We start from the raw sequence: 50,506 nt of genomic DNA, 5'->3' as shown, positions 1-50,506 counted from the left end.
GACCCGTCCCGCGGTCGGCGGGAGCAGTCCCAGGAGCGAGCGGGCCAGGGTCGTCTTGCCGGGGCACCGCCGTACCGTTCAGGAGGCCCGGCGTTCCGGCCCCTCGTGGATCTCCACCGCGCCGGAGTCCCCGAAGGTCAGCCGGCAGGTGTCCGCGCGGTAGGTGGCCACCGAGACCGCTGCGGTGCCGCCGCCGGCCAGGTAGCGAGTGGTGACGACGAGCACCGGGGCGCCGGGCAGACGGTCCAGTTCCTTCGCGTCGTCGGCGCGGGCCGAGCCGAGCTCGACGGCGTTCTCCCGGCTCTCCAGCTCCAGGCGCTGCAGTTCGCGCAGCACGGCACGCGCGCGTGCCGCCCCGGACGGAGCGTCTATGGCGGAGAGCTCCGGCACCGATACCTCGGGGATGTACAGCAGTTCGGCGGCGACGGGCTGACCGTGGGTCACACGGGAGCGGCGCACGATGTGCACCGGCTGCTCGCGGTCGGTCCCGAGCGCATCGGCGACGGACGCGGGCGGCACCGCGACGGCGCAGTCGACGGTCTGCCAGTCGTCGCCGGCCGCACCGGGCCAGGCGTGCTGCTCGGTGCCGACGGCCACTCCCACGCGCGGCGGGGCGACGGTCGTGCCGACACCGCGGCGGCGCTGCAGCCTGCCTTCCAGCTCCAGTTGCTCCAGGGCCTGGCGGAGCGTGGCGCGGGCGACGCCGAAACGGGCGGCGAGATCGCGCTCGTTGGGCAGGATCTCGCCCACGGAGAATTCGGAGTCCAGTGCCTCACTGAGCACCGTCTTGAGATGCCAGTACTTCGGTTCCGGCACCGATTCGAGCTGCGTGGTCCCCACCCTGTCCTCCGCAATCGCCGTGGTCCCGCGGCGTTTTAGCGCCCTTGTTTATTAAAGGTTGTTGCACTTCTCTGCGACCATAGGGCGACCCCCACCCTTGGTCAAGACCAATCCTCGATCCTCTGCGGGGCGCGCGGACGTCAAGCCACACAGCGTTAATGAGGCCTTCAGGCGGCAGACAGGGTGTGCAGCTTGTCCGGGTTGCGAATGATGTAGACGGACTGGATGCGGCCGTCCAGGACGTCCATCTGGAAGACGGAGTCGGGTTTTCCGCCCGACAGGACGAGCACCGCGGGCCCGCCGTTGAGCTCCAGGAAGCGCCAGGTGATGTCCGGGACGCCCTTTCCGGCGACCCCGACGATGAAGCGGCCCACGTGGTCGGCCGACTCCAGGACCCGCAGCGGCGCCTTGGTCTTGCCGCCGCTGTCCCCGACGAGGCGGACGTCCGGGGCGAGCAGCGCCATCAGCCCCTCCAGGTCGCCGCCGCCCGCGGCGGCGAGGAAACGCTCCGTCAGATCGCGGCGCCGGACCGGGTCGACGTCGTAGCGGGGCCGTCGTTCGTCGACGTGCCGGCGGGCCCGCCCCGCGAGCTGCCGTACGGCGGGTTCGCCGCGGTCGAGCATGGCGGCGATGTCGGCGTAGGGGTAGCCGAAGGCCTCCCTGAGGACGAACACCGCCCGCTCCAGCGGTGACAGCGACTCCATGACGACCAGGACCGCGAGGGAGACCGAGTCGGCGAGGACGGCCTGTTCGGCGGTGTCGGGGACGGTGTCGCCGAAGTCGGTCTCGTACGGCTCGGGCAGCCAGGGGCCGACGTACGTCTCGCCGCGCGCCTTGACCTGGCGCAGCCGGTCGATGGCCAGCCGTGTGGTGACACGGACCAGGTAGGCGCGCGGTTCACGCACGTCGCTGCGGTCGGCCGCCGACCAGCGCAGCCAGGCCTCCTGCACCACGTCCTCGGCGTCGGTGACCCGCCCGAGCATCCGGTAGGCGACGCCCATCAGGACGGGACGGTGTTCTTCGAAGACATCGGTCTCAGTGTCAGTGGCCACGAAGTCATCCCAACGCAGACGCCGGTCGGTGTCCAGGCGATATGGGCGTGCGGCGCGCCCTGCCGGCCAGTGGGGTCTACCCGTCAGTAGCAATTGCTGACAAGCTGTCTACGACGCGTCCGCCGTGCGTCACCGCCTCAGCCCCGTGAGTCGCCGTCAAGGAGCCCTCATGTCCGCCACCGTCTCCTTCAAGGTCCCCTCCGCCGGGGGGCCGCAGCCCGTGACCGTCTCCTACGCGCGCGTGGGGCGCGGCGAGCCGCTGCTCCTGCTGCACGGCATAGGCCACCACCGGCAGGCCTGGGACCCGGTGGTGGACATCCTGGCGACCGAGCGGGACGTGATCGCCGTCGACCTGCCGGGGTTCGGCGCGTCGCCGGGGCTGCCCGAGGGGCTGTCGTACGACCTGGCCACCACGACGGCCGTGTTCGGGGCGTTCTGCGAGGCGCTGGAGCTGGACCGACCGCACGTGGCGGGCAACTCCCTCGGCGGGCTGCTGGCCCTGGAACTGGGCCGCGAGAAGCTCGTACGGTCCGTCACCGCGCTGTCTCCCGCCGGGTTCTGGTCGGGGGCCGAGCGGCGCTACGCGTTCGGGGTGCTGCTCGCGATGCGGCACATCTCCCGGCGGCTGCCGCTGCCGCTGGTCGAGCGGCTGGCGCGCAGCGCGGCCGGCCGCACCATGCTCACGAGCACCATCTACGCCCGCCCGGCCCGGCGTTCACCCGAGGCCGTGGTCGCCGAGACGCTCGCCCTCGCGCAGGCCACGGGGTTCGACGAGACGCTCCGCGCCGGTACCGCCGTCCAGTTCGGCGACGACGTCCCGGGACTGCCCGTCACGGTCGCCTGGGGCACCAGGGACATGCTGCTCGTGCGTCGGCAGGGCGTGCGGGCCAAGCAGATCATTCCCCGGGCCCGGCTCGTGCGGCTGCCCGGCTGCGGCCACTGCCCGATGAACGACGACCCGGCTCTGGTCGCGCGGGTCATCCTCGACGGCAGCCGCTGAGGCCTTCCGCCTCCGGCTCAACGCCCCTGATCCGAGGGCGACTCCGGCACCGACCAGGGCGCTGCCCACGGCCTGGGCGGCACCGTAGGAGCCCGTGCCGACCAGGGGCGCGGTACCGGCGGCCGCGACCGGGATGAGGCCGGAGAACAGCGTGGCGCGCTCCGCGCCGATCCGCTGCATGCCCATGTACCAGCACACGAAGCCGACGACGGTGACGACCGCCGCCTGCCACAGCAGCGCGGTCGCCTCGGCCGGGTCGGGGCGGCGCAACCACGCGGTGCCGTCCAGGAGGAGTCCGGCCACCGCGGCCTCGACGGCGGCGACCGCGCAGACGGTGGCGGACAGCAGCCGTGGGCCCAGGGGCCGCAGCACCGGGACCGCGAGCACCGCGAAGCCGACCTCACCGGCCAGCGCGCACACCGAGAAGGCGATGCCCGCCCCGTCCGTACGGCCCCAGCCCTGGACGGCGAAGGCGCCGAGGGCCACGAGCGACGCGCCCCGCAGGACCCGGCCCCCCGGACGGCGTCCGTCCAGCAGCGGGACGAGGACGGCCACCAGCACAGGGGCGCAGCCCACGAAGACGCCGGGGACGGCCGGTTCCGCGGTGCGTTCGGCGGCGATGACGGCGAGATTGAAGCCGACCATGCCCACGGCCGCAAGCAGTGTGAGAAGGGTCCATTGCCGGGGCTCCAGCGCGCGCAACCGTGCCGCCGTGCCCCGCGCCGCCAGGGGAGCCAGCAGCAGCGCGGCGAGGCCGTAGCGCAGGGACTGCCCGCCCGCGTACGGGTAGTCGCCCAGGAGGCTGTTGGCGGTGAAGGACGCTCCGACGAGGACGCAGGCGAGCGTGGCGAGGAGGGAGCCGCGCGTGGTGGTGGCGTTCATGGAGAACGACGCTAGGAAGGGTCGCGGTCCGGTTTAAGGTCCAGTGGCATGACGTCATCGGGGACCAATCCGGAGCAACGGCCGCCCGACGACCCCGTCGGGTCCGCCGCCTGGGAGCTGCTCCTGCCCGCCGTCTCCGCGCCCGCACGCACGCGTGGCCGTTCCCTTCAGGCGGCCCTGCGGGAGGCGGTCAGGTCGGGGCGGCTCGTGCCGGGGACGCGGCTGCCGTCGAGCCGGGATCTGGCCGCCGACCTCGGGGTGTCGCGCGGGCTGGTCACCGAGGCGTACGAGCAGCTGACGGCGGAGGGTTATCTGCGCAGCGGCCGGGGTGCCGGCACCTGGGTCGGCGGTGCCGTGCGGGCGGCCCGGCCACGTGCGCGTGACCTGGCCCCGCGTACTCCGGGCACCCGCGCGGACTTCGTCGCGGGAACGCCCGACCTGTCGTTGTTCCCGCGCGCAGCCTGGGCCACCGCCCACCGGGGCGTGCTGGCGGAGCTGCCGCACCAGGACCTCGGCTATCCCGACCCGCGCGGGCTGCCCCGGCTGCGTGCCGCGCTGGCCGAACTGCTGACGCGCCGCAGGGGTGTGGTCGCCGATCCGGAGCGGATCGTGGTCGTCTCCGGTGTGGCGCAGGCGACGACGCTGCTCGGATTCGCGCTCCACGCGCGCGGGTTGCGGGTGGTCGGCGTGGAGAATCCGGGGAGCCCGCAGCACGACGCCCTGTACGCGGCGGCGGGTGTCACCACCGTTCCCGTGCCGCTCGACGAAGACGGAATCTCCGTCGGCCGTCTGCGCGATGCGGGTGTGCGGGCCGTGGTGGTGACTCCCTCCCACCAGTTCCCCACCGGAATCTCCTACTCGGCGCGGCGGCGCGCGGAACTGCTCGACTGGGTGCGTTCCGTCGGCGGCTTCGTCCTGGAGGACGACTACGACGGCGACTTCCGCTACGACCGGGCTCCCGTGGGGGCGCTCCAGGGACTCGACCCGGACCGGGTCGCCTACGCGGGATCGGTCAGCAAGTCCCTCGCTCCCGGGCTACGGCTCGGCTGGCTGCTCGTGCCTGAGGTGCTGGCCGACGAGGTCGTCGAGCGCAAGCGGACCATGGACCTCGGCCATCCCACGATCGACCAGGCGCTGTTCGCCCGGTTCGTGGAGCGCGGCGACTACGACCGCCAACTGCGCCGCTGCCAGCGCGCGTACCGGGAACGGCGCGACGCGCTGGTCTCCGCACTGGACGAACACCTTCCCGGCACCGAGGTGTCCGGGATCGCCGCCGGGCTGCATGTCATCGCCGCACTGCCACACCGGTACGGCCCCCAGGAGAAGGTCCTCGCGCGCCTCGGCGCGGCAGGTGTGACCGTCCGTCCGCTGACGGACTACGCTCACGCGCGTGCCGAGCCCGACGAGGCGCCGGGTGTGCGTCTGGTCCTCGGATACGCGCACCTGTCCCCGGCGCGGATCCGGGAGGGCGTACGGCTGATGGCCGAGGCCGCCCGGGACTGAGCCGCACGTTTGGCACTCGGGTTCCCTTGTTCCCGCGGCCGGTTGTTCACCCGTGGTTTCCGTGTGCGCTGCGGCGCCCCAGTAGGTGTGGCATCACACACTGGCCGGATCCCGTCCTTGGAGGCGCATTCATGTCCCACCGTCCGTTCCCCGGCCGCCGCAGCGTTCTGCGCGGCTCCCTGGCCGCGTCGGCGGCCCTCACTCTTCCCGCGGTCTCCGCGGGCGCGCCGGCCTTCGCCCTCTCCGGACGCCCCGGGGCCGGCTGGGGGGTGCAGACGGGAGACGTGACCTGCGACTCCGGTCTGGTGTGGGTGCGTTCCGACCGTCCGGCCCGGATGATCGTGGAGACGTCCGCGACCGAGTCGTTCCGCAACCCGCGCAGATGGCACGGCCCGCTGCTCGGCGCGGACACCGACTTCACGGGGACGACCCGGCTGCGCGGACTGCCCTCCGGCGAGCAGATCCACTACCGCGTGCTGCTGGCCGACCCGGACGACCCGCGCCGCACCGGCGAGCCGGTCACCGGCACCTTCCGCACGGTGTCCCCCAGACGCCGTGACGGAGTGCGGTTCCTGTGGTCCGGCGATCTCGCCGGGCAGGGCTGGGGCATCAACCCCGACTTCGGCGGCTACACCATCTACCAGGCCATGGCCAAGCTGGACCCGGACTTCTTCCTGTGCAGCGGCGACAACATCTACGCCGACGGCCCCATCTCGGCGACCGCCGCCCTGCCCGACGGCAGCACCTGGCGGAACATCACCACCGAGGAGAAGTCCAAGGTCGCCGAGACCCTGGCCGAGTTCCGTGGCAACTTCCGCTACAACCTGCTCGACCACAACCTGAGGGCCTTCAACGCCCAGGTGCCGTCCGTCATCCAGTGGGACGACCACGAGGTGCGCAACAACTGGTACCCCGGCCAGAGAATCCTGGACTCCGACACCCGCTACACCGAGAAGAGCGTCGACGTGCTCGCGGGCCGGGCGCGGCGCGCGTTCAGCGAGTACTTCCCGATCTCCACGCTGCGGCCGGGGGCCAGGGACGGCCGGGTGTACCGCGTCCTGCGGCAGGGGCCGCTGCTCGACGTGTTCGTGCTGGACATGCGGACGTACCGCAACGCCAACTCGCCCGACGACCAGACCGTGGACCCGCAGGGCATCCTCGGCCGGGAGCAGCTGGAGTGGCTCAAGCGGGAGTTGTCGCGCTCGCGGGCGGTGTGGAAGGTGATCGCCTCCGACATGCCGCTCGGCCTGGTCGTGCCCGACGCCACGGAGGGCCGGGCGAACATCGAGGCGGTGGCGCAGGGTGACCCCGGCGTCCCGCTCGGACGTGAGCTCCAGATCGCCGAGCTGCTGCGGTACGTCAAGCACCGGCGGATCACCGGCACGGTGTGGCTGACGGCCGACGTCCATCACACCTCGGCCCAGCACTACCAGCCGTCGCGGGCCGCGTTCACCGACTTCGAGCCGTTCTGGGAGTTCGTCTCGGGTCCGCTGAACGCGGGTGCCTTCCCGGCCAGCGCGCTCGACGGCACCTTCGGCCCCGAGCGGGTGTTCGTGAAGGCGCCGACCGCCGCGAACGTCTCCCCCGCCGGCGGCTACCAGTTCTTCGGCGAGGTCGACATCGACGGCCACAGCGGCGAACTGACGGTGCGTCTGCGCGAACAGGACGGCACGGTGCTGTTCACACAGGTGCTCCAGCCGGGCCGGGTGGGCCAGTAGCTCCCGTACCCTCAAGGGCGGTCGCGCACCGGCGTCATCCCCCGATGCGCGACCCGTGAACAGTTGAAAATGGTATAAACCGTACGGACCCACACTTTACCGCTCAGTCACAATGCGTTCGTGATCACGCAACACCGTTCCTCCACAGTGGCTGCATGACTCGTGACATGTCTGATGTGACTCGTGCGAAACACGGTCGCCCGGTGCACCACTGGCGGCGCGACGTGATCGAACTCGCGGCGCTGTTCACGGCCGTCGCGGTGGCCGACACCGTGGCGAACCTGATCGGGCACGGCCCCGACGGCACCGCGCTGCTGGTGATCTCGGCGGTGGCCCTGGCCGCCACGGCGGGATTCCACACCTGGTGGGCACGGCGCCACGGCCACGCGCCACCGACGGGCGATACCGGCGCCCGGCCGCTGCCCGAGGGGGAGCAGGCCGGGCCGTCCGACCAGTCTCGGGCCTCGGACCCGGTGGCCGCGGAGAGCACGCTGTGGCGGATGCGCACCACGGTGAAGGACGAACCGGGCTCGCTGGCCGCTCTCTGCACGGCGCTCGCCGCGCACCGGGTCGACATCCTCAGCCTGCAGACCCACCCGCTGGGCGACGGCACGGTCGACGAGTTCCTGCTGCGGGCTCCCGGCGCGCTGGAGGGCTCCGAGATCACCCGGGCCGTCGCGCGGGCCGGCGGTGCCGACACCTGGATCGAGCGGGGCGACGCGCACGACCTGGTGGACGCCCCGACCCGGGTCCTCGGCCTCGCCACCCGCACCGCGCTGGACGCGGCCGAACTTCCGCTCGCGTTGCGGCAGTTGCTGGGCCGGTGCACCATCCGGTCGCTGCCGGCCGTTCCGCTGGGAGGAGGCCGCGGGCCGGAGGGGGTGCCCGTGGAAGGAGCCCTGGAGGACACCGTGATGCGATTGCGGGCGCCGGAAGGCGGAGTGATCACCGTGGAGCGGCCGTACCTGCCGTTCACACCTACGGAGTTCGCCCGGGCCCGGGCCCTGGTCGAGCTGGACGCCCGGCTCGGTCCGCGGGTGCCGCGCAGTCAGGACGTACTGACGCTGCCCGAAGGCCACGACATCACCGTGCGCCGGGCCGACACCGGGGACCTGGAAGCCGCGGTGGCGATGCACGAGCGGTGCTCGTCGCGGACGTTGAGCATGCGGTACCACGGGCCGGTCGGCGACGCCGACCGCTATCTGAAGCACCTGCTCAGCCCGCGGTTCGGCCGCACCCTCGCCGTGCAGACCGCGTCGGGGCGGATCGTGGGGCTCGGGCATTTGTTGTGGGACGGGGACGAGACCGAGGTGGCACTGCTCGTCGAGGACGCGTGGCAGCGCCGGGGCATTGGGGGCGAGCTGTTGGAACGGCTGGTCGCGATGGCCGCCGAGGCCGGGTGCGAGAGTGTGTACGCCGTGACGCAGTCGTCCAACACCGGGATGGTCGCCGCGATGCGGGGGCTGGAGCTCCCCCTCGACTACCAGATCGAGGAGGGAACCCTGGTGATCACGGCTCGGCTGGACGCGTCGGCGGATGAGACGGACGGTGCGATCGGGGTCAGCAGGGCCGAAGCACCGTAGGGGTGCCGGCCTCGTCGTCGGGTGCGGGTGCGCCGTGGCTTGTCGTGCGGCTCCCCGCGCCCCTGACGGGGCCCCGCAGTGCCGTGTCGAGATCTGCCCACAGGTCCTCCACGTCCTCCAGACCCACCGACAGCCGTAGCAGCCGGTCGCTCACTCCGGCGCCCCGGCGGTCGTCCGCGTTCACTATGCGGTGGCTGATCGACGCCGGGTGCTGGATGAGGGTGTCGACGCTGCCCAGACTCACCGCCGGGGTGATCAGACGGACCCGGTCGATCACCTCGTGCGGGTCGCCGTCGACCTCGAAGGCGATCATCGCGCCGCCGATGCGCGGATAGTGGACCCGGGTGATCCGGGGGGCGGCGGCGAGGCGGCGGGCGAGTTCCGCGGCGGTCGTGGAGGCCGCGCGGACGCGGACCGGGAGGGTCGACAGGCCGCGCAGAAGGAGGTAGCCGGCGAGGGGGTGCAGGACGCCGCCCGTGGCGAAGCGGACCTGTCGCAGCCGGCCGGCGAACTCCTCGTCGCAGGCCACGACCCCCGCCATCGCGTCCCCGTGGCCGCCGAGGTACTTGGTGGCGCTGTGCAGCACCAGGCGGGCGCCCTGTTCCGCGGGCCGCTGGAGCACCGGAGTGGCGAAGGTGTTGTCCGCGAGGAGGGGGACGGAGCCGCAGGAGTGGGCGAGGGCCCGCAGGTCGATCTCGGCGAGGGTGGGGTTGGCCGGGGACTCGACCAGGACCAGGCCGGTGTCCGGGCGCAGGGCGTCGGCGACGCCCGCCGGGTCGGTCCAGGTGACCTCGGTGCCGAGGAGTCCGCCGGTCAGGAGGTGGTCGCTGCAGCCGTACAGGGGGCGTACGGCGACCACGTGGCGCAGGCCCAGCGACGCCCGTACGAGAAGGACGGCCGTGAGCGCGGCCATGCCGCTGGCGAAGGCGACCGCGGACTCGGTGTTCTCCAGGCGGGCCAGGGCGGTCTCGAAGCGGGCGACGGTCGGGTTGCCGAGGCGTCCGTACACCGGCGGGCCCTCAGGCTCGGCGCCGGTGGCGGCGAAGGCGTCGATACGGGCGGCCTCACCGCGGCTGTCGTGGGACGGGTAGGTCGTCGACAGGTCGATGGGCGGGGCGTGCAGTCCCTGGCGGGCGAGGTCGTCGCGGCCGGCGTGGACGGCCTCGGTGGCCAGAGCTCTGAGCGGGGTACGGGAGGCGGTGGAGGTGCGCGCTGAGTCCATGCCCGCAAGGGTGAACACCGACCGGCGTTCCCGGGGCGAAGCCCGTGCTACGTTCGGCCGATGGCCGAATCTGTCGTACTGGACCCGGTGGACCTGCACCTGCTGCGGCTGCTGCAGAACGACGCCCGGACCACCTACCGCGACCTCGCCGCGCAGGTCGGTGTCGCGCCCTCGACCTGCCTGGACCGGGTGACCCGGCTGCGCCGCTCGGGCGTCATCCTCGGGCATCAGCTGCGGCTGGATCCGGCGAAACTGGGCCGGGGCCTGGAGGCGCTGCTGTCGGTGCAGGTCAGGCCGCATCGGCGGGAGCTGGTGGGGCCGTTCGTGGAGCGGATCCGGGCGCTGCCGGAGTCGCGGACCGTCTTCCACCTGACCGGGCCCGACGACTACCTCGTACATGTGGCCGTGGCGGACATGGCGGATCTGCAGCGGCTGGTCCTTGACGGGTTCACGTCCCGGCGCGAGGTGGCCCGGGTGGAGACCCGGCTGATCTTCCAGCAGTGGGAGTGCGGGCCGCTCCTTCCGCCTGCCACGCCGACAGCGGAATCGGGGTGACTCCCGCGAGGTCTCCGTATGAGGATGGACCGCATGTCTGAGACTCAGAACCCGCTGCCCCGTCAGGTCGCCGACGCCTACGTCGACGAGCTCATCGCCCTCGATCCGATCACCGGTACCTACCTGGGCGTGGAGGAGAGTTCGAGCAAGCTTCCCGACACCTCGCCGGCGGGCCAGGAGGCGCTGGCGCAGTTGCAGCGGGCCACGCTCGCGAAGCTCGACGAGGCCGAGCGGCAGCCCGGCGCGGACAGCGACATCGAGCGCCGGTGCGGCCGACTGCTGCGCGAACGCCTGACGGCCGAACTCGCCGTGCACGAGGCCGACGAGGGCCTGCGCGCGGTCGGCAACATGGCCACGCCCCCGCACTCGATCCGCGAGATCTTCACCGTCACCCCGAACGGGACCGAGGAGGACTGGGCGGCGATCGCCGAACGGCTGCGGGCCGTACCCGCCGCGTTCGCGGGCTACCGCGAGTCCCTCGCGCTCGGTCTGGAACGCAAGCTGTACGCGGCGCCGCGGCCGACCGCGACCTTCGTCGGGCAGCTCACCGAGTGGGCGGACACCGACGGCAACGGCCGTGGCTGGTTCGAGGACTTCGTCTCCGCCGGCCCCGAGGCACTGCGCACGGAGCTGGACGAGGCCGCCCGCACCGCCACGGCCTCGGTGGTGGAGCTGCGGGACTGGATGCGGGACGTGTACGCGCCGACGATCGAGGGCGCCCCGAACACCGTGGGCCGGGAGCGGTACGCCCGCTGGGCCCGTTACTTCAACGGCACGGACCTCGACCTGGACGAGGCGTACGCGTACGGCTGGTCCGAGTACCACCGGCTGCTCGGCGAGATGAAGCAGGAGGCCGAGAGGATCCTGCCCGGCGCCGAGACGCCGTGGGTGGCACTGGCCCACCTCGACGAGCACGGCAAGCACATCGAGGGCGTCGACGAGGTCCGCGACTGGCTCCAGGGCCTGATGGACCAGGCGATCGACTCGCTCGACGGCACCCACTTCGAACTCGCCGAGCAGGTGCGGAAGGTGGAGTCCTGCATCGCCCCGCCCGGCGGTGCGGCGGCCCCGTACTACACGGCCCCCTCGGAGGACTTCTCGCGCCCCGGCCGCACCTGGCTGCCCACGATGGGCCAGACCCGTTTCCCGGTCTACGACCTCGTCTCCACCTGGTACCACGAGGGCGTCCCCGGCCATCACCTCCAGCTCGCGCAGTGGACGCATGTCGCGGGGAACCTCTCCCGCTACCAGGCCACGGTGGGCGGGGTGAGCGCAAACGCCGAGGGCTGGGCGCTGTACGCGGAGCGGCTGATGGACGAACTCGGCTTCCTCACGGACCCCGAGCAGCGGCTCGGCTATCTCGACGCGCAGATGATGCGGGCCGCCCGGGTCATCGTCGACATCGGCATGCATCTGGAGCTGGAGATCCCGGCGGACTCCCCCTTCCACCCCGGTGAGCGCTGGACGCCCGAACTGGCGCAGGAGTTCTTCGGCACGCACAGCAGCCGTCCGGCGGACTTCGTGGAGAGCGAGCTGACCCGCTACCTCACGATCCCCGGCCAGGCGATCGGCTACAAGCTCGGCGAGCGGGCCTGGCTGCTGGGCCGGGAGAAGGCCCGCGCACGGCACGGTGACGCCTTCGACCTGAAGGCGTGGCACATGGCGGCGCTGTCGCAGGGCTCACTGGGACTGGACGACCTGGTGGACGAACTGGCGCGGCTCTGACGCTCGGGATCAGGTGACCGACTCGGACCCCCGTGGTCCAAGTCGGTCACCGGCCGCAGCCGTTCACACGCCGGCGTCGCGCACGGGAACGACGGCTCAGTCCGGGAGCCGGCGCAGTTGCACGAGCCCCAGCCAGGTCTCAGGACCGGGCCGCACGTCGGCGGCGCGTACCGCGTACCGGCCGGGAGCGAGCGAGACCTTCAAGTGGTCGGTGTTCACCGCGTCGTTGCCGGGCCAGGCCGCGTCGAAGAGGACGACCGGGCCGGGTACCGTCCAGCTCACCCCGTCCTCCCAGACGGCGGTGGCGAGGGCGGTCGGGACTTCGGCGAGGAGTTCGTCCTCGGAGTCGGCGGCGCACCACCGTACGAAGGTGTCGTGGTCGGGGAGGTAGGAGGTCGACGCGGGCTCGTCCCCGAGAACCAGGGCCGCCGCGTCGCCGACCGGCAACAGGCCCACACGGCCGTCGACTTCACAGGCCCGGTCGTAGTCCGAGGCCGTCTCGTCGCCGTCGGCGCCCGCCCAGAACGGCAGCACCGTCTCCGGCACCGCTATGAGCGGACCGCCGCCCGACTCCACCCACTCCACCGCGCCCGGCTCCGCGTATCGCACCATGGGCCAGAACCTACACGCACAGGAACCTCAGGGTTGCACCTGCACAGGAAACCCAGGGCCTCCGCCAGGACTCAGCAGCCGCAGTCCTCCGAGTCGGCCGGGGCGGTCAACGTGTCGGCGGTGCGCCGCTCGCGGCCCTCCCAGGTCTCGAACGCGAAGCCCTCACGCACCCAGTACTCGAAGCCGCCGAGCATCTCCTTGACCTGGTAGCCGAGTTCGGCGAGGGCGAGCGCGGCACGGGTGGCCCCGTTGCAGCCCGGCCCCCAGCAGTACGTCACCACCGGCACGGACCTGTCGAGGAGCTGTTCGGACTGCTCGGGGACGAGCGCGGTGGGCAGATGGATCGCGCCGGGGATGTGGCCCTGGTCCCAGGCGGCGGTGGAGCGGGAGTCCAGGACCACGAAGCCGGGATCGCCGTCCCCGGCGAGCGCCGCGGCGACGTCGGACACGTCGGCGTGGAAGACGAGGCCGGCACGGAAGTAGGCCGCGGCCTCGGCCGGGGCGGCGGGGGCGACGCGCAGGACGGGGTTCGAGGTGAGCGCTTGGGTTGTCGTCATGACCAGAAATCTACGGCCGGTGATCACCGACCTGAAGGGGGATTCCACGGCACCGGTCTTGCCCGGCCGGGGATTCCCCTGCTATTTCTCGGGCATGACCGCGTATTCCCCGGACGCCACCGACTGGCGCATCCTCGATGTCCTCCAGCGGGAGGGCCGGGCCAGTTTCGCCGAGCTCGCCCGTGCCGTCTCCATGTCCGCGAGCGCGGTCACCGAGCGGGTGCGGCGGCTGGAGGAGGCGGGGGTCATCCAGGGGTACGCCGCCGTGGTGGACCCCGACCGGCTGGGCCTGCCGATCCTGGCGTTCGTCCGCCTCCGGTACCCCAACGGCAACTACAAGCCCTTCCACGACCTGGTCGCCGTGACGCCCGAGATCCTGGAGGCGCACCATGTGACCGGCGACGACTGCTTCGTCATCAAGGTCGCCGCCCGTTCGATGCGGCACCTGGAGGAGGTGTCGGGCAAGATCGGCACGCTGGGCTCGGTGACCACGAGCGTCGTCTACTCCTCCCCGCTCCCCCGGCGGCCCCTGGGGCGTTGAGCACCTGGGACGTGGGGCCTCAGCCTCCACCGCGCTGTCTCAGCACCGACCCCGTCCGCCCCTTCACGACCTCCAGTTGCGCGTGGATACGGCGGCGCAGATCGGGCACGTGGCTCACGATGCCGACGCTGCGGTCGCGCTCGCGCAGTGAGTCCAGGACGTCGAGGACCTCGTCCAGGGTCTGGTCGTCGAGGCTGCCGAAGCCCTCGTCGATGAAGAGGGTGTCGAGCCGGACCCCGCCCGCCTCGTCGGTGACGACGTCCGCGAGACCGAGGGCCAGGGCGAGCGAGGCGAAGAAGGTCTCGCCGCCCGACAGTGTGGCCGTGTCGCGCTCGCGTCCGGTCCAGGCGTCGACGACGTGCAGTCCGAGTCCGCTGCGGCCGCGGCCCGTGCGGTCGTCGGAGTGGACGAGGGTGTAGCGGCCCGACGACATGCGTTGCAGGCGTGCGGTCGCGGCGGCCGCCACCTGCTCCAGGCGGGCCGCGAGCACATAGGACTCCAGACGCATCCTGCGTTCGTTGTCCGCGGAGGTGCCGGCGGCGAGCGCGGACAGCCGGGCCACCCGGTCGTACTCCTCGCGCAGCGGCGCCAGCCGTCCGAGGCCGGTGGCCGAGCGGGCGGAGAGCCGGTCGAGTTCCGCGCAGCGCCTGGCGGCCGCGTCGCGGGCGGAAGCGGCCTCGCGGACCCGGCGGCCCGCGTCGGCGGCGGCCCGCTCGGCCGCGAGGACGTCGGCGGGCGGCTGCTGGGCAGCCTCGGCGGTGTCGGCTTCTGCGAGCACCGCTCGTACGGCGGCCTCCTCGGTCTGCCAGGCGTCCAGCCGGTGCTGGAGGTCGCGGTGGGCGGCATCGTCGAGAAGGGCGGCAGCCGCTGCCTGCGGGGTGTCGAAGCCGGCCCTGAAGGCGGCGTCGGCGAGCCGGGCGTCGGCATCCTTGAGCCGCTGGGCGGTGTCCTCGGCGACGCGCGCGGTGTCGGCGGCGTCGGTGAGCAACGCGGCCTGCCGCTCCAGCTGGGCGGAGCGGGCGGCCACGCTGTCGGCGGCACCGCGCGCCTCGGCCAACTCCGCTTCCAGGGTGGTTCGTTCCCGGTCCAGGGCGTCCCGGCGGGCGCCGCGGGTGGCGGTGCGTACGGCGGCCTCCTGCTGGGCGGTCAGCCGTTGTTCCCGCTCCCGTTCGGCCTGCCGCAGTTGTTCCGTCGCGGTGTGCAGCGCGGAGGCCAGGGTGCGGACCTGGGCGTACTCGCGCTCCAAGTCGTCCACCTGGACGGCGAGTTCCTCGGTGGAGGTGTCTCCGGCCTCGCCCTGGGCGGCGGCCAGGGCGCGCTGGACGAAGGCGAGGCGCCGCTCGGCCTCGGCCCGCTGTTCGTCGGCGCGCTGCGAGGCGGCGAGCGCGCGCTCCTCGGTCTCCCGGTCGACGTGTCCGGCGTCCTTGCGGGCGGGGGCGGGATGCTCGGCGGCGCCGCAGACCGCGCAGGGCTCGCCGTCGGTGAGCTGTGCCGCCAGCTCGGCGGCGATACCGCTCAGCCGCCGCTCCTTGACGTCCAGCCAGTCGGCGCGGGCCTTCAGCGCCCGGTCCGTCGCGTCGATGACCTGCTGCTGGGCGTCGTCGGTGTCCCGGGCGAACTGGTCGCGCTGACGAGCGGCGCCGAGCCGCTTGCGGGCCGGCTCGCGCTGCACGGAGAGCTGTTCGGCGCGGGTGGCCGCCTCCTGGGCCGAGTCGACGGCGTACTGAAGACCGGTGCGGGTCTCCTCCCACCCGGCCAGCCAGGCCCCGGCCTCTTGCAGAACGTCCTCGTCGGACCGCTCCTCACTGTCCAACCCGGCGCGTTCGCGTACGAGTTCGGCGAGCCGCTGCTCGGCGCGCCGGGCCGAGTCCAGACCGCCCAGCTCCTCGGCCGCCCGACGTGCGGCGGCGGCGAGTCCGGTGGTGCCCGCGTCGGTGAAGGTCGCCGGCAGCAGCCCACGCGCGTGTGTCTCGGCCGCCGCGGCGCGCCGGTGCTCGGCCTCGGCCGCCTCCCGCAACTCCAGTGCGGGCGCCACCGCCTCCGCCTTGCGGGCCCGCTCCATCCGGGCCCGCGCCTGGTGGTAGCCGTCGGCCCGCTCCTCCAGCAGCGCGGCCCGCTCGCGCGCCTGGGCGAACCGGCGTTGCAGCCGGTCCACTTCGCGTACGTCGGCCAAGGCGCGCTCGGTGGCGGCCTGGGCGGACTCGGCGGCACCGAGTGCGCAGTGGGCGATCGTCAGCTGTTCGCGGGCGGTGCTGCGGGCGACGGCGGCCGCACTGAGGACGGCTTCGGCCAGCCCCGGCTCGCCGGGCGCGAGTTCGGGCAGCTCCATGGCGTCGCCGGCCGCCTGCTGCATGCGGTGCGCGTCGGCCAGCAGTGCCGCGTCGCCCTCGCGCACCTGCGCCTCGGCCGCGCGGCGCCGTTCGGCCAGCCGCTTCTCGACCTCGGCGAACCGGTGGGTGTCGAAGAGCCGTCCCAGCAGTTTGCCGCGCGCCTCGGCGTCGGCTCGCAGGAAGCGCGCGAAGTCGCCCTGGGGCAACAGCACGACCTGGCAGAATTGCTCGCGGCTCATGCCGAGCAGCTGGGTGATCTCCTCACCGATCTCCTGGTGGGACCGGCTCAGGTCCTTCCAGGTCCCGTCGGGAGCGTCGTACTCGCGCAGCCAGCTCTGTGCCTTGTCGAGCGTGGTACCGGTACCGCGCTTCTTCGGGCGCTCCCAGGGAGGTTGCCGGGTGATCTCCAACCGGCGCCCTGCGACGGTCAGTTCGAGACGGATCTCGGTGCGGGTGCCCAGGGCCGCGTGATCACTGCGCAGCGCGGTCCCCTGGCCGTTCTGCCGGGCCCCGGGCACCGAGCCGTACAGGGCGTAGCAGACGGCGTCGAGCACGGACGTCTTCCCGGCGCCCGTCGGGCCGTGCAGCAGGAACAGTCCTGCCGCCGACAGCTCGTCGAAGTCGACGGTCTGGGAGCCGCCGAACGGTCCGAAGGCGGTGATGTCCAGCCGGTGCAGCCTCACCGCGCCACCTCCCGCACGGCCTCGTCCGCGCGCACGGCGTCGAACGCGTCCCGCAGCACGGCCTGCTCACGCTCGTCGGGCCCGGCACCGCGCACATGGGCCACGAAGTCCTCGGCGATCTCCTGGTCGCTGCGCCCGGCCAGCCGCCGGGCGTAGGACACATCGGGGTCGTCCGGCGCCCGCTCGGGGTCGAACACGAGGCTGAGCGTGTGCGGGAAGCGCTCGGAGAGCCGGGCCATGGGTTCCGCCGGGCGGACCGGGTCGGTGAGGGTGGCCTCCACCCAGGCCTCCTCCTGCGGCACGAGCCGCGGATCGGCGAGGAGCTCCTCCAGCGTCCCCCGGATCCGGGCCAGCGCCCGCGGCACCGGGCAGTCGACGCGCTCGGCGGTGACCGCACCGTCGGCGTCCAGGTCGACCAGCCACATGCTCTTGCGGTGGTCGGTCTCCGAGAAGGAGTACGGCAGCGGGGAGCCGGAGTAGCGCACGCGCCCGGTGATGGTCTGGCTGCCGTGCAGATGCCCGAGGGCCACGTAGTCGACGCCGTCGAAGACACCGGCGGGCACCGCGGCCACCCCGCCGACGGTGATGTCCCGCTCGCTGTCGCTGGCCTCACCGCCGGTGACGAAGGCATGGGCGAGGACGACGGACCGTGTCCCCCGCGCGCGCGTCGCGAGGTCGGCGCGGACCCGGTCCATGGCGGCGGCCAGCACGGCCTCGTGGCCCGCCTTCTTCACGCCGAACTCGTCCTTCACCAGGGCGGGTTCGAGATAGGGCAGACCGTAGAAGGCCACGTCACCATGAGCGTCGGAGAGCACCACGGGAGTCCCGCACGCCGTCGGCTCGGTCCGCAGATGGATGCCGGCCCGCCCGATCAGTCCCGCCCCGACCCCCAGACGGCGGGCGGAGTCGTGGTTCCCGGAGATCATCACCGTGGGCACGCCGAGGTCGGCGAGCCGGTGCAGGGCGTCGTCGAACAGCTCGACCGCGGCGAGCGGTGGCACCGCGCGGTCGTACACGTCTCCCGACACGACCACCGCGTCCACCCCGTGCTCCCGCACGGTGGAGACGAGGTGACCGATGAACTCGGCCTGGGCCCCGAGCATGTTGACCCGGTGGAACGCCCGGCCGAGATGCCAGTCGGAAGTGTGCAGCATTCTCATGATCCCCGACCCTAACGGCCGGGTCTGACATCACGGGCGATTACTCCCGCAGTCGTCCGCCACCACGCCCTTTGCGCCCACCCACCGCATTCAGGCCAACTCGCCCGCCTGGGCAAACCCTTGGCAGAACGCGCTTCACGTGCCGAACGGAGAGAAGGTTCAGCGGCTTTCGGCCAATGTGAAAAGAAGCACCACACGCCCCTCGCCGCTCCCCTACATTGACATGCCTGTTCAGGCGGGAAATTCGGGGGATATGCAATGGATCCGGTGACGGCCGTCGCGGCGGCGGGTGTGGCTCTCGTGGTGAAGGGAGCGCTGGAGACGGCGGGCCAGGAGGCGGGCCGCTCCGGCTGGGCCGGTGGCGCGCGCCTGATCGAGCGGATCCGCGCGCGGTTCCGGGGCAACGCGGACGCCGAGGGCGCGCTCGACCGCGTCACCGGCTCTCCGGACGACGAGGGCGCCCAGCAGGAGCTGGAGCGGCAGCTCGCCGCGCACATGCTGCTCGACTCCGGGTTCGAGACGGAGATGCGGCGGCTGGTCGACGAGGCCGTCGCCGCCCAGGGCAGGTCCGGTGCGCAGATCAGCGCCGCGTTGATCAAGAACGCCCAGGTGTTCAACGGCAAGGTCGAAGTACAGGGCGACTGGACGACTTCGTAACGGAGCAGGCGGACCCCCGGGACGGCATCGGCCTCCGTCGTCGTGCCCTGCCCGTGTCCGCCTCCGTCTCCGCCCCGTCGGTCTCCCGAACGCGTCCGCGCGCCCAGCGCCGCAGCCGGTGCCCGGCGGGCGCGTCGAACGAGCCCCACAGCGACCAGCCGAAAGCCGAAGAAAGACCATGAGCGAGGATATTTCCCCCGACAGCTCGCGGGCCGGGGCCCGGGCCGCGGAGCGCAGGGAGGAGAGCGGCAGAGACGGCTCCCGGGAGCCGTCCAGAGCCGCCAGGGACCCGCGGCGCAAGAAGGCGGATGCCGGGGAGGCGCCCGGCCGGGACTCCGAGGACGAGAAGGGCCCGTCCGAGCCGAAGAGGGACGACAGGCCGGCCGAGCCCGAGCCGCGCACGGACGCCGAGCAGCACGACGGTCCGGTCAGCGAGAAGGACGCCCTTCGGTCCCTGGTGGAGGGTGGCGGGCCCGCCGACGCCGAGCGGACCGAGGCGCTGCGTGCGGGAGCGCTCGCCGACGAGATCGCCCGACGGCTGAACTCCGACGCCTCCGCCACCCGTATCGGCACTCTCGCGCTGTTCAACGAGACCGTCAGCTTCGGCGGTGGTTTCCACGCGGGCGGCGCCCGTGCCGCCGGGCCGCGGCCCGGCGGGGTCTCCGTGCTGACCATGGACGCCGCCGAGATCGCCGATCACACCGAGCTGTTCGTCGCGCCCGAGAACTACGGCGAGGCCCTTGACGCCCTGTCCGAGCGGCGGGTGCTGGTGCTCACCGGGGCGCCCGGCAGCGGCCGGGAGGCCGTGGCCGTGAACCTGCTCGAAGAGGCCCTGGCCATGGACGGCGAGGGGGAGGGCTGCCGGCGGCTGCTGACGCCCGCCGCCGTGCTGGAGACGGGCTGGGAACCGCCTGTGAAGCACTCGGGCTATGTGGCGGCGCTCGACGACGGGTCGCCGGTCGTCGAGAAGTTCGCGTCCGCCCTGCTCAGCGGGCACTCCCACGGGACGGCCCAGTGGGCCGCGGTCGTCGCCGGCCTGCGTGCCTCGGGCTGCTACCTCGTGCTGACCGGCGGACACGACCTGGAGGTCGCCGCGGCCGGACCCGGCGGTGATCAGGTCGCCCGGCATCCGCTCGCCCCCGTCGACCCGCTGGCCGTCGTCGAGCGCCGGGTCCTCGGCCACGGCGGCAGTCCCGACGCGTACGCCGACCTGCACGCACTGCTGGAGCGCACCGGAGCCGCGACGGCACTGCGGGAACAGCCCGCGGCACGCAACGCGGCCCGGCTGGCTTCGGTGATCCGCGCGGACGGCGACGTGGCGGCCGCGGTGGCCCAGCTGCGGGATCCGAGCGAGCAGGTGCGCGGGTGGTTCAACCGCTACCGCGCGCCGGACGCGGTGGCCTTCGCGCTCGCCGCGGCGGTCCTGGAGGAGTGCGGCTATCTCACCGTCGCGGACGCCGCGGTGCAACTGCGGGCGGCCCTCACCGAGCCCGAACTCGCCCCGCCCGACCTGCGCTTCGGGGACCGGCTCGGGTACGAGCAGCAGTGGATCCGGCTCGACGCCCCCGCGGCGGGCGGCTTCGGCGCACCCCGGGTCCGTTTCCGCAACGTGCTGCTGGGCCAGGTCATCCTCGCCTACGCCTGGAACCTCCTCGACGGCCGCCGGGATGCCGTACTCGACTGGCTGCGCCGCCTGTTGAGCCACCGTGACCTGGAGGTGCGTGCCCGGGCGTCGGTCGCTGCCGGGGTGCTGGCCCTCGCCGACCCGCACTACGCCGTGCACCGCTTCCTGACCGCCTGGGCCGGCAGCACGTCGTGGCCGTTGCGGCAGGCCGCCGCCACCGCGCTCGGTGTGGCGGGCAGCCGTCCGGAGACGGCGGAGGCGGTGTGGGAGCTGCTGCACCAGTGGGCGCGGGGCGACGCCTCCGCCTACCAGCGCCGCCTCGCCGGCACCGCGGCGAACGCAGTGGGCGGACTGCTCGGCCGTACCGCGCCGGACAAGGCCGTGGCCGTGCTGCGCAGCGCGCTGGACCGGGAGGACGACTGGGGCACGCTGCCGTCGGTGGCGTGGGGCGGGGTGCATCTCGTCCACCAGGGACAGACCAGGGCTGTGCTCGACGCCTACCTGGAGTGGTCCGAGCCGCAGGACCTGTCCCCGATGGTCGTCAAGGCGCTGTCGGCGTTCGTGTTCGCGGTGTCCCAGCCGTACCGGGAGCCGGTTCTCGACTCCGCCGACGAGCACGGCCACGCGCGCGTGCCGGGCGTTCCGGTGCTGCTGAGCGAACTGCCGCTGCATCGCGACCGGCTCACGGAGCTGTGGGCGCGCGCCCTGGCCCGCAAGCCCGTGCAGGACTCGGCGCTGGACGCGCTGCACGACTGGATCGACGACTACGCCGGCAAGAGCCCGGGCTCCCTCGACGCCATCGGCACGCTGCTGGTGGCCGTCGCACGCCGACCCGGACGGCACCGCGAACGGCTGACGTGGTGGTTGGAGAGATGGGCCCGCGACCGCGAGAACCCGTCGGCCGGCGCCGAACGGCTGCTCCGCACGCTCGAACGGTCGCGGTGAACGGCACCGCACCGCTCGCACCGCTGACAGCACTGGAAGGAGAGGGGGGGACATGGAGGAACAGACCTACGACCCGGTCCTGAGCGAGGACGACGTGCCCAAGTGGCGGCTGGTGAACCCGCTGCGGCCGCCGGCTCCCGGCCGGGCCCTGGTCCTGGTCCGGGAGAGCGGCCCCTCGCTGACGATCCGCAGCGGCGAGGAGATCCGTTCGTCGCGGTTCGGGGCGTACCGCGCGGTGTTCACCGTCGACATGACGGAGCACCGGCTGATCCTGGACATCCCGCTGCTCAGCCGTGACGCCACGTTCTCCTTCCGCAGCCGGGTGGACCTCGTGTGCAGGGTCGCCGACCCCGCCGAGGTCGTGGCGCGCGGGATCCGCGACATGAGCGGAGCGCTCTACGGCTATCTCCGCAAGACACTGCGTTCGGTCGCCCGGGACTACGACATCGCCGAGTTCCACGAGGCGGAGATGGCGCTCAACGCCGCACTGGCCGGGTTCAGCGGTGACGACGCGATACGGCTGCGCAACATCCAGGTGGAACTCCTCGTCGACGAGGACGAGATCGCCGCCAGTGGCCGGGAGTTCCGGGACGTGGTGCGCGAGACCCGGCTGGACGGCATGCGGCGCAGACGGCACCTGGACATGATCCGCGAGGAGGGCGTCGACGGCCTGATCGCCGAGATCATGGAGAAGGAGGGGCCGCGGGCCGCGCTCGCCTGGATCGAGAAGGGCGAGGCGGAGAAGCGGGAGGTCCGCCGCGAGGTCATGCGTATGGTCCTGGAGCGCGGTGACGCCGACCGGGAGCCCTTCGAACAGGCCGAACTGGAACGCGCCGTGCTGGAGGAGGTGCTCCGCGACGGAGACGGTCTGTTCGAGACCGCCACCGGGCGCGGGCGGTTGCGCGGCAGCCTCTCCCGCGCGCTCGAGCCCGGCGCCGAGGTCCGGGACGACGACGTCGACCGGAGCGGGCGCTCTGGAGAGCGTGAACCGCTCAAGGGCGAGGTGCTCAGGGAGCCGTACGACGACTCCGAACGGCGGGGCCGGGGCGCCGGACCGGTCCGGGACGAGGGCGGCACCCGCCGCTCGCGCCTGTCGGGCGGCGGCGGCCGCGGCACGGGTGGCTCACCTGCCGCGGGTCCGCCCGACGACGAACCGCTGCCGGCCGACACCGCGAGCGGCGGTACGGCCCGGCCCCGGCGGGACCGCACGGTGCCCGGGCCGACCGGGGCCGGGGACGACACGGGAGGGGCGGCGGGCACCCCGAGGCTCAGGGGCTTCGGCCGACGGGAGGAAGCCCACTACGCCGGGGAAGGCGCCGCGAGCGACCGCAGGTCCGGCCGCCCGGACGACGACCGCGACACCGCTGCGCGCCGGGGCGACCGCGACACCGCTGCGCGCGGTGGTGATGACGGCGTCGGCGGCCGGGGCGACAGCGGCACCGGTGGCGGTGGCGGTGGCGGTGACAGGCGTACGGACCCCGCCGCCCCGAGGGTGAGCCGGGTCCGTGGCACGGCCAAGCGGCCGCGCACCGGCGGATCGGACGGCGGAGCACACGACGGGGAGCGGCGATGACCGAACACCACGACCACTCGGCACGGCACGCGGCCCCCAACGGCCCGCCACCGGGCTACTCCTCGGTTCCGGCGACCCCGTGGTACGCCCCCTCGCATCGGCCCCCGCCCCCGCCCCCGCCCGCGACCGTCCATGCCGAGTCGCCGGCCCCGCTCGCCTCGGCCTCCGCACCGGACCGGACGCCCCCGGCGGAGGACGAGGGCGCCGGGCCCAGGCCGCCCGTGCCGCAACGGATCTGGTGTGTCGAGGACAACCGGATGGCGCTGCTGGCCATGTCCGTGTGGACCGAGCGGGTGCCCGGCCGCGGCGAGGACGCGGATCCGTTCGTCGCCGACCACCAGGACAGCAGGCAAGGTGTGCTCGCCGTCTTCGACGGATCGGGCGGTGCCGGGGCGGCACCCGCGTGGCAGGCGCCCGACGGGGAGTTCCGCACCGGCGCCTGGGTGGGCGCGCGGGTGGCGCGGCTGGCCACGGACGCCTGGTTCCACGACGTGGCGGCGGAAGGCGAACCGGCCGAACCGGAGACGCTGCGCGACTACCTCCGCTTCTTCCTGGAGCATGCCCCGCAGCGCCGCAGCAAGATCAGCGGCACCATGCGCCGTCAACTGCCCACCACACTCGCCGCACTGCACTACAAGGTGGTGCAGGTTCAGGACGAAGTGGGGCTGGAGCTGCGTCCGTTGTGGGCCGGTGACTCGCGTGCCTACGTGCTGCGTCCGCGGACCGGCCTCCAGGTGCTCACCCGCGACCACACCCGGGAGAGCGACGCTCTGGAGCTGCTGCGCTCGGACCCGCCGATGACCAACCTGGTGTGCGCGGACCGGGAGTTCGAGATCGACGGCGGACGGGTGACCTATCCGCTGCCCTGTGTCCTGGTGACCGCGACCGACGGGTTCTTCGGCTACGTGCACACCCCGGCCGACTTCGAGACGCTGCTGCTGCGCACTCTGCGGCAGGCCGGCACCGTCGGGGAGTGGGCCGATCTGGTCCGGCGCGAAGTGCAGTCCTATACGGCGGATGACGCCTCGCTCGCCGTCGTGGCCCTGGGGTACGACGGATTCGCCGATCTGCGGGCCCGGTTCTCGGCCCGTCTGGAGGACTTGAAGGACCGTTACGTCCGTACCCGGCCCCGCGGTCTGGACCGTCTCTCCCCCTCCACGGCCGACGCGGGATCCGGCCCGACGCCCACTCCGGAGGACGCCGCCGAGCTGCCGGCCAGGGTCGGCGCCTGGCAGGACGCCACCTGGCACTCCTACCGCGCCGGCTACGAGACCCATCTGCCCCTGGCACCCGAGGAGCGCGCATGAAGAAGGGTGATGTCATCGGGGGCTACTGCCTCATCAGCGAGCCCACGAACGCCAATGGCGGCAAATGCATGTGGGCGTTCGCCGAGAAGGACGGCGACCAGTACTTCATCAAGCGGTTCCTGGAACCCAAGCGTCCCCGCGACGACGCGGCCGACTCGCCGAGCGTGCGGATCCGGCGCCAGCTGTCCAAGGAGTTCGAGGACCGGCACCGGACCATCATGAAGCGGCTGCGGCCGGACGCGCGGGGCGGCGGCAACCTGGTCCTGGCCACCGACTTCTTCCACGAGGGCAGCACCTACTACAAGGTGACCGAGCGGATAGACACCTCCAGCCTGGAGAAGCCGCAGGCCCTGGAGCCCCGCCACAAGATGGTGCTGCTCAAGACGCTCGGCAACAGCCTGAAGCAGCTGCACGACATCGAGATCGTGCACGGCGACCTCAAGCCGCTGAACGTGCTGGTGCAGAAGCGGGACGGCGCCGCCTTCCACACGGCGAAGCTGATCGACTTCGACGACTCCTACGTCTCCGGCAGCCCGCCCGAGCCCGACGACGTCGCCGGCGACTCGGTGTACGGGGCGCCGGAGTGGCGCCGGTACATGCAGCGCGACGGCTCGGCCGGACCGGAGCATCTGACCTGCGCGGTCGACGTCTTCGCGCTCGGGCTGATGACCCATGTGTACCTGACGGGTGAACTGCCGCACCACGACAAGCGGTACGGCTCACCGGCGGATGCCGTCAACGCGGGCGAGCAACTCGACCTGGACACACGGCTGTCGGACGAGATGCTCGACCTGCTGCGCCGGATGACCGCCCGCGCGCCGGGCGGCCGGCCGCGGATGGACGGATTCCTCAAGGCCCTGTCGGACCCGAAGGTGTGCGCCCTCCAGCACCGGCGCCCCAGCACGGCCAAGGCCGCGTCGCCCGCGGCCAGGCCCGCTCCGGCCGCGAAGCCGGCTTCGGCCACGAAGCCCGCTCCGGCACCGGCGACCGGGAAGCCGGCGAGCCCGCGCACCAGCAGGATCAAGACCAACCTCGCGTCGACCCCACGCCCGCGCACCACGACGCCCCCGCCCGAGCCGATCCGGCCGGCCGCCGCCGCCGACGCGAAGTCCGCGCCTGCGCCCGCCACTCCCCCGCCGGCCCCGGCACCGCCGGCCCCCGACACGTCCGCGGAGCGCCCTTCCCGCGTCCGCATCAACCTCGGCGACCGGCGTCCGCGCCCAGGCTCGTCATGACTCCTCGTCCACCGGCGACCGAAGCACCCCGCCCGCACCATCCAGGAGACTCCGTATGAGCAACAACGAGCAGTACCAGGGGAATCTGCAGTACGCCGTCGACATCGTGCTGTGCATCGACGCGACGGGCAGCATGTACCCGGTCCTCGACAACGTGAAGTCGAGCGCGCTCCAGTTCCACGACCGGCTCAACGACGTGATGGCCAAGAAGGGCAAGGCGATCAGTCAGCTGCGCCTCAAGGTCATCGCCTTCCGTGACTTCGGTGACGATCCCTCGAACGCCGTCGAGCAGACCGGTTTCCTGCAACTTCCCTCACAGTCCGGGGACTTCGAGGACTTCGTCCGCGGCATCGACGCCGGCGGGGGCGGCGACTACCCCGAGTCGGGTCTGGAGGCGCTCGCCCTGGCTATCAACTCGCCCTGGGAGACCGGCCTGGACCGCAGGCGCCATGTGATCGTGATGTTCACCGACGCCCCGGCCCACCCGCTGGGCACGCACGCCTCGGTGCCGTCGTACCCGGCGGGCATTCCCAGCAGCCTCGACGACCTGTTCGAGCAGTGGGGGTACGCCCGTAGCCAGACCGCGGTGATGGAGCAGTCGGCGAAGCGGCTCGTGCTGTTCGCGCCGGACCTGGCGCCCTGGTCCGACCCGATCGCCGAGGAGTGGGACCTCACCCTGCACTTCGCCTCCAAGGCCGGTCAGGGACTGGAGGAGTTCGAGATGGACGAGATCATCGAGACGATCGCGAACAGCCTGTGAATCCCGACCAGCCCGTGGCGCTCGACTGGCCGGACTTCCGACTGGAGTGCCACGGCGACGGCTATCTGACCTTCCAATGGCACCGCAACGGCTCCATCGAGTCCCACGTGCGGCGCTGCTCCCACGTGCGGCTGCTGCCCCAGGGCTCGGACGGGCTGTCCCAGTGGGTCTTCCATCTGCGCTTTCCCGACGGTCCGACGCCCGGACTGCTGGTGGTCAGGGTGGATGTCGAGGCGGACCGGCTTCAGGAGGCGGAGCAATACACCGACCTGCTGCGCCGGCACTTCGGCATTCCGGAACAGGCTCCCGACGCCGCCGAGGAGGCCGGGTGGCGGCGGGTGCCGACGGACTCCCCGGGGTGGATCGCCGCCCCCGCGGAAGCGGCGTCGGAGGAGTTGTTCGCCGCGGTCTCGGCTCGCATCGACGCCGACACGGGATGACGGTACGGGGCTGACGCGGGGTGCGGGCCCCTGGGCCCCGACGCAGACAACTGACGCGTGACAACTTACGCGTGACGAGTGACGAGTGACGAGTGACGAGTGAGGAGGCACCGGGAGGTGGTGGCATCGGCCAACTGGCGCTGCGCGGACTGCGACACGTTCAACGGGCCCAAGGAGCCGTCGTGCACTGTCTGCGGCGAGACCCGGCGGGACTCCGCGGCGAGTACGGCACCCAAGCCACCCGGAGCCGCCAAGGCGTCCTCGGCGTCCAAGCCTGCCGCGAAGAAGACGGGCGCGCCTCGGCCACCGGCGAAGCGGCCCGGGGGCGCCGGGCGCCCGACCGCCGACTGGCGCTGTCCGGAGTGCGACACGTTCAACGCGCGCACGGACGTGTCCTGCCTCACCTGCGGCACCTCCTGGAAGGCGGCGGCCAAGAAGGGCACCCCGAAGTCCCCGAAGTCGTCGTCCTCCGGGGACGCCACCGCGAAGAAGACGGCCCCCCGCAAACCGGCCAAGAAATCCCCGCCCCGCAGCGGCGCGGGAAGCACCGGCGCCAGAAGCACAGGGGCCTCCTCGGCATCCGGACCGAGGCCGGCGTCCTCACGCCCCGGCACGTCCGGTACGTCGGCCCGGCGCACGAGTACCGCGTCGAGCGGCACCCGCCCGCGCACCGGGGAAGGCGTCTTCTTCCCGTCATCCCCCAGCACGGGCTACCGGCCGACCGCCCCGACCGCACCCGTCCCGCCTCCGCGCCCCGCGCCGGTCTACGCGCCGCCGCCCCGCCCGGTCTACACGCCGCCACGCAAGTCGAAGGACAGGGGGTGTGTGAGCGGCTGCGTCGGGGTCGTCGTGCTGCTCTTCCTACTGGGCCTGTTCGCGAAGGGCTGTGAGGGCGCCTTCGACTCCGCGGACTCGGGCGGCACGAACGACACGGGCGTGGCCGCGACCTGCCCGACCCGTATCGCCGCCGAACTCCCCGACGGCGACGGAGCCGAACTCGTCGAGGCGTTCCGCACGTCGAACAAGCAGATCACCCTGTGCCGTACGACCTCCGGAACGCTGTACTACTACGGCGAGTTCAGCGACGGGCGGGAGCCGGGGATCGCCATGAAGGCCGAGCAGACGAGCGAGGGCTACGAGGCCCGCAACGGCCCCTACCGGTACGAGATACACGGCAAGGTCGTGACCGTCTTCCAGTCGGGCAGGCAGATAGGCGAGGAGGATCTGACACCGGAGCCGTCGCCCACCTGACTCACGTGTCCCCGTAGGCCTCCCCGCCGAGTTCGAACCCGGCCGTCCCCGCGGTGGCGTCGGCGAGCCACCCTCGGAACGCCTCCACGTCCGCGTCCGGCAGCCCGATCTCGATCGTGACCGCCTCCCCGTAGCGCACGTCCCGGACCTCGCGTCCGGTCGACCGCAGGTCGTTCTGCACCTTGCCCGCGCGCTGGTGGTCGACGGTCACCGTGGCGAGGCGGAACCGGCGGCGCGTGAGGGTGCCGACAGCGTCCAGGGCCTCGCCGACCGCGCCGCCGTACGCCCTGATGAGTCCGCCCGCGCCGAGCTTGACGCCGCCGTAGTAGCGGGTGACGACGGCGACGACGTACCGCATGTCGCGGCGCAGCAGCATCTGGAGCATGGGGACACCGGCTGTGCCGCCGGGTTCGCCGTCGTCACTCGCCTTCTGGATCGCGGCGTCGGCGCCGATGACGTACGCGTAGCAGTTGTGGGTGGCGTCGGCGTGCTCCTTGCGGACGGCGGCGACGAAGTCCTGGGCCTCCCGCTCGGTGGCCGCCGGGGCGAGGGCGCACAGGAAGCGGGAGCGGTTGACCTCGGTCTCGTGCACACCCGCGCGGGCCACTGTGCGGTACTCGTCCGGCATCCGGTCAGCCTAATCCGTGATGGACGGCTTCCTCCCCCGCGGCACCAGCACGGACGTGAGCAGCGCCGTCCCCGGTGCCAGGGCCCGCCAGGACGTGCCGTGAAAGGCCAGCACGGCGATCGCCGACGTCGGGAACTTCACCCGGACCTCCTCCAGCGCGTCGTCGAGGCCGTCGCCGGCCAGGGTGAGGACCAGCTCCTCCAGGCCGGGGTTGTGTCCCACGAGGAGCAGTGTCATGACCTCGGGAGGCGTCGCGCGCACGGCGGCCAGCAGCTCCGGTACATCGGCTCCGTACAGCGCGCGATCGAGGCGTACCGGCGGCGAGGTGCCCCACTGGGCGGACGCCAGCTCCCAGGTGTGCCGGGCGCGGACGGCGGTGGAGCACAGAGCGAGGTCGGGGAGCAGGTCACCGGCGGCCAGGACGCGGCCCGCCTCGGGCGCGTCCCGGCGGCCGCGGGGCCCGAGGGGGCGTTCGTGGTCGGCGACGCCCTCGGGCCAGGCGGACTTGGCGTGTCTGAGTACGACCAAGCGGCGCAGCGGACCTGCTCCGGTGCGCTCGGTCATGCCGGGGACCCCAGGTCGCGGGTGAGTTCGAGACCGAGCAGCCGGTCCGCGTAGGCGTACGTCTCGAAGCGGGCCCCCTCGGGCAGCTCCGACTCCTCGACCCACCGCAGCACGCGCAACACCTCGGGTACGTCCAGGTCGTCCTCCCAGGCGGTACGGAGCCGTCCGCGCACCATGTCGGGGACGGGCCGTGACGGATGCCGAGCCCAGGCGGCGACGGCCCGGCGCCAGCGTACGAGGGTCTCGTGGGCGTCGGCCAGGGCTGCCTCGTCTAGCCGGGCGGGCGTGCTCCGGGGCGGGGTGAGCAGGGCGAGGCGGACCTCGGTGGGGTCGGCGCCCGCCGGGAGGACCGGCGTCTCGACGGGCGCCACGGCGACCCGGATCCCGTCCGGGGCCGCACCGCCCGCTCCCACCACGTGGACGGCCTGGGACTCGCCCCAGCCGGGGCCTACGTCCCTGCGGTCCTCGAAGGGCCGGATGCCCAGGGCGGCGGCGCCGGCGTGCAGCTCCGCCTGTTCGCGGGCGCCGGTGAGCAGCGCCCACACGGGCGTGCCGCCGATCTCCAGGGCCCTGACGAGGACGTCGGCGACGAGCAGGATGCGGAGGGCGGAGGTGTCGTAGCCCGGTACATGGGCCTCGACTCGGGTCAGGCCCCTGAGGGCGGGGACGGCGTCGACGGTCTCGCCGGTTCGGGCGTCGGTGATGCGCAGCACGGGGCGAGCGTAGGCGGGCGCAAGGCCCTGCGCAGGTGACTGACCGGTATTTCGGCCACCAGGGGCAGGAAGAGCGCCGGGGGCCGCCCGCACGAGGGCGCGTGTCGCCCTGCGGGTGAGGGAAGATCCGGTCCGCTGTCGGTGTTCTCCCATCGCATACCGCAGTGCCCCCCTTCCCGAGGAGATCCGACGTGTACGGCGACCCAGCGACGATTCGCAAGATCCTCACCGAACTCGGCGACACCTGGGCCGTCGTGGGCCTGTCGTCGAACCAGGGACGCGCGGCCTATCGGGTCGCCGAGGTGCTCCAGCGCCACGGCAAGCGGATCGTGCCGGTCCATCCCAAGGCGGAGACCGTGCACGGCGAGCAGGGGTACGCCTCCCTCGCGGACATCCCCTTCGACGTGGACGTGGTCGACGTGTTCGTGAACAGCGACCTGGCGGGAGCGGTCGCCGACGAGGCCGTGGCCAAGGGTGCGAAGGCGGTGTGGTTCCAGCTCGACGTCATCGACGAGCCCGCGTACGACCGCACCCGCGCCGCCGGCCTCGACATGGTGATGGACAGGTGCCCGGCGATCGAGATCCCCCGTCTGGGCTGACCCGGCTTCCACATTCCTGAGAATCTGCAAAGCGCTTGGGCGTCGACATAATGACCGGGTGACCTTCAACCCCAACTCCGGTGCCCCACAGCGCTTTCCGGTCGTCATAGTCGGCGCCGGACCCGCCGGGCTGACGATCGGCAACATCCTGCGGGCCGCCGGGGTCGACTGCCTCGTCCTGGAGGTGGAGACCCGCGAGTTCATCGAGCAGCGGCCCCGCGCGGGCGTCATCGAGGAGTGGGCCGTACGGGGTCTGCAGCGGCGCGGTCTCGCCGACGCCCTGCTGGAGCGTGCCCAGTTGCACACCGAGTGCGAGTTCCGCTTCGCCGGTGAACGCTTCCCCTTCGCCTACGGCGAGCTGACGGGACAGCACCACTTCGTCTACCCCCAGCCCCTGTTGGTCACCGACCTGGTCCGCGAGTACGCCGACGCGAGGGGCGGCGAGATCCGCTTCGGCGTCCAGGACGTCCGGCTGCACGACGTGGAGTCGCCCCGGCCGTCCGTGTCGTACACCGACGCCGACACGGGTGAACGGCAGCTGGTGCAGTGCGAGTTCGTGGCGGGCTGCGACGGGGCCCGGGGGGTGAGCCGTACGGTCCTTCCGGAGACCACGACCATCGCCCGGCACGACTACGGCATCGGCTGGCTGGCCCTGCTCGCCGAGGCACCGCCGTCCTCAGACTGCGTCCTGTTCGGCATCCACCCGAACGGTTTCGCCGGGCACATGGCCCGCAGCCCCGAGGTCACCCGCTACTACCTGGAGTGCCCGCCCGGCGACGACCCCGAGAACTGGTCCCACGAACGCGTCTGGGCCGAACTCCAGCAGCGCCTGAGCGCGGACGGCGCCCCTCCGCTCACCGAGGGGCGGCTGATCGAGAAGCGCGTCCTCGACATGCACAACTACGTGGTCGAGCCCATGACGTTCGGCCGCCTCTTCCTCGCGGGCGACGCCGCCCACCTCACCGCCCCGATAGCGGCGAAGGGCATGAACCTCGCCCTGCACGACGCCTTCCTGCTCGGCGACGCGCTCGTCGCCTACCTCGACAAAAGCGACGGGAGCGGCCTCGACGGCTACTCGGAGGCCTGTCTGCGGCGGGTATGGGACTACCAGGAGTTCTCCCAGTGGCTCTCCGAGGTCTACCACGGCACCTCGTCGGGCGACGAGTACCGCGCGGGCACCACGTTCGCCCGCCTCCGCCGCCTGTTCACGTCACCGACCGCCGCCGCGGCCTTCGCCGAGCAGTATCTCGGCACGGCGGCCGCGTACTGATCCCTCACGAACTGCCGACTCAGTCGTGCACCGGCCGGTCGCTGAGCCGGTGGTCGGCCACGTTGAGGGCCTCGTCGACCAGCCGGCGCAGGTGGCCGTCGCGCAGCGCGTAGATCACCCGGCGCCCCTCCTTCCGCGTGTTCACCAGCCCGGCCAGCCGGAGCCGCGCAAGATGCTGGCTGACCGCCGGGCGGGCCGCCCCGCACGTCTCCGTGAGGGTGGTGACATCGGCCTCTCCACCGGTCAGGGCGTGCAGCAGGGTGAGGCGGGTGCGGTCGCCGAGCAGGGCGAGGATCTCGGCGGCTAGGGCGAACTGCTCCTCGCCGGGGGTGCGCGGGTGCGCATCGTGCGCAGTTGATAGGTGCATGCGTGCGCTCATACGCACATAATGGCTCCGTGGGCTCGGTACGTCCACCACCGCGCGCATCGGAAGGGGCTTCACGTGAGCGGCCACCACCACGCACATCCTCACCCGCACGAACATCCTCACCCGCACGAGCACCGGAGCCACCGCCTCGCCCACCTCCTCACCCCCCACTCCCACGAGACCGCCGACAAGCTCGACCCCGCCCTGGAGTCCTCCGCCCGCGGCATGCGTGCCCTGTGGGTCTCGCTGGCGGTGCTGGGTGTCACGGCGCTGATGCAGGCGGTCGTCGTGGCCGTGTCCGGGTCCGTCGCACTGCTCGGCGACACCGTGCACAACGCGGCGGACGCGCTGACCGCCGTACCGCTGGGCATCGCCTTCGTGCTGGGCCGGCGCGCGGCCACCCGGCGTTTCACATACGGCTACGGCCGCGCCGAGGATCTCGCGGGCATCGCGATCGTGCTGACGATCGCCGCGAGCGCGGCCTTCGCCGGGTGGGCGGCGGTCGACCGGCTGCTCGACCCGCGTCCCGTGGCGCACGTTCCGGCGGTCGCCGCGGCCGCGCTGGTGGGCTTCGCGGGCAACGAGTGGGTGGCCCGCTACCGCATCTGGGTGGGCCGGGACATCGGCTCGGCCGCACTGGTGGCGGACGGACTGCACGCCCGCACCGACGGGTTCACTTCACTGGCCGTGCTCATCGGCGCCGGTGGCTCGGCCCTGGGCTGGCAACTCGCCGATCCGATCGTGGGGTTGGCGATCACGGCCGCGATCACGCTGGTCCTGCGGGATGCGGCGCGCGAGGTGTTCCGGCGCGTGCTCGACGCCGTCGATCCGGAGCTGGTGGACCGGGCCGAGGGCGCGCTGCGTGAGGTCGAGGGCGTGCGCGGGGTGGGCGAGTTGAGGCTGCGCTGGATCGGGCACCGGCTGCGCGCGGAGGTGGCGGTCGTGGTGGACGGCGAGCTGACGGTACGCCAGTCGCACGCGGTCGCCGTCGAGGCCGAGCACGCCCTGCTGCACGCGGTGCCCCGCCTCACGGCGGCCCTGGTGCACGCCGATCCGGCGCCGGTCCCGGGCGAGGCCGACCCGCATCACGCCCTTGCCCACCACTCGCCGGTTCGGGGCGAGGACGCCGCGGCCTGAGGCCAGGGCGTCACGGCTTGAGGCCGGGCTGCGACCCGGACAGCCGAAACGTCGGTTTCGGTACGGCCTTCAGGGCACCGGAACGCTGCGGCCCGAGGTCACGGCGTCGCGACCTGAGGCTGAGGTCGGGCCGCAATGGCCTGACATACGGTCGCTGCGGCCGGACGCCGGGTCGCTGCGGCCCGACCTCGGGACACTGCGGCCCGACCTCGGAACGCTGCGGCCAGGTCAGGCGACGCCGAGCCCCTCCAGCACCACCGCGCCCGGCAGTTCCCCGAACGCCTTGCCCGGCACCAGCAGCTTGCCCCGTCGCCGCCCGCTGCCGACCAGGACGTACGGCAGGTCGAGCACGGCCGAGTCGACCAACAGCGGCCAGTCCACGGGGAGTCCGATCGGGGTGATGCCGCCGTACTCCATGCCGGTCTCCCCCGTCGCCGTGTCCGTCGAGGCGAACGAGGCCTTCCGGGCACCGAGTCGGCGGCGCACGATCCCGTTGACGTCGACCCGGGTGGTGGACAACACCAGGCACGCGGCGAGAGTGGTCTCACCACCGCGCTTGCCGGCCACCACCACACAGTTCGCCGACTGCTCCAGGAGCTCCTGGCCGTAGTGCTCCACGAAGACCGCGGTGTCGGCCCACCGCGGGTCGGTGTCGACGTACACGATCTGCTCGGCGGGGACGCTGCCGCTCCAGTGGCGTACGGCGTCGGCGACCGGGCGGATCAGCTCGTCGAGGGCGGCGGGGGCGGCAGTGGCGTGGTCGAAGTGTCCGATGGGTGCGTCCATGGCGGCACGCTAACAGCCGCTCACGGCACCGCCGGCACCGAGACCGCCAGCATCCACTGCGCGGGTACGTCGCCCTGATTGGCGTACACATGCTCGGCGTTGGCCTCGAAGGTGACGCTCGCCCCGGCGGGGACCCGGTGTTCGACGCCGTCGACGGTCAGGGTCATCTCGCCCTCAGTGACATGCAGGATCTCGACCGTCCCGGCGGGGTGCGGATCCGACCGGCTGCTCTCCCCCGGCATCATCCGCCACTCCCACATCTCCAACGGGCCGGGGGCCTCCGCACCCGCGAGCAGTCGGCTCCAGCTGCCCGCGTCCGTGCCCCACAGCCGCACCACCTGCTCGGGCGGGACGACCCGCACTTTGGGTCCCTGCTCGTAGTCGAGGAGCGTGGTGATGCTGATCCCGAGAGCGTCGCCGATCTTCACCACCGTGCCGAGGCTGGGGTTGGTGCGGGCCTGCTCGATCTGGATCAGCATGCCGCGACTGACCCCGGCCCGGGCGGCGAGGGCGTCCAGGGTGAAGCCGCGCTCGGTCCGCCAGCGCTTGACGTTGCGCGCCAGGGACTGGGTCAGGAGGTCGAGGTCCGACACGTCACGTCCAATATTCTGTATGACACAGTGCAATTGAATGAACTACGGTGGGGTGCACCCGATCGTTCACCGAACTGTACTGCGAGGCGAGTCGTGACAGCATTCTTCGCCCTGGCCACCAGCCTGCTGTGGGGCCTGGCCGACTTCGGCGGCGGGGTGTTGACCCGACGGCTCCCGGCGCTCACGGTGGTGGCCGTGTCGCAGGGGATCGCGGCGGCCGTCCTCGGCGCGATCGTGGTGGCGACGGGCGGCTGGAGCGAGGCGGGGCCCCGGCTGTGGTTCGCGTTCGCCGCGGGACTGGCCGGGCCGGTCGCCCTGATCTGCTTCTACAAGGCGCTCGCGCTGGGCCCGATGGGAGTCGTCTCCCCGCTGGGCACACTGAGCGTCGCGGTCCCGGTCGGCGTCGGCCTCTTCCTCGGCGAGCGTCCCGGGCTGGTACAGGCCGCTGGCATCGCGGTGGCCGTCACCGGAGTGATCCTGGCGGGCGGTCCCCAGTTGCGCGGAGCTCCGGTACAACGCCGGGCCATCGCCCTCACCCTGGTCGCGGCTCTCGGCTTCGGCGCGGTGTTCGCCCTGATCGCGGAGGCGTCCACGACCGTCACCGGCCTGTTCCTCGCCCTGTTCGTACAGCGACTGGTCAACGTGGCGGTGGGTGGGGCCGCCCTATTGGTCTCGGTCCGCCGGGGTAACCCCGCCCTCCCGGAAACCGGCTTCCCCTGGCAGACCCTGCCCGCACTGGCCTTCGTCGGCCTCGCGGACGTGGCGGCCAACGGCACGTACTCGGTGGCTGCCCGGCTCGGCCCGGTGACGGTGGCCGCGGTACTGGCCTCCCTCTACCCGGTGGTGACGGCCCTGGCAGCCCGAGGCTTCCTCAGTGAACGACTACGGACCCTCCAGGCCGCGGGGGCAGGCCTGGCCCTGCTGGGCACCGTGCTCCTGGCAACGGGGTGATGCCGCAACGCCCCCCCAGGGGAACCACCCCTGGCACCCCCGAACGCACCTTCAGTCCAACTCCGCCAGCTTCGCGGCCGTCTCCGCATCCAACCCGGCCAGCGCGTTCAGCTGCTCCGCCGTAGCCCCCGGAGGTATCGGCACCGGCGCCGGTGTGCGAAGCGGTGGCTGCCACCCCTCCTCCACGGTCCATCGCCGTACGACACGGGCGGGCGCCCCCGCCACCACGGCGTGGTCCGGCACCACACCCCGGACCACGGCCCCGGCCGCGACCACGACGTTTCGCCCGATCCTCGCCCCCGGCAGGATCACCGCCCCGGTCCCGATCCAGCACCCCGAACCGATCTCCACCGGCTCCATCCGCGGCCACTGTTTGCCGATGGGCTCGTGGGGATCGTCGTAGGAGTGGTTTGTGGACGTCACGTAGACATAGGGCCCAAAGTAGCAGTCGCTGCCGATGGTGACCGTGGTGTCGGCGATGACGTGGCTGCCGCGCCCGAGCACGACCCCGTCGCCGATGCGCAGGATCGGCTCGGGCCCGAGGTCGAGGTCGGGCATCAGGCCGGCGGTGAGGGTGACCTGCTCACCGACGATGCAGTGCGAGCCGACATGGATCCACGGCTCACCGAACACCGTGCCGAGCGGAAAGGCCAGCCGGGTGTGCGCCCCCAGCGCGCCGAAGCGGAAGCGCCCCGGGCGCTCGGCGGTGACGGAGCCCGTTCGCTGCACCCAGGCCCAGCCCGCGTGGACGGCACGCTGGACGAGGCGGCCCCGCCAGGATGAGAACGTGTTCTTACTCTTCGGCACGACCTCACCGTACTGAGCCCACGGCGCCCGGATGAGATGGCGGGCTTGTGATCTTCGCCCCACCGGGTGGCGTACGGTTCGGGTTATCTCGAACCAGGAGGCGAAATGGCGCACAAGGCGTTGATCACGGGCATCGGCGGAAGGGAACCGAAGATCGACGGGGATGCCTTCGTGGCGCCCAATGCGACGGTGATCGGAGACGTGACGCTTCAGGCGGGGGCGAGTCTCTGGTACGGCGCGGTGGCCCGCGGCGACGTAGAACGCATCTCAGTCGGCGCCCACAGCAACATTCAAGACAACTGCACGATTCACGCCGACCCCGGCTTCCCGGTGACGATCGGCGAGCGCGTCTCGGTCGGCCACAACGCGGTCGTGCACGGCGCGACGGTCGAGGACGACTGCCTGATCGGCATGGGCGCGACGGTGCTGAACGGCGCGGTGATCGGGGCTGGTTCCCTGGTCGCGGCCCAGGCACTGGTACCGCAGGGGATGCAGGTCCCGCCCGGTTCGCTGGTGGCGGGCGTACCGGCGAAGGTGCGGCGGGAGCTGACGGAGGAGGAGCGCCAGGGGGTCACCCTGAACGGGACGCTCTACGCGGACCTGGCCAAGGCCCACCACGAGGTGCACGAGAAGCCGTGAATGCGTGAACATGTGAGGCTCAGTCGGCGGCCGCGACGGTCTCCCGTTCGGCTGCCGCGAGCTGAGCCGTCGCCTTCCTCGCCTTGCGCTTGAGCACGAGCATCGAGGTCAGACCGATCAGCACGGCGAGTACCAGCCCGAGCCACGAGAACCTCTTCAGCCAGGACTCCGCGACGATCCCGACGTAGTAGATGACGGCCGTCGTACCGCCCGCCCAGATGATCCCGCCCAGCACGTTGGCGATCAGGAACTTCCAGTACGGCATCCGCAGCACACCGGCGAGCGGACCGGCGAAGATCCTCAGCAGCGCGACGAAGCGGCCGAAGAACACCGCCCACATGCCCCACTTCTCGAAGGACCGCTCCGCCGTGGCGACATGGCCCTCGCTGAAGTGTCTGGGGAACTTGTTGCCGAGCCAGGTGAGCAGCGGCCGGCCGCCCTTGCGTCCGATCGCGTAGCCGATGGAGTCACCGACGACCGCCCCGACGCTGGCGCACGCGCCGAGCACCACGGGGTTGATCCCCGCGTGCTGCGAGGACAGCAGCGCGGCCGACACCAGGATGATCTCTCCGGGCAGCGGGATGCCCAGGCTCTCCAGGCCGATGACCAGGCCCACCAGGGCGTAGACGGCGGCCGGGGGCACGGTGTCGAGCCATTCCTGGACGTGCAACGCCGGTTCCTCCCAAGTCGCGTTCCCGGCGCGCGCCAACTACCGACGCACGCCGTGGCAGCCTACCGGGTCACGGGAACCGGCGTCCGGAGCACCGGCTCAGCCGCCCGTTCCCCGCCCCGCACCGGCACCGAGTACATCCAGGGTGGCGGTGCCGAGTGCCGTCACCGATGTCGCGGTGTCCACGACCGCGCCCACCGCCGAAGCGGCCTGGTCGACAGGCGCGGCAGGCAAGGCCGGACTCGCCGGCTGCGGGTCGCTGTGGTCGACCTGGGCCACCCGCGTGCCGTACTGCCCGGGCGGGCTTCCGTTCCGGTCCGAGGGCCGACCGGGGCTCTGGTCGGGGTGCGCGTCGGGACCGGAGTGCGGGGCCGGGTCGAGATCGGGCGGGCCCGGATCCCCGCCCGGCCCCCCTGAGGGCTGGCCGGACTCCGTGTCCTGCGGTGACTGCGTGCCTTGTTGGGCCGGCGTGCCCTGCTCGGCGGACTCCAGCAGCCAGCGCTGCTCCTTCGAGCCGTTGCGCTCGGTGACGACGACGCTCTCGCCCTTGCCGGGCGCGACCAGGAGCCCCTTGCCGCGGCGCAGCAGCAGTTCGCCGCGCACGGTGAGGTCGTAGCGGACCTCTCCCGTACGGGTCAGGCAGTCGGTGACCACGACCGACCGCTTCCCGGTGTCCGAGTCGAGACAGAGTCCGGGGTCGGCCGCGCTGCGCAGCAGTCCGTCCTCCTGGTACGTCCACTGCTGGGACCCGGCGGAGGAGCACTTCGCCAGCACGGCCTTCGTACCGTCCGCGATCTGCGCGTGGCGGGTGTCGAGGCACAGGCCGGCGTCAGCGCTGCGGAGCCTTCCGTGGCCGACCTCGACGGGGTTGCTCATGGAGGCCGTGGACGGCGACCCGGCGTCCTGGGAGATCTCCGACGGGCTCGGCCGTACGGTGTTGCCGCTCACCGCGCCCCAGGTGGCGCCGGGCGTGGGAACACCGCCGTCCTCGGACCAGCCCTTGACGACCAGCACCGTCGCGAGCAGGGCAAGGGAGGTCAGACCAGCGCCCACGAGGACAGCCCGGGCACTCTTGCGCGGTTGTGCGTGGGATTGTGCCGGAACGGGCCGGTGGCGACCGTGGGGCTTCGTGCGGGCAGCGCCGGGCCGGACCGGGGCCGGAGGTTCGGCGGCACGCGCGGGCCGCGAGTCGAGATAGCGGTGGGCGCCCCAGCCGAGCACCGTCTCGGCGAGCAGCACCTCGAGACCGCCCTCGAAATGGCTGAGCTGTTCGGCGGCATGGCGGCAGTACCGACATTCCGCCAGATGTTTACGGACATCGGACAGAAGGTCCCCGCCCCGACGAATCGGGACATCCAGGAGACGATTGTAGAAGCGGCATTCACTGGTGGGCGCGAGTTCCCGGTGGGCACGGACGCAGCCGGTACGGAATTGCTCGCGCGCCTGTTCCAGGGCGGCCGCCGCGCGGGCCGCGTCCACACCCAGCAGACCGGCCGGTACGGATATGGGTTCGGCCTCGACCTCGGCATGCCACAGCAGGCATTGGGAAGCCCCGGGAAGGGCCCGGAATGCGCGCTCGGCGAGCAGTCGCCTTTCGGGGGTGACGGACCTCGCCGCGCGTAGACCACGGGCGCCGATCGTCTTGCGAAGTTCCGGCAGTACGGCGGAGATTTCGTCGTCCGCGGCCCACTCCTTGACGAACTCCCTCACGGCGACGAGAAGTTGGGGACGCAGTGCGCCCTCACCCGCGCGGCCGAGCACGCGATGAAATGCCGCCGCGGCCGCCATCGAGGCCGAACCCGACCAGGAGGCGAGACAGATGACCGAGTATTCGTAGGTCGCCTGCCAGTGTCGCGCCATCAGGAGCGCGACGGCATGGCCGTCCACGCTGTTCTCCGCCAGCCGGGCCAGGAGATTGCGGTCGGACTCCGCGGGACTCGATCCGGGACGTGGCGGGTAAGGGGGTCGTGGGGGGAAAGCGGATTGCACGGGACCGATTCCTTCCAAGCCGCAGGACGGCATGGAATATGCGCGTCCTCGGAAAGCAGGCGCCTGATTGGTGCATACCTATGCCGCGTCAGATGTGACCCGGCTGCCGGGGCGGCGCTCACCTTCGCACAATTGGCGCACAGCAAACAAGAAGGTGGAGTGACGCATGTTCAAAAAGAGGCCACTTCAGAAAAGTTACCGCCGGTATCCGCACCCGTATTCGAAATTAATCGGGAAGCGGGCGTCCTGGTTGCGCCCGGGACCGGATGCTTGGCATGCGAAATCTCCCGCCCCGGCCGGGTCCACAGCAGCCTCCCAGGCTTCTCCCTGCGTGCTCTCAACCCCGTGACGCAGCATGATCCGCATGATCGTCCCCCACACGACCGACACCACTGTCCCCGCCCGCACCGTCCGCAAGGCGGTCGTCCCGGCAGCCGGGCTCGGAACCCGGTTCCTGCCGGCGACCAAGGCGACGCCGAAGGAGATGCTCCCGGTCGTCGACAAGCCGGCCATCCAGTACGTGGTCGAGGAGGCCGCAGCGGCCGGGCTCGACGACGTACTGATGGTCACCGGCCGGCACAAGCGGGCCATCGAGGACCACTTCGACCACGCCTTCGAGCTGGAGCAGGCCCTCGCGGCCAAGGGCGACGCGGTACGGCTCGACGCCGTGCGCGATCCCGCGCGCCTGGCCAGCATCCACCACATCCGTCAGGGCGAGCCGCTCGGCCTCGGCCACGCGGTGCTCTGCGCCCGCCGCCACGTCGGCTACCAGCCCTTCGCCGTCCTCCTCGGCGACGACCTGATCGACCCGCGCGAGACCCTGCTCAGCACGATGCTCGACGTCCGCGACCGGTACGCCGGGAGCGTGGTCGCCCTCATGGAGGTGCCACGCGAGCAGATCCACCTCTACGGCTGCGCGGCGGTGGAGCCGACCGAGGAAGAGGGCGTGGTCCGTGTGACCGGCCTCGTGGAGAAGCCCGCCCCCGAGACCGCCCCGAGCGCCTACGCCGTGATCGGCCGCTACGTCCTCGACCCAGCGGTCTTCGACGTCCTGGACCGCACCGCGCCGGGCCGCGGCGGCGAGATCCAGCTCACCGACGCACTCCAGGAACTGGCGGCGGGCGGAACGGTCCACGGGGTGGTCTTCGGCGGCCTCCGCTACGACACCGGCGACAAGGCGGACTACCTCCGCACAGTGGTCCGCCTCGCCTGCGCCCGCCCCGACCTGGGCCCGGAGTTCACCGACTGGCTCAAGGGGTTCGTGGCGGAGCTGGAGAGCGGCGAGGGGGCGGGAGGGGGGCGCAGGCTGGCCGCCTGAGGGACGGTGGCGGAGGCCGGGGCGGCGCCCCGAGCCACGGCTACCGCGGGAACGACGACCGGCGACCCGCCCCACAGCGCCCAGCGGCGGCCAGCCGCCTGAACGACGACGGCCGGAGCCGCGCAGGCCGGCAAACCCGAGCCACGGCGGCGAGGGCGGGGGCGGCGCCCCGAGCCCAGCGACCAGCGACCAGCGGCGGGCGGCGGGCGGCGGGCGGCGGGCGGCGGGCGGCTGCCTGAACGACGGCGGCTGAAAGAGCACCGGCCGGCGAAACCCGAGCCACCGCGGCGGGCGCGGCGACCCGAGCCCAGCGACCAATGACGGCGTTTGGCAGCACCAGCCACGACGGCCCGTGGAGCGGCCGTTCAACGACCCGAGGGATGGCGCACCGCACCCACGCCGTCCGCCCGAAGGCCAGACCCCCGACCGCCTTGGCCCTCTCCCGCCCACCCGCCCACCCGACCGACGCTCACGCCCCGCTTCCCCAGGCCGCGCAGCGACCCGCGCTCAGCCGTTCGGACGCAGGGTCCACACCACCGTCATCTCACCGGTGACCGCCCCGTCCGCCCTGCGGATCTCGATCGTGACCGGGAACTCGGGGCGCTCCCCGGCGTCGAGCTGGGCGACCACCTCGGAGGCCGGGCGGCCCAGGGTCGCCGTGGCCGTCACCGGGCCCATCGCGAGCTTGCGGTAGGCGATCTCCGCATTGACGGCGAGCGGAACCGCGCGCGAGAGCTGGTCGCCGAACGCGGCCAGGACGACCGCCCCGCTGGCCGACTCGGCGAGCGTGAACATCGCCCCGGCGTGCGGTCCGCCCACGTGGTTGTGGAACTCGCCCTGGTCGGGCAGGGCGACCACGACCTTCTCCGGGCCGGTCTCCAGGAACTCGAGGTTCAGGGTCCGCACCATGGGCACGGTGGCGGCGAGCATCTCGCCGACGGACATCTGGTCTGCGCTCATACCCGGAGGTTACCCACGAGTAGATCGCGCTGACCAGGCCCGGTCCCAGTGATCGGCGTCTCCTTGCCGCACACGCCGACCCGGACGGGCGGGCTCCCGATCTGGCCTGCAAACGGTTTGGCAAGGCGCCACCCGGGCGGCGATAGTCAGCCGGTGCCCCCCTCCGCCGACACCTCCCGCGCCCGCCGACCCGCCTGGGCGAGCCGCAACTACGGCCTGCTGACCGCCGCCGCGTTCGTGACCAACCTCGGCAGCAACGGCGCCCTGATCGCCGCCGCGTTCGCCGTGCTGGAGGCGGGCGGTGACAGCGGCGACGTGGGCCTGGTGGCCGCCGCCCGCACCCTCCCGCTGGTGGTGTTCCTGCTGATCGGCGGCGCCGTGGCGGACCGCCTGCCCCGGCATCGCGTGATGGTCGCGGCCAACACCCTCAACTGTCTCTCCCAGGGCGCGTTCGCCGTCCTCGGCCTGACCGGCGAGCCCAGGCTGTGGCAGATGATGCTGCTGACCGCCCTCGGCGGAACAGGCCACGCGTTCTTCAGCCCGGCCGCCGAGGGCATGCTGCTGTCCTCGGTGAGCGGCGAACAGGCAGGGCGGGCCTTCGCGGTGTTCCGGATGGCGATGCAGGGCGCCGCACTGGGCGGTGCCGCCCTCGGCGGTGCGTTGGTAGCCGCGGTGGGACCGGGCTGGGTGCTCGCGGCCGACGCCGTCGCGTTCGCGGTCGCCGGTTCGCTGCGTTCCTTCCTCGACGTCAGTCACATTCCGGCCCGCGAACCGGGTGCCGGCATGCTCGCCGACCTCCGCGACGGCTGGCGGGAGGTCGCGGGCAGGCCGTGGCTGTGGGGCATCGTCGTCCAGTTCTCCGTGGCCAACGCGGTCCTGGGCGCCGCCGACGCTGTCTACGGCCCGCTCGTCGCCCGGGACCACCTGGGCGGAGCGGGCCCCTGGGGCGTGGCTCTCGGCTTCTTCGGCGCGGGCACGGTCGTCGGCGCCCTCCTCATGACCCGCTGGAAACCGCGCCGGCTGCTGTTCGTGGGCATCCTCTGCGTGTTCCCGATGGCCCTGCCGTCCGCCGCACTCGCGGTACCGGTCTCGGTGCCCCTCCTGTGCACGGCGATGTTCGTGGCCGGCGCGACCGTCGAGGTGTTCGGCGTCTCCTGGATGACCGCCCTGCACCAGGAGATACCGGAGGACAAGCTCTCCCGGGTCTCGGCCTACGACTGGTTCGGCTCGGTCGCCCTCATGCCGCTCGCGGCGGCGGTGGCCGGTCCCGCCGAGTCGGCGTTCGGACGCTCCGCGGCCCTGTGGGGCTGCTCGGGCCTGATCGCGGCCGTCACGGCGGCCGTCCTGTGCGTACCGGACGTCCGCAACCTGCGCCGGAGCACCAAGCAGGTGACCCAGGTCGCCGCGACCGGGTCAGCCGATGCCGAACGCCCCGTCGGGGGGCTCGGGTGACGCCACGGCCTCGGTGTCCCGCACCGGCCGCGCCGTACCGATGAACTTACGCAGCCCGGCGCCGTGTTCGACCCGGGCGGGAAAGGCGTCGGCCGCCGTACGCCGGGCCAGGGCCGCCGTGTCGAGAGGCTGACGCGCGGCGACGAGCACCGCGTTCCCGAACCGCCGCCCGCGCAGCACACCGGGCTCCGCGATCAGCACCAGCTCCTCGAACATCTCGGCGAAGTTGGCGAGTTGGGACCGTAGAAAGGCGAAGGGTGCCCCGTCGGCGAGGTTCGCGAGATAGACACCGTCGCCCCTGAGCACGCGCGCGGCCTCTCGGGCGTACTCCAAGGACGTGAGATGCGCGGGAACCCGGGACCCCCCGAAGACATCGGCGACCACCACATCGGCGGAGTCGGCCGGAGCCTTTTCCAGCCACTCCCGCGCATCAGCCGCGTGCAACGCGATCCCAGCCCCGTCGGCCATCGGCAACTGCTCGACGACCAGCTCCAACAGCGCCCGGTCGGCTTCGACGACGTCCTGCCGCGACCCCGGCCGGGAAGCGGCCAGATACCGCGGCAGTGTCAGAGCACCCCCACCGAGGTGTACGGCGTCCAGCGCCCGTCCCGGCTCCCCGACGCAGTCCAGGACGTGCCCGAGCCGCCGCGCGTACTCGAACTCCAGATGCGTCGGCTCGTCCAGATCGACGTACGACTGCGGAGCCCCGTCCACGGTCAGCAACCAGGCCCGCTCCCGATCCACGTCAGGCATCAGCTTGGCGAACCCGTGATCGACGGTACGGGCGACGGGCAGGGACTCGGTCATCCTGTCATTGTGCCTGGGCGAGAGCGCCCCGTCGGGGGCGCGGGGAACTGCGCGACCAGCCACAACCGGCCCGCACTCCCCCACACACCGCAACCACCCTCACACGACGGCAGTCACAGTCCCCGCCCCCACAGTCCGCCCACCCTCACGAATGGCGAACCCGAGCCCGGCCTCAAGCGGCACGTCCCGACCCAGCTCCACGGTCATGACGACCCGCTCGCCCGGCCGGGCGACAGCAACCTCACCGAGGTCGACGTCCCCCACGACATCCGCCGTACGGATGTAGAACTGCGGCCGGTACCCGGTGGAGACGGGCGTCGTACGCCCGCCCTCCCGCGCCGAGAGCACATACACCTGCGCGGTGAAGCGACGGCTGGGCACCACGCTGCCGGGCGCGGCCACGACATGACCCCGCCGGACGGCGTCCCGTGGGACACCCCGCAGCAGCAAGGCCACGTTGTCCCCGGCCTGCGCCTCCTCCATCGGCTTGCCGAAGGTCTCGACGCCGGTCACCACCGTCTCCACGGCGGCGCCGAGCACGTCGACCCGGTCGCCGACCCGCACGGTGCCCCGCTCGACCGCGCCCGTCACCACGGTCCCGCGACCGGTGATGGTCAGCACGTTCTCCACGGGCATCAGGAACGGCGCGTCCAGATAGCGCTCGGGGATGGGCACGTAGGTGTCCACCGCGTCGAGCAGCGCCTCGATCGACGCCGTCCAGCGCGGGTCGCCCTCCAGCGCCTTGAGCCCCGAGACCCGTACGACGGGCACGGCGTCGCCGCCGTAGCCGTGCGCGGTGAGCAGCTCGCGGACCTCCAGCTCGACGAGCTCGACCAGTTCCTCGTCGGCCGCGTCCGCCTTGTTGAGGGCGACCACCACGTGGTCGACGCCCACCTGCCGCGCGAGCAGCACGTGTTCGGCGGTCTGCGGCATGATCCCGTCGAGCGCGGAGACGACGAGGATCGCCCCGTCGAGCTGCGCGGCCCCGGTGACCATGTTCTTGACGTAGTCGGCGTGGCCCGGCATGTCCACGTGCGCGTAGTGCCGGGTGTCGGTCTCGTACTCGACGTGCGCGATGTTGATGGTGATCCCGCGCGCGGCCTCCTCCGGGGCGCGGTCGATGCGGTCGAACGGCACGAACGTGCCGCTCCCGCGCTCGGAGAGGACCTTGGTGATGGCGGCTGTCAGGGTGGTCTTGCCGTGGTCGACGTGACCCATCGTGCCGATGTTCAGGTGCGGCTTGGTGCGCACGTAAGCGGTTTTGGACATGGCTGAACCTCGAAGCCTCTTCGTGTTCGCGGAAGTACGGGACCCCGAGGACTCGCCGACCCTCCCCCTGCGGGGTCCGCCGGACGATCCGGGAAGGGTCAGCTTCGGGCGCCGTCTGCGGCGGCCAGGAAGACGGGAACGGCAGCCTTCGGCGCATCCGCGACTGCGGATGCTGCGAGAGCGAAGGCGTACCGGAACATGACGCAGATCATGTCCGACGCGTCGTCCCACGTCGAACGGTTTTTTGTCACCGCCCGTCGCCGCCCGCCCGCACAACCGACGGCATCCGTACGGCGCTCACACCTCCGCGTCGGTTACCGTCACTGGATGCTCGATGCCACCACCCGCTCTGGGGGCACCGCCACGGCCACTCCCCCGGCCATCGCCACGGAGTTCGCTCTCCCCGTCCCCGCTCCGGTGGGTCTCACCGCCCGCTGCACGAGAGTGCTGCTGTCACCGTGGTCCCGGCTCGCCCTGCTTGTCGTGTTGCTCGCGGGCGCCGCGTCCACGGTCCTGCTCTTCGAGCCACAGAGACTGCTCTCGGACGGCTGGCCGCCCCAGCTCGGCGGGTTCGCGGCCGCGGTCGTGTTCGGGGTGGCGTACGGGCTGTGCACGGTGGCCTTCGTGCCCCGGCCGCTGCTGAATCTCGGCGCCGGCGCGCTCTTCGGGTCGCAGCTCGGGCTCGCGTCCGCCCTGGCCGGCACGGTGCTCGGGGCCGGGATCGCCTTCGGCCTGGGCCGGATGCTCGGTCAGGACGCGCTGCGGCCGCTGCTGCGGGGGCGGTGGCTGAAGGCGGCGGACGGGCAGTTGAGCCGGCACGGGTTCCGCTCGATGCTGGCGGCCCGGTTGTTCCCCGGCGTGCCGTTCTGGGCGGCGAACTACTGCGCCGCGGTCTCCCGTATGGGGTACATGCCGTTCCTCGTCGCGACGGCGCTCGGGTCGATCCCGAACACCGCCGCGTACGTCGTCGCCGGGGCGCGGGCTTCAGCGCCCACGTCGCCGGCGTTCCTGATCGCCATGGCCGCGATCGCCCTGCCGGGATTGGCGGGGGTGGTCGTGGCATGGCGCAAGCGGCATCAACTGCGACGCCGTTGAGCACCTGACCGCCTGTGGCCGGGCGCGACCCGAGCGGGCACTCGTCACACCCTCTCCAGGATCATCGCGTTGGCCAGTCCTCCGGCCTCGCACATGGTCTGCAGGGCGTAACGGGCCCCGCGTTCGCGCATCGCGTGCACCAACGTCGTCGTCAGACGGGTGCCGCTGGCGCCCAGGGGGTGGCCGATCGCGATCGCGCCGCCGTGGACGTTGACCTTGGAGGGATCCGCGCCTGTCTCCTGCTGCCAGCCCAGGACCACGCTGGAGAACGCCTCGTTGACCTCGAAGAGATCGATGTCGTCGAGGGTCAGGTGGGCCCGGCGCAGGACCTGCTCCGTGGCCGGGATGACGCCGGTGAGCATGAGGATCGGGTCGGAGCCGGTGACGGCGAAGCTGTGCAGGCGGGCCAGGGGGCGCAGGCCCAGGCGTTCGGCGGTCTCGCTCGACATGATGAGGACGGCCGAGGCGCCGTCGTTGATCGGGCTGGCGTTGCCCGCCGTGACGTTCCACTCGATCTGGGGGAAGCGTTCGGCGAAGTTCGGGTCGTAGTAGGCGGGCTTGAGGCCGGCGAGGATCTCGGGGGTGCTGCCCGGGCGGACGCACTCGTCGCGCGAGAGGCCCTCCAGCGGAGCGACCTCGGCGTCGAACAGGCCCTTCTCCCAGGCCGCCGCGGCCTTCTGGTGCGAGGAGACGGCGAACGCGTCCATCTGCTCGCGGCTGATCGACCACTTGGCGGCGATGAGTTCGGCGCTGATGCCCTGCGGGACCAGGCCCTCCTCGTAGCGTGCGGCCACGCCGGGACCGAAGGGGTCCTTGCCCTCGGGGACGTTCGACCACATCGGCACGCGGCTCATGGACTCCACCCCGCAGGCGACGACTACGTCGTACGCGCCCGCGATCACGCCCTGCGCGGCGAAGTGCACGGCCTGCTGGGAGGAACCGCACTGGCGGTCCACGGTGGTCGCCGGGACCGTCTCCGGGAAGCCGGCCGACAGGGCCGCGTAACGGGTGGTGTTCATGGCCTGCTCGCCGACCTGGTCGACGGTTCCGCCGATGACGTCGTCGATGAGCGCCGGGTCGACCCCCGAGCGCTCCACGAGGGTGCGGAGGGTGTGGGCGAGGAGTTCGACGGGGTGCACGTGCGCGAGGGCGCCGTTGGGCTTGCCCTTGCCTATGGGGGTGCGTACGGCTTCGACGATGACTGCGTCACGCATGGTGCGGTCCTCCATGAATGCGGGCGATTACCAGTGAGTAGGGAATCCAAACTCACCATAGTTCGATGAGTTTGAAAATCCAACCCTCTACTAGACTGGGCTGCATGGCCGCCACCAAAGACCCGCGCCCCTGCTCCATCGCCGACGCCCTGACGCTCGTCGGTGAGAAGTACTCGCTCCTCGTGTTGCGGGAGGTCTGCCTGGGCAACAACCGCTTCGACCAGCTCGTGCGCAACATCGGGGCCCCACGCGACATCCTGGCCACCCGGCTGCGCCGGCTGGTCGACGCCGGGATCCTCACCAAGCGCGCCTACAGCGAGCGGCCGCAGCGCTTCGAGTACCGGCCCACGCAGGCGGGGCTCGAACTGGAACCCGTACTGCTGACCCTCATGGCCTGGGGCGACCGGCACGTGCGAGGGGACGACGACCGGCCCATGGTCGTCGAGCACGGCTGCGGCAACGAACTGCTGCCCGTGGTCACCTGCACCGCCTGCGGCGACACGGTCCGCCACGAGGACCTGACAGCTCACCCGCAGTCCCCCGGCTGGACGGTGACCGGACCGACGGCGGCCTGACCGCCCCTGTGGCCGCGCTGTCACCGCGGGGCGTTACGCTGCCCTCGCACCCCGATCACCGCGCCCGGTGATGCGGCGCGCCCGACTCCCGTCACACGACCAGCACTTGGACGCCGTAACTTCATGTCTTGGTTCGAATCACTCATCCTCGGACTCGTCCAGGGGCTGACCGAGTTCCTTCCCGTCTCCTCCAGCGCGCATCTGCGCCTGACCGCGGCCTTCTCGGGCTGGAAGGACCCCGGGGCGGCCTTCACCGCGATCACCCAGATCGGCACCGAGGCCGCCGTGCTGATCTACTTCCGCAAGGACATCGGGCGGATCGTCTCGACGTGGACCCGTTCTCTCGGCAACAAGGAACTGCGCCGCGATCACGACGCCCAGATGGGCTGGCTGGTGATCGTCGGCTCGATCCCGATCGGCGTGCTGGGGCTGCTGTTCAAGGACCAGATCGAGGGGCCGTTCCGCGATCTGCGCATCACCGCCACGATGCTGATCGTCGTCGGCATCGTCATAGGCGTCGCCGACCGTCTGGCGGCACGCGACGAGAGCGGCGGGCGCCATCGCGCACCCAAGCAGCGCAAGGGACTTGAGGATCTCGGCGTCAAGGACGGCCTGATCTTCGGCCTGTGCCAGTCCATGGCCCTGGTCCCCGGCGTCTCCCGCTCCGGCGCCACCATCAGCGGCGGCCTCTTCATGGGCTACCAGCGCGAGTCGGCGGCCCGTTACTCCTTCCTCCTCGCCGTCCCGGCCGTACTCGCCTCCGGTCTCTTCGAGCTGAAGGACGCGCTGGAGAGCGATCACGTCTCCTGGGGCCCCACGATCTTCGCCACGGTGATCGCCTTCGTCGTCGGTTACGCCGTGATCGCGTGGTTCATGAAGTTCATCTCGACCAAGAGCTTCATGCCCTTCGTCTGGTATCGCATCGCCCTGGGCATCGTCATCATCGCCCTGGTCACGATGGGCGTCCTGAGCCCGCACGCGGCGGAGTCGGCGGGCTGACACACGGGATCCGCCGGCCGAGGACCGCACTGCCGTGGCGCAGGTGTGGCCCCCGGCACGGTGGCCCTGCCGGACCGCGCGGTGTCCGGCGAGCCGGACGGTGAGATCGGCTTCCTCGACCCCGACGACGTGTACGACGGATGCTGCGCCCCGCCGCGACTGGTCGCTCCCCCGCCGTCGCCCGCGGCCTCGGCCGGTGTGCGGTCGTCCGGTGCGGCCCCGCAACAGGGCGCCCGACCCGAAATCCGTGACCCATCACATACGTTGTGCGTAGCCGTCCGGTAGCGCACTGTCAGTGCTTGCGCCTAGGCTTGTGCGCATGTCCCCCGATTCCGTGACCCGTGGTTCCGTGCGGTCTGCTGCCGAGGTGAACGAGCAGATCCGGGCGCTCTGGATGCGCGCAGGCGGCACGCTGTCGTCACAGGAGCGCGCGGAGTACGAGCTGCTGGTGGTCGAATGGGCGGCCGCGATCCGCAGCGACGTCATCAGGGCGGCCTGAGCCTAGCCCGAAAAAGGCGCATTCCTCGAAGTGGAGTCATGCCATGAGAGCGATCGTCGTGGGCGCGGGCATCGGAGGGCTGACCGCGACGCTGAGCCTGCGCCGGGCCGGCCATGAGGTGACCCTCGTGGAACAGTCGCGGCGGCTCTCCGAGATCGGCGCCGGCATCCAGCTCGCCCCCAACGCGACCCGCGTACTGCGCCGTCTGGATCTGCTCGACGCCGTCGCGGAACAGGCCACGCGCCCGGCCCACATGAGTTTCCGTACCTGGTCCGACGGCTCCGAGATCTGTCGCTATGTGATCGGCCGCGAGGCGGAGGAGGAGTTCGGGGCACCGTACCTGCAGGTCCACCGCGCCGATCTCCAACGGGCCCTGGCCGCCGCCGTACCGCCCGACTCGCTGCGGCCGGCCACCGCCGTCGTGGGGATCGACCAGGACGACAAGGCGGCCCACGTGACCACGGCGAGCGGTGAACGCCTGGACGCCGACCTCGTCGTGGCCGCCGACGGCATCCGCTCCCCCGCCCGCCAGTGGCTTTTCGGCGCGGACGACGCGGTGTTCTCGCACACCGCCGCCTACCGGGCCCTGCTCCCCGCCGCCGAGGTCGCGGACCTGGACCTCCCGGAGTACGCCGGCTGGCTCGGCCCCGGCCGCCACGTCGTCCACTACTGGCTGCGCCGCGGCGAACTCCTCAACGTCGTGGCTGTGTTCGTGACGGACCGGTCGGCCCAGGAGTCGTGGACCGCGCAGGCGGAACCCGGCGAGCAGTTGCGCACCTTCGCCGGCTGGGACCCCCGGCTGCTGACCGTCCTCGACCGCGCGGGCCAGGTCTTCCGCTACGGCATCCAC

At 72.3% G+C, this 50,506-nt stretch carries 48 protein-coding genes and 1 pseudogene (1 of these 49 running past the window's edge); 27 read left to right on the top strand and 22 right to left on the bottom strand.

The annotated features are described in order from the left end of the window. Positions 1–78: 78 nt before the first annotated feature. The gene (locus tag ABZT93_RS30405; RefSeq protein ID WP_356110744.1) at positions 79–840 is read right to left on the bottom strand and encodes a GntR family transcriptional regulator; all 762 of its coding nucleotides are present in this window, start codon (positions 838–840) and stop codon (positions 79–81) included. 167 nt (positions 841–1,007) lie between these two features. After that, positions 1,008–1,892: an RNA polymerase sigma-70 factor gene (locus ABZT93_RS30400; protein ID WP_356110743.1), complete on the bottom strand. Its 885-nt coding sequence runs from the start codon at positions 1,890–1,892 to the stop codon at positions 1,008–1,010. A gap of 169 nt (positions 1,893–2,061) precedes the next feature. Here ABZT93_RS30400 and ABZT93_RS30395 point away from each other — a divergent pair, with 169 nt between their 5' ends. Next, a complete protein-coding gene (locus ABZT93_RS30395; protein ID WP_356110741.1) occupies positions 2,062–2,892 on the top strand; it encodes an alpha/beta fold hydrolase in 831 nt (276 codons plus the stop codon). Between the two features lie 45 nt (positions 2,893–2,937). On the opposite strand, the pseudogene ABZT93_RS30390 reads toward ABZT93_RS30395, so the two are convergent. Further along, positions 2,938–3,774: pseudogene (locus ABZT93_RS30390) on the bottom strand (DMT family transporter); the annotation flags it as partial. Positions 3,775–3,822: 48 nt separating this feature from the next. Here ABZT93_RS30390 and ABZT93_RS30385 point away from each other — a divergent pair. From ABZT93_RS30385 to ABZT93_RS30375, 3 genes are all read left to right on the top strand, one after another. Next, entirely contained in the window at positions 3,823–5,277 is a 1,455-nt protein-coding gene (locus ABZT93_RS30385; RefSeq protein ID WP_356110739.1) for a PLP-dependent aminotransferase family protein, read from the top strand. Between the two features lie 131 nt (positions 5,278–5,408). Beyond that, on the top strand, positions 5,409–6,995 hold the full coding sequence (locus ABZT93_RS30380; RefSeq protein ID WP_356110737.1) for an alkaline phosphatase D family protein: 1,587 nt from the start codon (positions 5,409–5,411) through the stop codon (positions 6,993–6,995). 203 nt (positions 6,996–7,198) lie between these two features. Further along, on the top strand, positions 7,199–8,578 hold the full coding sequence (locus tag ABZT93_RS30375; protein WP_356110735.1) for a GNAT family N-acetyltransferase: 1,380 nt from the start codon (positions 7,199–7,201) through the stop codon (positions 8,576–8,578). Here the strand turns inward: ABZT93_RS30375 and ABZT93_RS30370 are convergent. Next, positions 8,556–9,800, bottom strand: coding sequence for a PLP-dependent transferase (locus tag ABZT93_RS30370; protein WP_356110733.1), 1,245 nt, complete (start codon positions 9,798–9,800; stop codon positions 8,556–8,558). The two genes, ABZT93_RS30375 and ABZT93_RS30370, sit on opposite strands and share 23 nt — an antisense overlap. Positions 9,801–9,860: 60 nt before the next feature. Between ABZT93_RS30370 and ABZT93_RS30365 the strand changes: the two genes are divergently transcribed. Together ABZT93_RS30365 and ABZT93_RS30360 are read left to right on the top strand one after the other, a co-directional pair. After that, on the top strand, positions 9,861–10,355 hold the full coding sequence (locus tag ABZT93_RS30365; RefSeq protein ID WP_020122341.1) for an Lrp/AsnC family transcriptional regulator: 495 nt from the start codon (positions 9,861–9,863) through the stop codon (positions 10,353–10,355). 33 nt (positions 10,356–10,388) lie between these two features. Beyond that, a complete protein-coding gene (locus ABZT93_RS30360; protein ID WP_356110731.1) occupies positions 10,389–12,080 on the top strand; it encodes a DUF885 domain-containing protein in 1,692 nt (563 codons plus the stop codon). Between the two features lie 96 nt (positions 12,081–12,176). On the opposite strand, the gene ABZT93_RS30355 is transcribed toward ABZT93_RS30360, so the two are convergent. Together ABZT93_RS30355 and ABZT93_RS30350 are read right to left on the bottom strand one after the other, a co-directional pair. Further along, positions 12,177–12,692 (bottom strand): immunity 21 family protein, encoded by a 516-nt coding sequence (locus ABZT93_RS30355; protein WP_356110730.1) that lies wholly within the window; start codon positions 12,690–12,692, stop codon positions 12,177–12,179. 71 nt (positions 12,693–12,763) lie between these two features. Then, the gene (locus tag ABZT93_RS30350) at positions 12,764–13,249 is read right to left on the bottom strand and encodes a rhodanese-like domain-containing protein (RefSeq protein WP_356110728.1); all 486 of its coding nucleotides are present in this window, start codon (positions 13,247–13,249) and stop codon (positions 12,764–12,766) included. 94 nt (positions 13,250–13,343) lie between these two features. On the opposite strand from ABZT93_RS30350, the gene ABZT93_RS30345 reads away from it, so the two are divergent. After that, entirely contained in the window at positions 13,344–13,790 is a 447-nt protein-coding gene (locus tag ABZT93_RS30345) for an Lrp/AsnC family transcriptional regulator (protein WP_123987747.1), read from the top strand. 19 nt (positions 13,791–13,809) lie between these two features. On the opposite strand, the gene ABZT93_RS30340 is transcribed toward ABZT93_RS30345, so the two are convergent. Next, positions 13,810–16,803, bottom strand: a complete 2,994-nt coding sequence (locus ABZT93_RS30340; protein ID WP_356110727.1) for an SMC family ATPase — start codon at positions 16,801–16,803, stop codon at positions 13,810–13,812. After that, positions 16,800–17,963, bottom strand: coding sequence for an exonuclease SbcCD subunit D (locus ABZT93_RS30335; protein ID WP_356110726.1), 1,164 nt, complete (start codon positions 17,961–17,963; stop codon positions 16,800–16,802). Before ABZT93_RS30335 ends, ABZT93_RS30340 begins: the two co-directional genes overlap by 4 nt. Before the next feature lie 258 nt (positions 17,964–18,221). Between ABZT93_RS30335 and ABZT93_RS30330 the strand changes: the two genes are divergently transcribed. The 7 genes from ABZT93_RS30330 (at position 18,222) to ABZT93_RS30300 (ending at position 26,504) form a co-directional block, all read left to right on the top strand. Then, the gene (locus ABZT93_RS30330; RefSeq protein WP_356110725.1) at positions 18,222–18,620 is read left to right on the top strand and encodes a hypothetical protein; all 399 of its coding nucleotides are present in this window, start codon (positions 18,222–18,224) and stop codon (positions 18,618–18,620) included. Between the two features lie 178 nt (positions 18,621–18,798). Further along, positions 18,799–21,189 carry a hypothetical protein gene (locus tag ABZT93_RS30325; protein WP_356110723.1) on the top strand — a complete coding sequence of 797 codons (2,391 nt, stop codon included), beginning with the start codon at positions 18,799–18,801 and terminating at the stop codon, positions 21,187–21,189. A gap of 52 nt (positions 21,190–21,241) precedes the next feature. Beyond that, positions 21,242–22,762, top strand: coding sequence for a hypothetical protein (locus tag ABZT93_RS30320; protein WP_356110722.1), 1,521 nt, complete (start codon positions 21,242–21,244; stop codon positions 22,760–22,762). Beyond that, positions 22,759–24,069, top strand: coding sequence for a serine/threonine protein phosphatase (locus ABZT93_RS30315; RefSeq protein WP_356110721.1), 1,311 nt, complete (start codon positions 22,759–22,761; stop codon positions 24,067–24,069). Before ABZT93_RS30320 ends, ABZT93_RS30315 begins: the two co-directional genes overlap by 4 nt. After that, positions 24,066–25,304 carry a protein kinase gene (locus ABZT93_RS30310; RefSeq protein ID WP_356110720.1) on the top strand — a complete coding sequence of 413 codons (1,239 nt, stop codon included), beginning with the start codon at positions 24,066–24,068 and terminating at the stop codon, positions 25,302–25,304. The genes ABZT93_RS30315 and ABZT93_RS30310 overlap by 4 nt, the downstream gene beginning before the upstream one ends. A gap of 55 nt (positions 25,305–25,359) precedes the next feature. Beyond that, the gene (locus ABZT93_RS30305) at positions 25,360–26,064 is read left to right on the top strand and encodes a vWA domain-containing protein (protein ID WP_356110718.1); all 705 of its coding nucleotides are present in this window, start codon (positions 25,360–25,362) and stop codon (positions 26,062–26,064) included. Continuing rightward, positions 26,061–26,504 (top strand): hypothetical protein, encoded by a 444-nt coding sequence (locus tag ABZT93_RS30300; protein ID WP_356110716.1) that lies wholly within the window; start codon positions 26,061–26,063, stop codon positions 26,502–26,504. Before ABZT93_RS30305 ends, ABZT93_RS30300 begins: the two co-directional genes overlap by 4 nt. A gap of 65 nt (positions 26,505–26,569) precedes the next feature. On the opposite strand, the gene ABZT93_RS30295 is transcribed toward ABZT93_RS30300, so the two are convergent. Then, on the bottom strand, positions 26,570–27,211 hold the full coding sequence (locus ABZT93_RS30295) for a hypothetical protein (protein WP_356110715.1): 642 nt from the start codon (positions 27,209–27,211) through the stop codon (positions 26,570–26,572). A 118-nt stretch (positions 27,212–27,329) separates the two neighbouring features. On the opposite strand from ABZT93_RS30295, the gene ABZT93_RS30290 reads away from it, so the two are divergent. After that, on the top strand, positions 27,330–27,755 hold the full coding sequence (locus ABZT93_RS30290; protein WP_356110713.1) for a hypothetical protein: 426 nt from the start codon (positions 27,330–27,332) through the stop codon (positions 27,753–27,755). A gap of 1 nt (position 27,756) precedes the next feature. Here the strand turns inward: ABZT93_RS30290 and ABZT93_RS30285 are convergent, their stop codons facing one another. Genes ABZT93_RS30285 through ABZT93_RS30275 form a run of 3 tightly spaced genes read right to left on the bottom strand, consistent with a single transcriptional unit; the run spans position 27,757 to position 29,660 of the window. Further along, the gene (locus ABZT93_RS30285; protein WP_356110711.1) at positions 27,757–28,383 is read right to left on the bottom strand and encodes a YigZ family protein; all 627 of its coding nucleotides are present in this window, start codon (positions 28,381–28,383) and stop codon (positions 27,757–27,759) included. Between the two features lie 9 nt (positions 28,384–28,392). Beyond that, positions 28,393–28,947, bottom strand: coding sequence for a histidine phosphatase family protein (locus tag ABZT93_RS30280; RefSeq protein ID WP_356110709.1), 555 nt, complete (start codon positions 28,945–28,947; stop codon positions 28,393–28,395). Then, the gene (locus tag ABZT93_RS30275) at positions 28,944–29,660 is read right to left on the bottom strand and encodes a hypothetical protein (protein WP_356110707.1); all 717 of its coding nucleotides are present in this window, start codon (positions 29,658–29,660) and stop codon (positions 28,944–28,946) included. Before ABZT93_RS30275 ends, ABZT93_RS30280 begins: the two co-directional genes overlap by 4 nt. Positions 29,661–29,851: 191 nt before the next feature. Here ABZT93_RS30275 and ABZT93_RS30270 point away from each other — a divergent pair, with 191 nt between their 5' ends. Together ABZT93_RS30270 and ABZT93_RS30265 are read left to right on the top strand one after the other, a co-directional pair. Next, the gene (locus ABZT93_RS30270; protein WP_356110706.1) at positions 29,852–30,259 is read left to right on the top strand and encodes a CoA-binding protein; all 408 of its coding nucleotides are present in this window, start codon (positions 29,852–29,854) and stop codon (positions 30,257–30,259) included. 58 nt (positions 30,260–30,317) lie between these two features. Then, positions 30,318–31,529 carry a 4-hydroxybenzoate 3-monooxygenase gene (locus tag ABZT93_RS30265; protein ID WP_356110704.1) on the top strand — a complete coding sequence of 404 codons (1,212 nt, stop codon included), beginning with the start codon at positions 30,318–30,320 and terminating at the stop codon, positions 31,527–31,529. 19 nt (positions 31,530–31,548) lie between these two features. On the opposite strand, the gene ABZT93_RS30260 is transcribed toward ABZT93_RS30265, so the two are convergent. Further along, positions 31,549–31,908: a metalloregulator ArsR/SmtB family transcription factor gene (locus ABZT93_RS30260; protein ID WP_356110703.1), complete on the bottom strand. Its 360-nt coding sequence runs from the start codon at positions 31,906–31,908 to the stop codon at positions 31,549–31,551. 63 nt (positions 31,909–31,971) lie between these two features. On the opposite strand from ABZT93_RS30260, the gene ABZT93_RS30255 reads away from it, so the two are divergent. Continuing rightward, positions 31,972–33,033 carry a cation diffusion facilitator family transporter gene (locus ABZT93_RS30255; protein ID WP_356110701.1) on the top strand — a complete coding sequence of 354 codons (1,062 nt, stop codon included), beginning with the start codon at positions 31,972–31,974 and terminating at the stop codon, positions 33,031–33,033. Positions 33,034–33,261: 228 nt separating this feature from the next. Here the strand turns inward: ABZT93_RS30255 and ABZT93_RS30250 are convergent, their stop codons facing one another. Then, positions 33,262–33,819 (bottom strand): YbaK/EbsC family protein, encoded by a 558-nt coding sequence (locus tag ABZT93_RS30250; RefSeq protein WP_356110699.1) that lies wholly within the window; start codon positions 33,817–33,819, stop codon positions 33,262–33,264. A gap of 20 nt (positions 33,820–33,839) precedes the next feature. Next, positions 33,840–34,412: an XRE family transcriptional regulator gene (locus tag ABZT93_RS30245; RefSeq protein ID WP_356110697.1), complete on the bottom strand. Its 573-nt coding sequence runs from the start codon at positions 34,410–34,412 to the stop codon at positions 33,840–33,842. A 93-nt stretch (positions 34,413–34,505) separates the two neighbouring features. Here ABZT93_RS30245 and ABZT93_RS30240 point away from each other — a divergent pair, with 93 nt between their 5' ends. Beyond that, positions 34,506–35,363, top strand: a complete 858-nt coding sequence (locus ABZT93_RS30240; protein WP_356110695.1) for an EamA family transporter — start codon at positions 34,506–34,508, stop codon at positions 35,361–35,363. Positions 35,364–35,414: 51 nt separating this feature from the next. On the opposite strand, the gene ABZT93_RS30235 is transcribed toward ABZT93_RS30240, so the two are convergent. Further along, positions 35,415–36,170 (bottom strand): acyltransferase, encoded by a 756-nt coding sequence (locus tag ABZT93_RS30235; RefSeq protein ID WP_356110693.1) that lies wholly within the window; start codon positions 36,168–36,170, stop codon positions 35,415–35,417. A gap of 105 nt (positions 36,171–36,275) precedes the next feature. On the opposite strand from ABZT93_RS30235, the gene ABZT93_RS30230 reads away from it, so the two are divergent. Further along, complete coding sequence (locus ABZT93_RS30230) at positions 36,276–36,809, top strand: gamma carbonic anhydrase family protein (RefSeq protein WP_356110691.1); 534 nt, start codon at positions 36,276–36,278, stop codon at positions 36,807–36,809. 19 nt (positions 36,810–36,828) lie between these two features. On the opposite strand, the gene ABZT93_RS30225 is transcribed toward ABZT93_RS30230, so the two are convergent. Next, positions 36,829–37,479: a DedA family protein gene (locus tag ABZT93_RS30225; RefSeq protein ID WP_356110689.1), complete on the bottom strand. Its 651-nt coding sequence runs from the start codon at positions 37,477–37,479 to the stop codon at positions 36,829–36,831. 99 nt (positions 37,480–37,578) lie between these two features. Beyond that, on the bottom strand, positions 37,579–39,366 hold the full coding sequence (locus ABZT93_RS30220; RefSeq protein ID WP_356110687.1) for an RICIN domain-containing protein: 1,788 nt from the start codon (positions 39,364–39,366) through the stop codon (positions 37,579–37,581). Between the two features lie 466 nt (positions 39,367–39,832). On the opposite strand from ABZT93_RS30220, the gene galU reads away from it, so the two are divergent. Further along, positions 39,833–40,786, top strand: a complete 954-nt coding sequence (gene galU / locus ABZT93_RS30215) for a UTP--glucose-1-phosphate uridylyltransferase GalU (protein ID WP_356110686.1) — start codon at positions 39,833–39,835, stop codon at positions 40,784–40,786. A gap of 507 nt (positions 40,787–41,293) precedes the next feature. Here the strand turns inward: galU and ABZT93_RS30210 are convergent. Further along, positions 41,294–41,731, bottom strand: a complete 438-nt coding sequence (locus ABZT93_RS30210) for a DUF4442 domain-containing protein (RefSeq protein ID WP_266524882.1) — start codon at positions 41,729–41,731, stop codon at positions 41,294–41,296. Between the two features lie 168 nt (positions 41,732–41,899). On the opposite strand from ABZT93_RS30210, the gene ABZT93_RS30205 reads away from it, so the two are divergent. After that, positions 41,900–43,198, top strand: a complete 1,299-nt coding sequence (locus ABZT93_RS30205; protein ID WP_356110684.1) for an MFS transporter — start codon at positions 41,900–41,902, stop codon at positions 43,196–43,198. Here the strand turns inward: ABZT93_RS30205 and ABZT93_RS30200 are convergent. Both ABZT93_RS30200 and tuf read right to left on the bottom strand, forming a co-directional pair. Continuing rightward, positions 43,160–44,005 carry a fused MFS/spermidine synthase gene (locus ABZT93_RS30200; RefSeq protein WP_356110682.1) on the bottom strand — a complete coding sequence of 282 codons (846 nt, stop codon included), beginning with the start codon at positions 44,003–44,005 and terminating at the stop codon, positions 43,160–43,162. The two genes, ABZT93_RS30205 and ABZT93_RS30200, sit on opposite strands and share 39 nt — an antisense overlap. A gap of 99 nt (positions 44,006–44,104) precedes the next feature. Beyond that, entirely contained in the window at positions 44,105–45,274 is a 1,170-nt protein-coding gene (gene tuf / locus ABZT93_RS30195; RefSeq protein ID WP_031059312.1) for an elongation factor Tu, read from the bottom strand. A gap of 327 nt (positions 45,275–45,601) precedes the next feature. Between tuf and ABZT93_RS30190 the strand changes: the two genes are divergently transcribed. Beyond that, positions 45,602–46,369, top strand: coding sequence for a TVP38/TMEM64 family protein (locus tag ABZT93_RS30190; RefSeq protein ID WP_356110680.1), 768 nt, complete (start codon positions 45,602–45,604; stop codon positions 46,367–46,369). Positions 46,370–46,413: 44 nt separating this feature from the next. On the opposite strand, the gene ABZT93_RS30185 is transcribed toward ABZT93_RS30190, so the two are convergent. Further along, positions 46,414–47,583 (bottom strand): thiolase family protein, encoded by a 1,170-nt coding sequence (locus ABZT93_RS30185; protein WP_356110678.1) that lies wholly within the window; start codon positions 47,581–47,583, stop codon positions 46,414–46,416. 104 nt (positions 47,584–47,687) lie between these two features. On the opposite strand from ABZT93_RS30185, the gene ABZT93_RS30180 reads away from it, so the two are divergent. The 4 genes from ABZT93_RS30180 to ABZT93_RS30165 form a co-directional block, all read left to right on the top strand. Further along, positions 47,688–48,158: a helix-turn-helix domain-containing protein gene (locus tag ABZT93_RS30180; protein ID WP_356110676.1), complete on the top strand. Its 471-nt coding sequence runs from the start codon at positions 47,688–47,690 to the stop codon at positions 48,156–48,158. A 123-nt stretch (positions 48,159–48,281) separates the two neighbouring features. Next, a complete protein-coding gene (locus ABZT93_RS30175) occupies positions 48,282–49,157 on the top strand; it encodes an undecaprenyl-diphosphate phosphatase (protein ID WP_356110674.1) in 876 nt (291 codons plus the stop codon). Positions 49,158–49,476: 319 nt separating this feature from the next. Further along, entirely contained in the window at positions 49,477–49,656 is a 180-nt protein-coding gene (locus ABZT93_RS30170; protein ID WP_356110672.1) for a hypothetical protein, read from the top strand. A gap of 43 nt (positions 49,657–49,699) precedes the next feature. Next, positions 49,700–50,506 carry the 5' portion of an FAD-dependent monooxygenase gene (locus ABZT93_RS30165; protein WP_356110671.1) on the top strand. The gene runs 381 nt beyond the window's last position, so 807 of the gene's 1,188 nt are visible here — the first part of the coding sequence; its start codon is at positions 49,700–49,702; its stop codon lies beyond the right edge, outside the window.

Origin of the sequence: Streptomyces sp. NPDC005303 (assembly GCF_040607335.1) — a bacterium.
Classification (GTDB): Bacteria; Actinomycetota; Actinomycetes; order Streptomycetales; family Streptomycetaceae; genus Streptomyces.
Note: the sequence above shows the minus strand (reverse complement) of the source record. Positions and strands in the feature narration are given on the sequence as shown.

Excerpts from the sequence above, each read along its gene's own strand:
- ABZT93_RS30395 (WP_356110741.1), top strand. The coding sequence starts at position 2,062 with ATGTCCGCCACCGTCTCCTTCAAGGTCCCCTCCGCCGGGGGGCCGCAG.
- ABZT93_RS30385 (WP_356110739.1), top strand. The coding sequence starts at position 3,823 with ATGACGTCATCGGGGACCAATCCGGAGCAACGGCCGCCCGACGACCCC.
- ABZT93_RS30380 (WP_356110737.1), top strand. The coding sequence starts at position 5,409 with ATGTCCCACCGTCCGTTCCCCGGCCGCCGCAGCGTTCTGCGCGGCTCC.
- ABZT93_RS30370 (WP_356110733.1), bottom strand. The coding sequence starts at position 9,800 with ATGGACTCAGCGCGCACCTCCACCGCCTCCCGTACCCCGCTCAGAGCT.
- ABZT93_RS30365 (WP_020122341.1), top strand. The coding sequence starts at position 9,861 with ATGGCCGAATCTGTCGTACTGGACCCGGTGGACCTGCACCTGCTGCGG.
- ABZT93_RS30360 (WP_356110731.1), top strand. The coding sequence starts at position 10,389 with ATGTCTGAGACTCAGAACCCGCTGCCCCGTCAGGTCGCCGACGCCTAC.
- ABZT93_RS30355 (WP_356110730.1), bottom strand. The coding sequence starts at position 12,692 with ATGGTGCGATACGCGGAGCCGGGCGCGGTGGAGTGGGTGGAGTCGGGC.
- ABZT93_RS30350 (WP_356110728.1), bottom strand. The coding sequence starts at position 13,249 with ATGACGACAACCCAAGCGCTCACCTCGAACCCCGTCCTGCGCGTCGCC.
- ABZT93_RS30345 (WP_123987747.1), top strand. The coding sequence starts at position 13,344 with ATGACCGCGTATTCCCCGGACGCCACCGACTGGCGCATCCTCGATGTC.
- ABZT93_RS30335 (WP_356110726.1), bottom strand. The coding sequence starts at position 17,963 with ATGAGAATGCTGCACACTTCCGACTGGCATCTCGGCCGGGCGTTCCAC.
- ABZT93_RS30330 (WP_356110725.1), top strand. The coding sequence starts at position 18,222 with ATGGATCCGGTGACGGCCGTCGCGGCGGCGGGTGTGGCTCTCGTGGTG.
- ABZT93_RS30325 (WP_356110723.1), top strand. The coding sequence starts at position 18,799 with ATGAGCGAGGATATTTCCCCCGACAGCTCGCGGGCCGGGGCCCGGGCC.
- ABZT93_RS30320 (WP_356110722.1), top strand. The coding sequence starts at position 21,242 with ATGGAGGAACAGACCTACGACCCGGTCCTGAGCGAGGACGACGTGCCC.
- ABZT93_RS30315 (WP_356110721.1), top strand. The coding sequence starts at position 22,759 with ATGACCGAACACCACGACCACTCGGCACGGCACGCGGCCCCCAACGGC.
- ABZT93_RS30310 (WP_356110720.1), top strand. The coding sequence starts at position 24,066 with ATGAAGAAGGGTGATGTCATCGGGGGCTACTGCCTCATCAGCGAGCCC.
- ABZT93_RS30305 (WP_356110718.1), top strand. The coding sequence starts at position 25,360 with ATGAGCAACAACGAGCAGTACCAGGGGAATCTGCAGTACGCCGTCGAC.
- ABZT93_RS30285 (WP_356110711.1), bottom strand. The coding sequence starts at position 28,383 with ATGCCGGACGAGTACCGCACAGTGGCCCGCGCGGGTGTGCACGAGACC.
- ABZT93_RS30280 (WP_356110709.1), bottom strand. The coding sequence starts at position 28,947 with ATGACCGAGCGCACCGGAGCAGGTCCGCTGCGCCGCTTGGTCGTACTC.
- ABZT93_RS30260 (WP_356110703.1), bottom strand. The coding sequence starts at position 31,908 with ATGAGCGCACGCATGCACCTATCAACTGCGCACGATGCGCACCCGCGC.
- ABZT93_RS30250 (WP_356110699.1), bottom strand. The coding sequence starts at position 33,819 with ATGGACGCACCCATCGGACACTTCGACCACGCCACTGCCGCCCCCGCC.
- ABZT93_RS30230 (WP_356110691.1), top strand. The coding sequence starts at position 36,276 with ATGGCGCACAAGGCGTTGATCACGGGCATCGGCGGAAGGGAACCGAAG.
- galU (WP_356110686.1), top strand. The coding sequence starts at position 39,833 with ATGATCGTCCCCCACACGACCGACACCACTGTCCCCGCCCGCACCGTC.
- ABZT93_RS30210 (WP_266524882.1), bottom strand. The coding sequence starts at position 41,731 with ATGTCCGTCGGCGAGATGCTCGCCGCCACCGTGCCCATGGTGCGGACC.
- ABZT93_RS30200 (WP_356110682.1), bottom strand. The coding sequence starts at position 44,005 with ATGACCGAGTCCCTGCCCGTCGCCCGTACCGTCGATCACGGGTTCGCC.
- tuf (WP_031059312.1), bottom strand. The coding sequence starts at position 45,274 with ATGTCCAAAACCGCTTACGTGCGCACCAAGCCGCACCTGAACATCGGC.
- ABZT93_RS30190 (WP_356110680.1), top strand. The coding sequence starts at position 45,602 with ATGCTCGATGCCACCACCCGCTCTGGGGGCACCGCCACGGCCACTCCC.
- ABZT93_RS30185 (WP_356110678.1), bottom strand. The coding sequence starts at position 47,583 with ATGCGTGACGCAGTCATCGTCGAAGCCGTACGCACCCCCATAGGCAAG.
- ABZT93_RS30180 (WP_356110676.1), top strand. The coding sequence starts at position 47,688 with ATGGCCGCCACCAAAGACCCGCGCCCCTGCTCCATCGCCGACGCCCTG.
- ABZT93_RS30175 (WP_356110674.1), top strand. The coding sequence starts at position 48,282 with ATGTCTTGGTTCGAATCACTCATCCTCGGACTCGTCCAGGGGCTGACC.
- ABZT93_RS30170 (WP_356110672.1), top strand. The coding sequence starts at position 49,477 with ATGTCCCCCGATTCCGTGACCCGTGGTTCCGTGCGGTCTGCTGCCGAG.